Origin of the sequence: Arthrobacter sp. AFG7.2, from assembly GCF_002892835.1 — a bacterium.
Classification (GTDB): Bacteria; Actinomycetota; Actinomycetes; order Actinomycetales; family Micrococcaceae; genus Arthrobacter.
Genome location: NZ_PJMB01000006.1, coordinates 169,475 through 225,507 on the forward strand (window position 1 = coordinate 169,475; position 56,033 = coordinate 225,507).

Sequence of the window (56,033 nt, forward strand, 5' to 3'; positions counted from 1 at the left end):
ACCCGGCGGACTCATTGCGGGACCTTGCCCCGTTCGGCCTGCAGGACGTGATCCTGCCGGGCGACCTGGACGTTATCAGCGCGCCGCTGGACTTCCTGGGCGTGAACCATTACCACGATGACCTCATCAGCGGCCACGCGGACGACGCCGGCAGCGACGGCCACTCCGGCGGCGCCGAACGGGCCTCCGCCTCACCCTGGATCGGTTCGGAAGACATCGCCTTTCCCAGCCGCGGGCTGCCGCGGACTGCGATGGGCTGGGAAGTGAATCCGGACGGGTTGCGGAAACTCCTCGTCCGGCTGGGAAAGGAGTACCCCTCGCTGCCGCCGCTCTACATCACCGAAAACGGGGCCGCCTACGAGGACACCGTCAGTCCCGGCGGAGCCGTGCACGACGTGGACCGCGCCCGGTTCATCCTTGACCATGTGGGAGCCGTGGGTGAAGCGATAGATCAGGGCGCGGATGTCCGGGGCTATTTTGTCTGGTCCCTGCTGGACAACTTCGAGTGGTCCTGGGGCTACGGAAAGCGCTTTGGGATTGTCCGGGTGGATTACGGCACGCTGGAACGTACCGTCAAGGACAGCGGCAGGGCCTATGCGGAACTGATTGCCGCGGCAAAGCGGAACGCCTCCCGACTCGCTGCGTCGCTGCCCGCTTAAACTGGAGTCCCAGACCAGTGCCAGCCAGACCACGGAGCGAAAATTGTGAAGCAAGACACCAGCGGCAGCCGGCCAACGCCCACCCTGGAAATGGTGGCAGCGCTGGCCGGTGTCTCCCGCGCCACAGTGTCGCGGGTAGTCAATGACGTTCCAAGCGTGGACGAACACATCGCCGCCAAAGTGCGGCAGGCCATCCTTGCCGTGAACTACACGCCAAACCGGGCGGCGCGGTCCCTGGCAAGCAGGCGGCCCAACTCCGTGACACTCATCGTGCCGGAGTCCACGTCAAAGGTGTTCGCGGATCCGTTCTTCGCGTCAGTCGTCCAGGGTGTGGCGCTGTATCTGGGGGAGACGGACTACACCCTGAACATGGTTATTGCATCGGAAGCCAAACCCGAGAAGACCAGGGCATTCCTGCTCGGCGGCAACGTGGCGGGCGCGCTGGTGGTGTCCCACCACGTCGGCGACAGGTCCTGGACCCACCTGAGCGACTACATCCCCATGGTGTTCGCCGGCAGGCCGCTGGGAGAAGGTGCCAGGTACTACGTGGACGTCGACAATGAAGCTGCAGCGGCAGGCGCAACACGGCTTCTGCTCAAGGGCGGGCGGACGAATATTGCCACCATCGCAGGCCCGCAGGACATGCCGCCGGGCATAGACCGGCTCAATGGCTGGAGATCGGCGATGGCTGAAGCCGGACTCGAGGATTCCATGGTGGAGTACGGGGACTTCACCCTGGCATCCGGTGCGAAAGCGATGCGGCGGCTGCTGGGAAGCGGCCGGCCCGTGGATGGCCTGTTCGTGGCCAACGACCAGATGGCCGCCGGTGCCTACACAGTGCTCCAGGAACGCGGGCTCCGGATTCCCCAGGACGTAGCGGTAGTGGGTTTCGACGACGATTCATTCGCTACGTCGGTAAATCCACCGCTCACCACCGTGCACCACCCGATCATTGAGATGGGAAAGAAGATGGCCGAAATCCTGGTTGACCTCATCGAGGGCAAGGACACCGAACGGGTCACGCAGATCCCCACCTCGCTCGTGATCCGGGAGTCCGTGTGATGACCGCCGGTAAAGCGGGCAGGGCATCCAGCAGCAGCACGGGACCGGACGCGGTCCTGCGCTGGGGTGTTGTAGCTACCGGGCGGATAGCCCACCGGGTCACCCGGGACCTCGCCTGCCTTGAAGATGCGGAACTGTACGCAGTAAGTTCGCGCAGCAAGGGCTCGGCGCAGGCATTCGCGGAAGAGCACGGCTTTGCGGTGAGTTACCACGACGATCCCTCCGGCTCCGGCTCCGGCTCCGGCTTCCGGCAGCTCTTCGCCGACCCCCGGGTGGACGTGGTCTACGTTGCCACTCCCCACGCACAGCACTTTAAGGTTGTCCGGGCGGCCCTGGAAGCAGGAAAACATGTCCTGTGCGAAAAGCCGTTCACGGTCAACGCCGCCGAAGCCCGGGAACTGGTGGACTTGGCCCGGTCCCGCGGCCTGTTCCTTATGGAGGCTGTCTGGACGCGCTTTCTGCCGGCCACCCGCCGCGCGCTGGAGCTCATCCGCGGCGGTGCAATTGGCACAGTGCGCTGGGTCCAGGCGGATCTGGGCTTCCCAGCTGCCTATGACCCCAATGACAGGCTGTGGGATCCGGCAGCAGGTGGGGGAGCGCTGCTGGACCTTGCGGTGTATCCGCTGACCTGGGCCACCGCGGCTCTTGGTTTCCCCACGGCACTGGCGGCAAACGGGCACCTGAACCAGGACGGCGTTGACGTCCAGAACACCATAACGCTGGAGTATCCGGAAGGGGCTGCCGCGCAGCTGACATCGTCGCTCCAGGCGGCCGGCCCGGGCACCGCCACCATCAGCGGAACCGCCGGCTGGATCAGGACGGGATCCCCGCTGTACAACCCAAAGACCCTGGAGATCTGCACCCTGGACGGCACCACCCGGGTGGAGGAATTTGAGGAGGAGACGGAGGGGTTCATCCACGAACTCCGCGAAACTGCCCGCTGCATCCGGGCAGGCCTCCAGGAGAGCCCGCTGATGCCCTGGAAGGACACGGTGCAGGTGATGCAGTTGCTGGACCAGGCCAGGTCGCAGCTGGGGTTGCATTACCCCAATGACCAGCGCGCCGGGGCTGCTTAGAGCGCGGGCAGCACGTCCCGGGCTTCGCGGGCATCCATCCCGGTAGCCTCCAGCAGGTCCACCATCAGCGGGCGGTACAGCATCACCACTGTTTCCCCTTCCAGCCGCTGAACCTCCAGCAGCTTCGGATGCAGGCGCAGGGCGATCTCGCTCAGGTCCCGCCGGGCCGTGCGCAGGTGGGCGCGGCGGACGCCGTCGTGCGATTCCGCCAGGCCCAGCGACAGCTCGTCAATGGCGGCAGCGGTCTCCTGCAGCACTTCCGCTATGTTGTCCGTGGCCTCGTCCGACAGCGCCGCGTGGTTGATGGCGCTGGTGAGCCGGCGGGCGAAAACCCGGCTGTTGCGCAGCGCCAAGTCAATGAAGTCGAGCGACTGTTTCAGCCGGTCCAGCTCGTCCCGGTGCCTTCTGTAGGCGGGCGCCAGGGTGGCCACCTCCCCGGAAGCGCGCAGGGACTGCTTCATCCCGTCCACCAGGGGCTGGCAGTTCCTGCCCCGGATGAGGGCATGCCAGGCCTGCGTGGAATCGCTGTTGGTCAGCGCATCGGCACATTCGCGCAGCACCTCGGCCAGCTCGTGCAGCAGCTTCTGGACGTCCTTGCGCGGCTCCCGCCGCGGGTCCTTCGGGATGAGGATGGTCACCAGCAGCGCGAAGAGGCCGCCCACCACGGCATCGATGCTCCGGGTAAACGGACCGCCCGCGGGCGCCGGAAGCAGGACCACCAGCAGCGACTGCAGCCCCAGCTGGGTGGTGAAGATGGTGCCGCTGTCCAGGAAGCGGGCCAGCAGGATGGAGAACAGAAGGACGACGGCGGCCTGCCAGATTCCGCCGCCCAGCCAGTGCAGGAGCAGGTCACCCACGGCAATGCCGATGGTGCACCCCATGCCCACCTCCAGCACCCGCCGCAGCCGCGGCTCCCGGGAGAAGCCGAGGGCAATCAGGGACGACGTGGCCGCGAACAGCGGCCCCGAATGGCCCAGCACGTACTCAGCGAAGGCATAGGCACCCACCGCGCACACCGTCATCTGGATGGCCGGAACCAACGAGTTCCGGCTGCGGATCAGGCCGGTACGGATCCGGCCGCGCAGGAACCGCCTGCCTGCTGAGAGTCCTGCTGCGGGGGCCATGCCGTTCAGTCTATTGCCGCCCGGACCATTTATTCTGACGTCCGTGCACTACGGCCGGACGTGTGATCTGCGCAATGGTGACCGGCCAGTTGTCAGCAAATATCCCGCCGTCGTTAATCCTCCGTTCACTTTGGGCAGCCCGTCCCGTTACCTGCGAAGCCTAATTTCAATGAAGGTACACAACGTACGCATCGCGCAGCAGGGTTCTCCGTCCTGCCCCGCACCTGAATAACCCTGGAAGGGGTACATCTAGTGAAGGCACTCCGCTTCGGCCGCCACGCGGCTATCGCTGTTCTCGCAGCCGGCGCACTCGCGCTGACCTCCTGCGGTTCAGACAACGCCACGGGCACCGCGCCTGCAGGCAACCAGACTTCTTCCGGCCCGAAGGTCACCGGTACCCTCACCGGCATCGGCGCTTCGTCCACCGGCGCAGCCATGGACGCCTGGAAGGCAGGCTTTGCCGCCGCAAACCAGGGCGCCACCGTGCAGTATTCCCCGGACGGCTCCGGCGCGGGCCGCAAGGCAATCATCGACGGCTCAGCCCAGTTCGCCGGCTCCGACGCCTACCTCAAGGACGAAGAGTTCGAGAGCTCCAAGGCCGTCTGCGGCCCCGACGGTGCTATCAACATTCCGGTCTACATCTCCCCGATCGCCGTGGCTTTCAACGTCCCCGGCGTGACCGAACTGAAGCTGGATGCCCCCACCGTGGCAAAGATCTTCCGCGGTGAGATCACCAACTGGAACGATCCCGCCATCGCCGCCCTGAACGATGGGGTCAGCCTCCCGGACCTCAAGGTCACCCCGGTGAACCGCTCGGACGACTCAGGCACCACCACCAACTTCACGGACTACCTGGCCTCGGCAGCCCCCGAAGTCTGGACGGACAAGTCCTCCGGTGTCTGGCCGGCAAACCTCCAGGGCGAGAACGCCAAGGGCACCTCCGGTGTGGTCAAGACCGTCACCGACACCCCCGGCGCCGTAACCTACGCTGATGACTCCGCCGTCGGCGGCAAGCTCGGCACCGCGTCCATCAAGGTGGGCGAGGAGTTCGTCAAGATCTCCGCCGACGCCGCCGCAAAGGCCGTCGAGGCCGGCACCCCCGTTGAGGGCCGCGCCGAGACCGACGTCGCCATCAAGCTGGACCGCAAGACCACCGCTTCCGGCGCCTACCCCGTGGTGCTGGTCTCCTACCACGTGGTCTGCAGCGCCTACGATTCCCAGGAAACCGTTGACCTGGTCAAGGCCTTCGAGAACTACGTCGTCTCCGAGGAAGGCCAGCAGGCTGCCGCGGATTCCGCAAAGTCGGCCCCGCTGTCCTCCGCTCTTGCAGAGAAGGCAACCACGGCCATCGAATCCATCAAGGTCAAGTCCTAACCACCGCTCCGATTCCGGGTTCCCCGCCTGCCGAAAGGCAGTGCGGGGAACTTGGCTTTGGACAATGCCTCCCCTCCCAGTTACCGATCGAAGGGCCGTCGAATGACCGCCACCACCCTGACAAGTACCCAGGGCGCCGGCCGCGCCGGGGACAAAATCTTCTCGGGCGCCGCGCTGGCCGCAGGCTGCCTCATTCTCGCCGTCCTCTTCGGCGTCGCACTCTTCCTGGTAGTCCAGGCCATCCCTGCACTTACAGCGCCGGCTGACGAGATCCAGGGCGGTAAGGGCTTTTTCGCCTATATCTGGCCCATCGTCATCGGCACGCTGATCGCCGCGGTCATCGCACTGGTGATTGCCACCCCCGTTGCCATCGGGGTGGCGCTATTCATCTCGCACTTCGCTCCCCGCGGACTCGCCTCGGGCCTGGGCTACGTGGTGGACCTCCTCGCCGCCATCCCGTCCGTGGTGTACGGGGCGTGGGGCGCCGCTTTCCTGGCCAAGGAAATCTCACCCGCCTACAACTGGCTTGCCGCAAACATGGGCTGGCTGCCCATCTTCCAGGGGCCGGCGTCGGCCACAGGCAAGACCATCCTTACCGCCGGCATCGTCCTCGCCGTCATGGTGCTCCCGATCATCACCTCGCTGTCCCGCGAAATCTTCCTGCAGACCCCCAAACTGCATGAGGAAGCCGCGCTCGCACTGGGCGCCACCCGCTGGGAAATGATCAAGATGTCCGTCCTGCCGTTCGCCCGCCCCGGCATCATCAGCGCCGTCATGCTGGGCCTGGGCCGGGCCCTGGGCGAAACCATGGCCGTGGCCCTGGTCCTTTCCTCCGGCGCCCTCACCGCCAGCCTGATCCAGTCCGGAAACCAGACCATCGCCGCTGAAATCGCATTGAACTTCCCGGAAGCCAGCGGGCTCAAGGTCAGCACCCTGATCGCCGCCGGCCTGGTCCTGTTCATCATCACCCTGGCCGTGAACATGATCGCGCGCTGGATCATCACCCGGCACAAAGAATTCTCGGGAGCCAACTAAATGACCTCCACCCTTACTCCCGTGCGCAGCAAGCGCTCGGCCCTCACCAAGGGCCAGTTGCCCAAATACGCACCCTATGCCGTCCTGGCCGCCGCCCTCATCGCCGGAGCTGCCATCCTCGCGCTGGTGGGCTTCAATGCGTTCGGCTGGGGAATCGTCTCGGCGATCCTTTTCGCCGTCGGGCTGGTCTCCTGGAGCGCCGCCGTGGAAGGCTCACGCAAAGCCAAGGACAAGCTGGCCACCTGCCTGGTGGTGGGGTCCTTCCTGATCGCGCTGCTCCCGCTCATCTCCGTGATCTGGACAGTCCTGGTCAACGGAATCCCGGGCCTCCTGGCGCCAGGTTTCATGACCACCTCCATGAACGGCGTCACCGGTGTCTTCGACAACAAGGCAGTGGAGGAAGGTGCGCCGGTCATCGGCGGCATCTACCACGCGCTCCTCGGCACCATCCAGATCACCCTGCTGGCCACGGTCATCTCCGTGCCGGTGGGCCTGCTGACGGCCATCTACCTGGTGGAGTACGGCGAGGACGGCCGGCTCGCCCGCGCCATCACCTTCTTCGTGGATGTCATGACCGGTATCCCCTCCATCGTGGCCGGACTCTTCGCGGCGGCCTTCTTCTTCGCCGTCGTGGGCCCGGGCACCAAGACCGGCGCCGTCGCCGCCGTCGCGCTTTCCGTCCTGATGATCCCGGTGGTGGTGCGTTCCAGCGAGGAGATGCTCAAGATCGTTCCCAACGAACTGCGTGAGGCCGCGTACGCCCTGGGCGTCCGCAAGTGGCGGACCATCATCAAGGTGGTTATTCCGACGGCGATCTCCGGCATCGCGTCCGGCGTTACCTTGGCGATCGCCCGCGTCATCGGCGAGACTGCACCCATCCTGGTCACCGCAGGGTTTGCCACCAGCATCAACTCCAACGTCTTCAGCGGCTGGATGGCCTCGCTGCCCACGTTCATCTACACCCAGATCCTGAACCCCACGTCGCCGGCCAACCCGGACCCGTCCTCCCAGCGCGCCTGGGGAGCCGCCCTGGTGCTGATCATCCTGGTGATGGTCCTCAACCTTGGTGCCCGGCTGATTGCCAGGATTTTCGCCCCCAAGAGCGGCCGCTGACCCGCCGCTCCGGAATTTCCCCTTCCGGTCCCGCGGACCGGATGCCAGACTTCAATTCATACCCAGTCAGTGAAGGAACACCATGTCTAAGCGCATCGACGTCAAGGACCTGAATGTCTACTACGGCGATTTCCTCGCCGTGGAGGATGTCACCATCAACATCGAGGCCAAGTCCGTCACCGCATTCATCGGGCCCTCAGGATGTGGCAAATCCACGTTCCTGCGGACCCTGAACCGCATGCACGAAGTCCTCCCGGGCGCACGCGTCGAGGGCGAGGTCCTGCTGGACGGAGACAACCTGTACGGCCACGGCGTGGACCCGGTCACCGTGCGGTCCCAGATCGGCATGGTGTTCCAGCGGCCCAACCCGTTCCCCACCATGTCCATTCGCGACAACGTGCTCGCCGGCGTGAAGCTGAACAACAAGAAGATCTCCAAGGGCGAAGCCGATGTCCTGGTGGAGCGTTCGCTGAAGGGCGCCAACCTGTGGAACGAGGTCAAGGACCGCCTGGAAAAGCCCGGGTCGGGCCTGTCCGGCGGGCAGCAGCAGCGCCTTTGCATTGCCCGCGCGATTGCCGTGGAGCCGCAGGTGATCCTCATGGACGAACCGTGTTCCGCGCTGGACCCGATCTCCACCCTGGCCATCGAGGACCTCATCAACGAGCTCAAGGACCAGTACACCGTTGTGATTGTTACCCACAACATGCAGCAGGCAGCCCGTGTTTCTGACAGGACGGCTTTCTTCAACATCGCCGGTACCGGGAAGCCCGGCAAACTCATCGAGGTCGGGGACACCCACACCATCTTCAGCAACCCCGTCCAGAAGGCCACCGAGGATTACGTCTCCGGCCGCTTCGGGTAGACCGGCGGGAGCGGCTGCTACTCAGGAACTTCCAGCTGGAAACCGCACCGGCAGCGCAGGACCCGGGTAGGCAGGGAGACCATACCGAGGCTGCCTCCGCCGGCGCCGCTGCGGTAGCAGAGCCGTTCAATCTCGAACTCGGCCTCTTCCATGGGAAACCCGCAGTGGATGTAGTCGTCGCCAAAGACTATGACCTGGGCCATCCACCTCACCTGGTGCAGAGCAGCTGCCACGTCCTCCGTATACGCGAGGTGCTCCTGGAACAGCCCGCAGTCGTTGCAGGTGTAGGAGACGCTGACCAGATCACCGTTGCCCCAGCCCATTGCCCTGACGGCGTGGATGGTCAACTGGTGTTCCGCACCGCAGGTTTCACAGCGGAGCTGGCGTGGCTGGGGCAGGGAGTGCCGGGGATTGGAGGTAGACATGATGCCTGCTCTTTTCCGCGATGTGCATCCATGCCGCCGGTATGCTGCAGCGGCGCATCCACGGCCCTGCACCCGGCGGCGGATGTGACACCCCGGCACCTGCTCTGTGCTGCAAAGTTCCGGGGGCTTACTTTCGAATCTACGTCACGGCGCTTCAGCTGTACAGGGGAACACCGGCCCCGGGCAGCAGGGCGGCAGCTCAGCCTGCCAGCGGGGTCAGTGCCAGTGCCAGGACGAAAGCAAGGGCCGCCGTGGCTGCCGGCGTCAGGAGCCAGAGTCCGACGATCCGGATGACCAGCTTTCGGTTCGTCACGGAGAAGTTCTGGTTTTCGCCTGCCCCGAGGACAGCCGACGTCACGGTGTGCGTGGTGGACAGCGGCCACTGAAGTCCGATGGCGCCCACAAAGAGCATCACCGCGCTGAAGATCTGCGCCACCGAACCCCGGAGGGGATCAATCCGGGTGATTTTGTACCCAATGGTGTGCGAGATCCGCCAGCCGCCAAACAACGTTCCCGCTGTCATCATCACGGCGGACAGCAGGACCACCCACAGGGGGATAGTGCCGCCGCCGGAATATCCAGCCGCCAGCAGCGCGAGCAGCAGTACAGCGCTTACACGCTGCCCATCCTGCAGGCCGTGTCCAAAAGCCACAGCGCCTGCGGCGATGGCCTGGCTGCGGCGGAAGCGGTGGTTGACCACGTTGGGCTGCGTGTAGCGGGCCGCCCAAGTGGCCGGATACACGAGCATGAACGCACCGCTGTAGGCAACGAGCGGGGACAGCACCAGCGGCAGTACCACCTGGAACAGCAGGGACCTGTCCACCCCTCCGACGCCGGCGCCGCCCATCGCGAGGCTGGCCAGGCCCGCACCGGCGAGGCCGCCCACCAGGGCATGCGTGGAGGAGGCAGGGATGCCCCGCCACCACAACAGGATTCCCCAGGCGAAAGCGCTCCCAAGGCCGGCCAGGAGGATGCTCAAACCCCCTGTTCCCATCGGAAGGCTGATCCAGGTCTGGCTGACGGTTACGGCCAGGCCGGCGCTGAGCAGGGCGCCGACAAAGTTGAAGAAGGCCGCCAGCAGCACCGCAACGCTCGGGGTGAGTGCCCGGGTGCGGACGGCAAGTGCCACTGACGTGGAGACATCACGGAAGCCGTTGAGGAAAGTAAAGGCCGCGGTCAGCAGGACCACGAATCCGAAAATGACCGGCGTCACCTCAGGATTCCTTGACGATGATGCTGCCCACCTGGGTGGCGATCCTCCGCATGTCCTTGGTGACCTCGACCAACTGGTTGGCGATGTCCCGGTTGCGGGAATACTGGGCCCATTTCATGTCGGCGATCATGTCGGCAACCCATATCCGGTGCGTGCGCTCGGCGCGCTGGGCAAGGCGGAGGATCTCGATCCAATAGTCCTCGAGGTCGTCCAAATCGTTAAGCCGGCGCATGGCGTCCACGGTCAGTTCGGCCTGGCGGCTGATGATTTCCAGTTGGTCGGCCGCGCGTTTGGGCAGCCGCTCCAGCTTGTACAGGGCCACCAGCTCTGCCGCCGCGTCCATCTTTTCCATCGCCTCATTGAGGTAGCGGGACAGGGCGTACATGTCCTCGCGGGGGAGCGGGTTAACGAAGCTGGTCCGCATGTGGGTCAGGAGTGCGAAGTGCAGTTCAGCGGACTTCGCCTCGTGGTTGTGCATGTCTTCGACGAGTTTGCCGTGCTCGGCCGCGGGGACGCCGAGAATTTCCGCCAGCGTGGCACTCGCCAGCACAATCTGCTGGGCCAACTGCGAAAGGAGGTTCAGCCCGGCGGGCTCCTGGGGAAAAAGGCGCAGCTTCACGTATTAACCGTCTCCGGGGAAGGTACAGGGCGGGTAGTGCTGCCGTGTGACTTGACCCCGGCGCGCAACTGAGCCCAACTCTACCGGGCCGCGGGTGGGCACTTGAAAACAGCGCGGCTGAGGCGTTCGAAAAATGGGGGGGCATCCCGCAGGTGCATGGCGGCAGGAAAATGGTGCCGAACCGGATACGCCTCTCGGCGGTAGGCCGCTCTAGGCGGCTAATTGTTGAAGCCCGGGGGTTTCGCGGCTCGGCACCGGTTTCAGTTTTCTACTTTGGCTGGCCCAAGTCAATCTTGACAGATGCGGGCAGGGCAGGGCAGCCGGGAGAATCAGTCCAATTCGCCCAACCGCCACGCATTGGCGGCGTGCTCCAGGTCCTCCGCGGTCTTGACCAGCTGGTGTGAGTTCCGGGTCAGTTTGCTGGCGTGCGCTTCATTGCCCAGCTCGGCACCGTCGGCGATGGTCGCCTGGCCGAGCGCCACCACCCGGCAGAACGCTGCCGAGCGCTCCAGCGCGACGTCGAACTCGCCGTCGAACGCTCCGGAAAGGATGGCGTCCGCCATGGTCCGCATCTCATCGGCACCCGGCGGCTCAGCGGCGCCGGCCACAACGTTGGATACCTGGGCCGTGTCCTTCCCGGCCCGGAAGTACACCGAAATGCGCTCCGGGTCCTGCACTGTGGCCGCGCGCAGGGCGTACAAACGCCACAAGGCACCGGGAAGCGAGCGTGCGGGGCTCTCCGCCCACATCTCCGCAATCGCCTCCAGCCCCTGCTCGTCGGCAAGCTTTACCAGCCGCTCGGTGACCACAGGATCGTCGCTGTCACGGCCGTGGCGGACCAGCGCCTGGGCGGCGAGGTGCGCAGCCTCGGAAACACGCGCGGGATCCGCGCCCCCGGCAAAGGGCTCGAAGTCGATGGGAGCGAAGGGCTTGGGCTTGTGGTGCCGGTTCGCGCCGCCGTACGGGCTGGATCCTGCTTGCTCACTCATGCCCCCACGCTACTCCTGTGCCAAGGTGGAAATCGAGCGTCCGGTAGCCTTGCCCGTGCAGGATTCCCCGGCCGACAGCGTATGGTTGCCACCGTGCGAAGCGTGCCTGAACCATGGGTTAGAGTATTAACGTCCAGAAATGGATGGGCCGCGGTTGGCCAGTGCTTTTGGTGCTGAACCATCCCGGCTGGGGCCTTTAGCTCAGTTGGTAGAGCATCGGACTTTTAATCCGTGGGTCGTGGGTTCGAGCCCCACAGGGCCCACTCTTTGAACGAAGAGTGGTACGTCCCCGGCATCCTGGCAGCAGGGTGCCGGGGACGTTTTTCTTTTTCGCCCTGGATCTCCGGTGGTCCGGACAACCGGCAGGCCGTCCGGGCCGCAGAGCCGCAGCAGGCAGAATGATCACATGGCAAAAAGCAGCAAGGGGCGGATGCCGCGCCTTGAAGACGTCGCGGACAGGGCCGGGGTCTCCCATCAGACCGTCTCCCGGGTGGTTAACAACCACCCCAACGTGAGCGAAGCGACCCGCGTGAAGGTGGAGGCCGCCATCGCCGAGCTGGGGTACCGGCGCAACACCGCTGCCCGGAGCCTGGTGACCCGGCGCTCGCAGACCATTGGGGTCCTGGCCAGCGAGCTGTCGCAGTACGGCCCCGCCAATACCCTCCTGGGGGTGGAGCAGGCTGCCCGGAACGCCGGCTATTTCGTGAGCATCGCCGCCCTGCGCGAGGTCAGCCGGAGTGCCATCCTCGATGCCATCAGCCACTTCATGGATCAGGCCGTGGACGGGATTGCGGTGCTGGTGCCCCATGCGGACACCCTGCTTGCCCTGGACGAGATGCAGCTGTCCGTGCCTGTGGTGGCTGTGGGCTCCCTTGGCAACGGGAATGTCAGCGGGGCCATGGTGGACCAGCGCCGCGGTGCGGAACTCGCCGTCGAGCACTTGATCGGGCAGGGCCACCGCCGGATCGGCCATCTGGCAGGACCATCCGACTGGACGGATGGTTCCGAGCGCGCCGAAGGCTGGCGGGAGGCACTCAAACGCGCCGGACTTGCCGATGACCTCCTGCTGCAGGGCGACTGGAGTGCCGGCAGTGGATATGCTGCCGGCCGGAAACTCGCGGCCGATCGCAGTGCTACGGCGCTCTTCGTGGGAAACGACCAAATGGCCCTTGGCGTGCTGCGGGCGTTTGCCGAAGCGGGGGTTAATGTGCCCGACGACGTCTCCGTGGTCGGGTTTGATGACCAGCCGGAATCGGGGTACTTCACCCCGCCGCTCACAACGGTCCGGCAGGACTTCGAGGAACTGGGCCGGCGCTGCATGGACATCATGCTCAAGGAGATCGAAGCCGGTGCCGGCGTAAGCTCCACTGTGGTCACGCCGGAACTGGTCCTCCGGGCAAGCGCCGCCCGGCCTGCAGCGGCTCCCTCCTGACCTGCTGACTGACCGCCTCTGCGCCCCGGCCGCCGGCCGCCCAAAAAATATTCTTAAGAATTTTCAATGCAAGTGCATCCAACTCCGATGCTGCGCCGGTAGTAGAGGTGTAAGCAAAAAATGCCCGCACGGCGGGCCGATCAATGGAGATAGACATGCGCAACAGGATTTTCACAGCAGGCGCCGGTGCAGGGGCAATCGCAGCAGCCATCGCTCTCGCCGGCCCGGCCCAGGCTGCGGAGGGGGACGCCCAGCTGTCCGTCCTCCACGGCGTCCCGGGCCTGACCGTGGATGTCTGGGTCAACGGTGACCGGACCCTCGACGATTTCGCCCCCGGAACGTTGGCCGGGCCGCTGGCACTGCCGGCTGGAGCCTACGAACTCGCCATCACCGCCTCGGATGCCGCCGACGCCTCTGCTGCCGTCATCGGCCCCGTCAGCGTCACCCTGGCGGCCAACGGCAACTACACCGCCGTCGCCAACCTCGACGCAGCGGGCAACCCCACCGCCAACCTCTTCACCAACGATGTCTCCCAGATTGAGGCAGGCAAGGGCAAACTGACGGTCCGGCACACGGCTGCCGCTCCCGCCGTGGACGTCCTGGCCGGCGGCGCCGCAGTCGTCTCCAACCTGGCCAACCCCAACGAGCAGACCCTCACGCTTGACCCCGGCACCGTGTCGGCAGCAGTCGCTGCCACCGGTACCACTGCCCCGGTCATCGGCCCGGCTGACGTCACCATCGCGGAAGGGACGCACACCGTGGTGTACGCCTGGGGCAGCCTGGCGGACAACAACCTGCAGCTGGCCGTCCAGACCATCGAGGGCCTGCACTCCGCTCCGGGCTCTGTCCCGGGCGCCCTTGACGGCTCCACTGTCGGCGCCGCCTCGGATCCCGCCGCACTCACGCTCGGAATCGGTGCTGCAGCCCTGGCACTGCTCCTCGGCGGCGTGGGCGTAGCCCGTACCGTCGCAGCACGTCGCGCAGAGTAGAACCACTGGTGGCCGCCCGGTACCAACCGGGCGGCCACCGCATTTCCCGCCGAGGGCTTGCAGGTGAGCACCCAGGATCACGCACGAAAGGCCCGAGAGATGAAAGCCGGACACATGAAGAAAGGCCCGACGACGGCAGGGGAGTCCCGCCGTCGTTCCTCCGTTGTTTCCGGGGGTGGGGTTCTCCTCGCGGGGGCCCTGCTGCTTTCGTCCTGCGCGGCCGCTCCGCCGGTTCCGGCAGCATCTTCGGTCCCGTCTGCCGCCCAGGCGGCCGGGCAGGCTGTCCCGGCCCAGTCTGTCCCCGCCCAGCCTGTAAGTCCCGTGCCGGCCATCACCGCGGCTCCAACCAGCCCGGCGGCCGTCCCGGATATTCCGGTGCGGCCTGCCGCTCCTGAAGCGGCAGTGGCGGCTCCCGTCCCGGTTTCGCTCACCGTTGCCGGTACTCCGATTAATATGCCGGTGGTGCCGGTCGGAGTTTCGGACAGTGGGGCAATGGAAATACCGGACGCGTTCGACCGTGCCGGCTGGTACCGCTTCGGCCCGGCTCCGGGAGCCGCCGCGGGTACCGCCGTCATTGCCGGACACATCGATACGAAGTCTGACAATGCGCCGTTTTCCGCGTTGAAGTCCGTGGCGGCCGGAACCGTGGTGGAGGTGGGCCGCGAGGGTGCGCCTGCACTGAAGTACCGGGTGGTGAGTGTCGAGTTGATGGCCAAGGACAGATTCGACGGAAGCTCCGTGTTCCGGCGGTCCGGGCAGCATGAACTTAAAGTCATCACGTGCGGCGGCGAGTGGCTGGACGAACGTATGGACTACAGCGACAATGTGATTGTCACCGCGGTCCTGGAGTAAGCGGTGATCCTGCCTTGACTCTCGCCACCAATGCCGCGAAGGAGCCCCGTTTGGTACCTGCCGACCAGGCTCCGCCGGGGTGGGAAGACGGCCTGACACCGTCACTCCTTGCAGGAGATGAACGTGCGCTGGCGGCCGCCTACCGGGAGTTTGCTCCGCTGGTCCACACCCTGGCGCTGCGTTCCCTTTCGGACAGGGCAGCTGCGGACGACGTCACGCAGGAGGTCTTTATCCGCGTGTGGCGCTTCCGGAGCACGTTCAATCCGCAAGTTGCCCGGCTGCCTGCATGGATTGTAGGCATTACCCGGAACGTCATCTCGGACACCTTGTCGGCCTCGGCACGGGAAACCCGGAAAGCAGTGGCAGTGGCGGGCTCCGGAATGGCCGACGAAGCGGCTGCCGGCCATCAAGACGCCGAGATCCTGGCGGACAGGCTCCTCCTCGACGGGGAACTGGACCGTCTCGGCGAGCCCCAGGGGTCCATCATGAAGCTGGCCTTCTACGATGACCTGACGCATGACCAGATCTCGCAAAAACTTGGCCTGCCCCTTGGTACGGTCAAAAGCCACATCCGCCGCAGCTTGTCCCACCTAAGAAACAGATTGGAGGTAAACCATGCCGCATCCTGATCCGGAAGAGTTAAGCCTCCTTGCGCTGTATGAGGACTGGGAGGACGGCGACAGCAGGGAACATCTGCGGGTCTGCCCGGAATGCGCGGCAGATTTCGCCGCATTGCGCCGCACCGTTGACGCGGTCAGGACCACGCCGGATGCCCGCCTGCTGGAGGCGCCTGGCCCGCAGGTCTGGGCAGGAATCCACTGTGAGCTGGGGTTGTCCGAGGCTGTGCAGGAAGATCCTTTGAGTGGGCTCGAGGGACAGCAGGCTGCAGAACGCGAAAGTTTGGCGGAGCCTGTCCAGCTTCAGGGCCGGACCGTATCCCGCCCTGAGCAGCGCCGGGGCGCAACCGGCCCTGCAGCACGGCGTGCTGCAGCCTGGTGGCAGCGCCCGGGACCCTGGATGGCTGCGGCCGCGGCAGCGGTCCTGGTGACGGCAGGCGCGGTGTGGTCCCTCAACCAGGCACCCCGGCCGCTGGCCGAAGCCGACCTGGCACCGCTGGCCCAATACTCTGCCGCAGGTTCCGCGAAGGTGGTGGAAAGTGCCGACGGCGCGCGTGCGTTGGAGGTCCGGCTCAGCAAGGACGAGGCGCAGGGTTACCAGGAGGTGTGGCTGATTGCCTCCGACCTCTCACGCCTGGTGAGCCTGGGAGTGATGAATTCGGACTCTGGAACCTTCCAGCTGCCCGCGGGCCTGGAGCTCTCGGACTATCCGATCGTCGATGTCTCCGACGAACCCGTGGACGGCAACCCCGCGCATTCAAGCGTCAGCATCGCCAGGGGAACGCTTAACACCTGACCGCCGGCCCTGCACCATTGAAACCACCTTGGTCCATTGCGTGACGGCCAGCGAAACCACGAGGGCTGCCGCCACGTGAAGGTGCAGCATCAGGTGCAGGTCGTGGGCGCCTGATCCCGCCGGCAAAGGAGCGCCGGGTGCCGGTGCGGAAGCATCGCCATGGTGTCCCGGCAGGGAGAATCCGCTGGCCGTGGAGAATGCTGCGAACGCCAGGTGCAGCAGCTGCTGCGCCAGTCCGGCGGCGAGGAGCGCCGCCCAGCCGGGCAGCCGACGTCGGCCTGCAATGGAAGCAGCCATGCCCAGCAGGGCGGCCAAAGCCACAACGATGAGGAACCCGGGCGCCCTGCCGCCGGCAGCCAGGTGCGCGGCCAGCCCTGCGCCGGCGGACATCGGGCCGGCGATCCATGCATGGGAAGTAGGCCCGGCGGCACGCCGGGCGGGGGTAGTCTCCACAACAGCGCCTGCACCTTCCACAGCGTTCCCCTCATTTCGCCAGAATCCATTCTTACCTGTCCTTACCCCGATGGACGGCGGTTGAGTCCGATGCATGAGGCCGCGCCACCGCACTGCGCCCGCCTTTCGGCTTTCGCCGTCCTTGAGTGAAGCTCCCGGAGACTGTTGACTTCCTACTTGTTAGCGCTCACAATTGACGCAGGCCGCGAAGTGGCGGCAGCTATGGAGGAAGTTCTTATGGATGCAGTGGACGCCCCGGACACGTTTGTTATCGGCGTGGATTATGGAACGCTCTCGGGCCGCGCCGTGGTTGTGCGCGTTCGCGACGGCAAAGAGCTCGGCAGCGGCGTGTTCGAGTACCCGCACGCAGTGGTGACTGACCTCCTGCCGGAAGACGTGGCGGGCCGCAACGCCGACGGAACTGCCGTCCGGCTTCCCGGCGAATGGGCGCTGCAGGTACCCAACGATTACCGCGACGTCCTGCGCCATGCCGTTCCCGCTGCACTGGCCGACGCGAGAATCGATCCGTCCGCCGTCGTCGGAATCGCCACGGACTTCACCGCCTGCACCATGGTGCCGGTCACTTCCGACGGCACCCCGCTGAATGAACTGGACCGCTTCCGCAGCCGTCCCCACGCCTACGTGAAGCTCTGGCGCCACCATGCCGCGCAGCCGCAGGCGGACCGGATCAACCAGCTGGCCGCCGAGCGCGGCGAAGACTGGCTGCCGCGTTATGGCGGGCTGATCTCCTCGGAATGGGAGTTCGCCAAGGGACTGCAGCTGCTCGAGGAGGACCCGGAGGCCTATGCGGCGATGGACCACTGGGTGGAGGCCGCGGACTGGATCGTGTGGCAGCTCTGCGGCACGTACGTCCGCAACGCCTGCACCGCCGGCTACAAGGGGATCTACCAGGATGGGCGCTACCCGTCGGAGGACTTCCTCGCCGCGCTGAACCCGCAGTTCAAGGACTTCGTCAACAGCAAGCTCGAGCACACCATCGGCCGCCTCGGTGACGCCGCCGGCTACCTTACCGCCGAGGCGGCGGCCTGGACCGGACTGCCGGAAGGCATCGCCGTGGCCGTGGGCAACGTGGACGCACACGTCACGGCACCGGCAGCGAAAGCCGTGGACCCCGGCCAGCTCGTGGCGATCATGGGAACGTCCACCTGCCACGTGATGAACGGAACGGAGCTGCGTGAAGTCCCCGGCATGTGCGGGGTGGTGGACGGCGGGGTCGTGGACGGACTGTGGGGCTACGAGGCCGGCCAGTCCGGCGTCGGCGATATCTTCGGCTGGTTCACGAAGTACGGGGTGCCGCCTGAATACCACCGCGCCGCTGAAGAAGCGGGCCTTGGCATCCACGAATACCTCACCGGTCTGGCCTCCCGCCAGGCAATCGGGGAGCACGGGCTGATCGCCCTCGACTGGCACTCCGGCAACCGCTCGGTGCTGGTGGACCACGAGCTTTCCGGGATCGTCGTGGGGCAGACTTTGGCTACGCGTCCAGAGGACACCTATCGTGCCCTGCTTGAAGCCACCGCCTTCGGTACCCGCACCATCGTGGACGCGTTCCGCGACTCCGGCGTTCCGGTAAAAGAGTTCATTGTTGCCGGCGGTCTGCTGAAGAACCCGCTCCTCATGCAGATCTATGCTGACGCCACCGGCCTGCAGCTTTCAACGATCGGTTCCGCCCAGGGCCCGGCCCTCGGCTCGGCCATCCACGCCGCCGTGGCTGCCGGAAAGTACGCTGACATCCGCGAAGCTGCCGCCGCCATGGGCTCCGAACCCGGCGAGGTTTACACGCCCATCCCGGAGAACGTCGCAGCTTACGAGGAACTCTTCCAGGAATACAAGACGCTCCACGACTACTTCGGCCGCGGCAGCAATGACGTGATGCACCGGCTCAAGGCCATCCAGCGCAGGGCTGCCGGTTCCGTCCTGGGTGCTGAGCCCTCCGTTTCAATGGCAGCCGTGGAGGTGTCCGCATGAGCGCCGGAACAGGACTCCTGGAAACAATCGCCCGCGTCCGCGACGAGGTCTGCGCCCTGCATGCTGAACTGACGCGTTACGAACTGGTGGTGTGGACCGCAGGCAATGTCTCCGCCCGCGTGCCCGGCCAGGAACTCATGGTCATCAAGCCCTCCGGCGTCTCCTACCAGGACCTGTCCCCGGACCAGATGGTTGTCACCGACCTCTACGGCGTTCCCGTGGATGGCGACGCGCAGGGTGAGTGGGGCAACCCGCCGCTGTCGCCGTCGTCGGACACTGCCGCGCACGCCTACGTCTACCGGCACATGCCCGAGGTGGGCGGGGTGGTGCACACGCACTCCACCTACGCCACGGCGTGGGCAGCCAGGGGTGAGGCCATCCCCTGCGTCCTGACGATGATGAGCGATGAATTCGGCGGCTCTATCCCCGTCGGCCCGTTTGCGCTCATTGGCGACGATTCAATCGGGCACGGCATCGTGGAGACACTGAAGAACTCCAACTCACCGGCCGTCCTGATGCAGAACCACGGCCCGTTCACCGTCGGCAAGGATGCAAAGTCCGCGGTCAAGGCCGCCGTAATGTGCGAGGAAGTCGCCCGCACCGTCCACATCGCCCGGCAGCTGGGCGAGCCCCTTGCCATTGACCAGGGGCACATCGACTCCCTGTACGCCCGCTACCAGAACGTGTACGGCCAGTAGTTTTCACTGCCGTCGCCCCCAAAAATTTCCAGGAGAACCCATGAGCACCGCAGCACACACTTCACTTGACGGCTATGAGGTCTGGTTCCTCACCGGCAGCCAGCACCTCTATGGCGAGGACGTCCTCAAGCAGGTGGCCGCGCAGTCGCAGGAGATCGCCAACCAGCTCAACGCCTCGTCGTCAGTGCCGGTGCGGATTGTCTGGAAACCGGTCCTGACCGATTCGGACGCGATCCGCCGCACCGCCCTCGAGGCCAACTCCGATGATTCCGTCATTGGCGTCACGGCCTGGATGCACACCTTCAGCCCGGCCAAGATGTGGATCCAGGGCCTGGACCTGCTCCGCAAGCCGCTGCTGCACCTGCACACGCAGGCCAACCGGGACCTGCCCTGGGCGGACATCGACTTCGACTTCATGAACCTGAACCAGGCCGCCCATGGCGACCGCGAGTTCGGATACATCCAGTCACGGCTGGGCATCGCCCGCAAGACCGTGGTGGGCCACGTTTCCAACCCCGAGGTGGCGCGCCAAGTGGGTTCATGGCAGCGCGCCGCCGCCGGCTGGGCTGCCGTCCGCACCCTGAAGCTGACCCGCTTCGGTGACAACATGCGCAACGTCGCCGTTACCGAAGGCGACAAGACCGAAGCTGAGCTGCGCTTCGGCGTCGCAGTCAACACGTGGTCCGTCAATGAGCTCGCAGACGCCGTCCACGGCGCCGAAGAGTCCGACGTCGACGCCTTGGTTGCGGAATACGAGGACCTCTACGACGTGGTTCCGGAGCTCCGCTCCGGGGACGCCCGGCACGAATCGCTGCGCTACGGCGCCCGGATCGAGCTGGGCCTGCGCAGCTTCCTGGAAGCCAACGGCTCGGCGGCGTTCACCACCTCCTTCGAGGACCTGGGCGCCCTCCGCCAGCTCCCCGGCCTGGCCGTGCAGAGGCTGATGGCGGCCGGTTACGGCTTCGGCGCCGAGGGCGACTGGAAAACCGCCATCCTGGTCAGGGCCGCCAAGGTGATGGGCGCAGGGCTGCCCGGCGGCGCGTCCCTCATGGAGGACTACACCTACCACCTGGAGCCCGGGGCTGAGAAGATCCTCGGGGCCCACATGCTTGAGGTCTGCCCCTCCCTGACGGCAACAAAACCCCGGTTGGAAATCCACCCCCTGGGCATTGGCGGCAAGGAGGACCCGGTCCGCCTGGTGTTCGACGCCGATGCTTCCGCGGGCGTGGTGGTGGCCCTGTCAGACATGCGGGACCGTTTCCGCCTGGTGGCCAACGCCGTCGACGTTGTCCCGCTGGACCAGCCGCTGCCCAACCTGCCCGTGGCGCGCGCCCTGTGGGAGCCCAAGCCGGACTTTGCCACCTCAGCGGCAGCCTGGCTGACGGCCGGAGCCGCGCACCACACCGTCCTGTCCACGCAGGTGGGCATGGATGTGTTCGAGGACTTCGCGGAGATCGCCAAAACCGAACTGCTGACGATCGACGAAGGCACCACCATCCGGCAGTTCAAGAAGGACCTGAACTGGAACGCCGCGTACTACAAGCTGGCCGGAGGCATCTGACGGCGGGATCGGGGCAGCAGGGGATCGGGGCCGGAAGGCCTACACCCCGAAGTGCGCCCGCGGAGGACCCTCAGGCAGCCGCTTGAGGATGTCCTCCGCCACCCAGCGCACCTTGATGTTCCGGTGGCTGGAAGCCTTGGCAAGAATGGCAAAAGCCTCCTGGTACGAGCACCGGTTCTGGGCCATGATCACACCGCAGGCAACGTTGATGGACGTGCGGCTGTCCAGGGCCGAGCGCAGGTCTGTGGCCGTTGCCTTGGCTCCATGGAGGCTGACGGCCACTTCAAGGCTCTTGGCCGCGAGCCCGGCGAAGCTGCGGGCTTCCGCGATAACCTGCAGCGGGAAGGCCTTGGCGTCCTGGGCAAACAGCGCCAGGGCAGCGAGTGTTTCACCTGCACCTGCATCCCCGTCCGCAGCCTCGCTTGTGACCCGAAGCCGGATGGCCATGGCGCTGCCAAACCCTGCCAGCTGGAGTTGCGTAGAGTAGCGGGGCCAGCGAAAGTCACCGTTCCGCTGCAGTACTGCCACAGGATGGCCGCCGACGAGCACTTCGCTCAGGGGCCCTTCCTTGGCTTGCTGCTCCCACTCCAGGAGCTCCACAAGGCCGTCATCGGTGCCCGTGACAACAGGGTTCCTCTTCACCTGGTGCACCACGGCGCCGCATTCAATCCGCAGGCCCGTCGCCCGCGCAACCTTCCGGACAGCCGCCGCGGCAAGCACATCAAGGGAGTCACGCAGGGTGTGCGTGCCGCTTACCAGGTCAAGCAGGAGCCCGTCGTGGTGGACGTTCTCCGAGAGTCCTGGCCCGGCCGGGGCCAGGCTCGCCGGGACGTGCCGGCGGGTCTTTTCCTGCTGGGAATGGAGAGGGCCGGCGACGGCTGGGGGAGAGGCCTTGGTCTCAAAGGCCTCCTCGTCGCCGGCCCCGTTATGTACCCGTGTCCTGCGGACCGGGAAAGCCGAACTCTTGTGCTGTGCGTGCATTGCAGTCTCACACCCCCTAGTGAGCCAAGTACTACGAGTCAGAACATGTCTTGTCTCTGACAAGAACTTAGTTGCGCCTTTGATGCCGGTGAATGCGTAAGCGGTACCCGATTTTCAGATTAGGTACTACTTGGACTTCCGGCCCATGTGCCAGGCTGCCGGCATTGCCGGAGGTGGCGTCAACCGCGGGCCCCGGCGGTTCCGGTTGTCCCTGCCACGCCCTGTTCCGGCTGGGAGCTTGACTACCGCGGCGGCAGCACGAACAATATTTCTATAACGTTGTAGAACCTGAAACGAGGATGTTTTCGTGACCGCTGCAGAATCAGCCACCGCCAAGATCACTATGGACCCCGCTTTTGCCGTGGGGCCGGTCCGGCGGCGCACCTTCGGTGCCTTCGTGGAGCATCTTGGCCGCTGTGTGTACACCGGCATTTTCGAGCCGGAGCACCCTAAAGCGGACGAGGACGGCTTCCGCAGTGACGTGCTGGAGCTGACCCGCGAACTGGGCGTCTCCACGGTCCGCTATCCGGGCGGCAACTTTGTCTCCGGCTACCGCTGGGAGGACGGTGTTGGCCCCGCCGACAAGCGGCCGGTCCGGCTTGACTTGGCCTGGCACTCCACTGATCCCAACCTGGTGGGTGTTGACGAGTTCGCGAAGTGGTCCGCGAAGGCCGGGGTTGAAACCATGATGGCCGTGAACCTGGGTACGCGCGGCACGCAGGAAGCGCTGGACCTGCTGGAGTACTGCAACATCGACGGCGGTACCGCCTTTTCCGAGCAGCGCCGCGCCAACGGTGCCGGGAACGGCTACGGCATCAAGATGTGGTGCCTGGGCAACGAGATGGACGGCCCCTGGCAGATCGGACACAAGAACGCCCTCGAATACGGACGGCTGGCAGCGGACACCGCCCGCGGCATGCGCATGATCGAGCCCGACCTGGAACTTGTGGCGTGCGGCAGCTCCGGCCCCACCATGAGCACCTTCGGCGAATGGGAGCGCGTTGTCCTCTCTGAAACCTACGAGCTGGTGGACCTGATCTCGGCGCACCAGTACTTCGAGGACTTCGGGGACCTGCAGGAACACCTCTCCGCCGGCCACCGGATGGAAGCATTCATTCATGACATCGTGAGCCATATCGACCATGTGAAGTCGGTGAAGAAGTCCACCAGGCAGGTCAACATCTCCTTCGATGAGTGGAACGTGTGGCACATGAGCCGGGACGAGTCGCGGGCTCCCACCGGCAAGGACTGGCCGGTGGCCCCCGTCTTGCTTGAGGACACCTACACGGTGGCGGACGCCGTCGTCGTCGGTGATCTCCTGATCACCCTGCTCAAGAACACGGACCGGGTCCACTCAGCCAGCCTGGCGCAACTGGTCAACGTGATCGCCCCGATCATGACCGAGCCCGGCGGCCGCGCCTGGAAGCAGACCACGTTCCACCCCTTCGCCCTCACCTCCCGCCACGCCTCCGGAACCGTCCTCCAGCTCGCCGTCGAATCCCCGCTTGCCAGCGGCGGCAAGACGACCGGCTTTGCCGCAGTGTCCGCCGTCGCAACGTATGACGCTGAGAAGGGCGAGGCCGTGGTGTTTGCCGTAAACCGCTCGGTTACTGACTCGCTCGGCCTCGACGCCGTCGTGTCCGGCCTGGGCAACGTGCGCGTGGTGGAGGCTGTCAGCTACGCGAACAAGGATCCGTACTGGCAGGCAACCGCTGACGACTCGACCTCCGTCCTGCCTACGGAAAACGTCACCGCAAAGGCCGACGGCGGCCGCCTCACCGCCGAACTGCCGGCAGTGTCCTGGTCCATGATCCGGCTGGCCGTGGGACAGTAGCCCTCCCGGACATGGGCGAATGACGACGGCGGCCCGCGGGTGGGAGGATGGTCCGCATGGAACTGCACATCACAGGGGACCCCGCCGCGGACAAGTTGTTGAGCGAAGACGGCTTCGCACTCCTCACGGGAATGCTGCTGGACCAGCAGGTGACCATGGAATCCGCGTTTGCGGGGCCGGAGAAAATCAGGACACGGATCGGGTCCATGACGCCCCAGGCCATCGCGGAGCATGAACCGCAGGCCTTTGTGGAGATGTTCAAGGAGCGGCCCGCCGTCCACCGCTTCCCCGGCTCAATGGCTGCACGGGTGCAGGCGCTCGCTGAAACGGTGCAGAACGAATGGGACGGGGATGCAACCGCCATCTGGACCAGGGACAACCCGGACGGTGCCGAGGTGTTGCGCCGGCTGAAGGCCCTGCCCGGCTTCGGAGAGCAGAAAGCCAGGATCTTCCTGGCGCTCCTGGGCAAGCAGTGCGGCCTGCGGGCGCCGGGGTGGCGGGAGGCTGCCGGGCATTACGGTGAGGAAGGCTCGTATCTCTCCGTGGCTGACATCGTGGACCCGGAGTCGCTCACCAAGGTCCGCGCCAGCAAGCAGGCCGCCAAGGCAGCAGCAAAAGCAGCGAAGGACTGAAACCGCGGCCCACGCCTTCGCCGGGCCGGCGCGCGTCCCGCAGTTGCCGCCCCGGTCCCAACTTCTGCAACGATGTATGGCAGCAACTGGCGGAACCACACGAAGGAGCACAATGGCGGTCACCATGAATGACGTTGCGAAGGCGGCGGGGGTGTCGCTCAAGACTGTTTCCAATGTGCTGAATGACTACGAGTTCATTCGTCCGGCCACCAAACAGCGGGTCGAGGACGCCATCGCGGAGCTGGGCTACGAGGCGAACCTGACAGCACGAAGCCTTCGATCAGGGAAAACCCGCATGCTGGGCCTGGTCCTGTCAGACCTGTCATCGCCGTACTACGCAGAGCTCGCATCCAGGCTGATGAAGGCGGCATCGCGGCGGGGCTACCGGGTGCTGGTGGAACAGTCGGACGCCGTGGCCGACGTTGAGCTGAATGCACTGCAGGGCCCCTTCCGCCAGCTCACTGACGGCCTGCTGTTCACCCCGCTGATGATCGACGCTGACACTATCGCGGCCCGACTCGGCAAGAAACCCCTGGTCCTGCTGGGGGAACATATCCTCGATCCCCGGTTCGACCTGGTCACCATGAAGAACGGGGAAGCCGCCGCGGCCTTGACCGCGCACCTGCTGGCCTCCGGCCGCCATCGCATTGCGGTGATAGGCGCCCACCCGGAGGAGTCCGCGGGCAGCGCAGGCCTGCGGCTTAACGGCTACCGCGAGGCGCTGGACCGGGCAGGGGTCCCTTTCGACCCGGCACTGATCGCTCCGTGTGAGTGGCGCCGGGACAACGGAGCCGCCGCCGTAGCCGGGCTGCTGGAAAGGGGTGTGGATTTCGACGCCGTCTTCGGCCTGAACGACGTCCTGGCCCTGGGTGCCCTGCACGAACTCCTGATCCGCGGCGTCCGTGTTCCGCAGGACGTGGCGGTGGCGGGCTTTGACGATATCGATGAAGCCCGGTTCGCCTCACCGTCCCTGACCACCATCTCGCCGGGTATGGAGGAGATCGCCGAACGTTCCATTGGCCTGCTGATCGACCGGGTCGAGGGAGTTGAGGCGGGTAGCCAGGGACTGCACGTCGAAGCGGGGTTCCAGCTGAAAATCCGCGAGTCGGCGCCCTAGGTTTCACCCGGCCGGTCAGGGGGTACCTTTCCCCGAAAGCTCAACGAGGAAAGGTACCCATATGATTGCCCTTCTTGTCATCGACATGCAGAACGCGTTCTTCGAGGCACCCGAACTTGCGGCCCGGCAGGAGCAGCTGGTGGCATCCTGCAACAGGCTGCTCGAGGCCTTCAAGGCAAGCGGGCACAAGGCGCTGATCGTGGGCACCGAGCATGAGCGGGACAAGTCCACCTGGTCCCTGAACATGCTGGACGACGACCAAGGGTTCATCTTCCGCGGCAGCGAGCAGGCCCAAGCCGTGCCCGGCCTCGCCATCGACGGCCTGCCCCAGCTGAACAAGACGCGGGACAGTGCCTTCGTCGGCACAAACCTGCTGTCCCGGCTGCGCAACTGGGGTGCTGACGAGGTGGTGCTCGTCGGAGTGTCCACGCACAACTGCATCGCCCAGACCGGAGCGGACGCCTTCGCGCACAACATCCGGGTCACCTACGCGAAGGATGCGATGGCCTCCGAGGACAACCAGGACGCGGCGGACATGCTGCGCATCCTCTCAACGAGCTACCGCCAGCCGGTCCAGACCATTGACGAGATCCTGGCGCGGCTAACTCAGGAAAAGTAGGCCGCTGCGTCTCCCCACCTTTCAAGGAGGACGACGGCGTGTCCCGGCGAAACGCCGTCGTCACCGGCCTTTCCGGCGGCAGAACCTGGGGAAAATGAGCGCGTTGCGGCAGGCCGGTGCCAAGCAGCCCGGCGGAGAGCGGCCGCTAACACAACTGAAACCTGGTTGAAACTTCTGCAACCTACTGTGGGTCCCACGCCGCAGCACGCGGCCTGTTGAAGGGACCCGCATGCACCTGATGCCGCGTGAGCAGGAAAAACTCATGATTGTGGTGGCCGCCGACCTCGCACGCCGGCGCCAGGCCCGCGGCCTGAAGCTCAATTATCCCGAGGCTGTTGCCGTCATCAGTTATGAACTGATCGAGGGTGCCCGGGACGGCCGCAGCGTCGCCGACCTCATGAGCTACGGCACTACGCTCCTGCGCCGGGAGGACGTGATGGAAGGCGTTCCCGAGATGGTCCACGACGTGCAGATTGAAGCAACCTTCCCGGACGGCACCAAGCTCGTCACCGTCCACGATCCCATCCGCTGAAGGGCAGGCCATGATTCCAGGGGAGTACATTCTTCGGCCCGAGCCTGTGACGGCGAACGCCGGGCGGGAGGCGATTGACGTCGTCGTGATAAATACCGGTGACCGGCCCGTGCAGGTGGGATCCCACTTCCACTTTGCCGAAGCCAACGCCGCCCTGGTCTTCGACCGCGAAGCCGCCTGCGGCCGGCGCCTGGACATCCCCGCCGGGACCGCCGCCCGGTTCGAACCGGGGGACTCGCGGAACGTTCGGCTGATCGAACTGGCCGGCGCGCGGGAAGTCTACGGGCTGAGCAATGCCGTCAACGGGCCCCTGCCGGAGGCCACGCTGTCCGCACGGGCACGGTCCGAAAAGAAGGAGGCCGGCAAATGAGCTTCGAGATCCCCCGCCGGCAGTACGCCGACCTGTACGGCCCGACGACGGGTGACGCCATCCGCCTGGCGGACACCGGACTGTTCCTCGAAATCGAGAAGGACCTTACGGTCTACGGCGAGGAAGTGGTGTTCGGCGGTGGCAAGGTGATCCGTGACGGCATGGGTCAAAACGGCCAAGCGACGCGGGACGGCGGCACCACCGATCAGGACATCCCGGACACCGTTATCACCAACGCCGTGATCCTCGACTACACGGGAATCTACAAGGCTGATGTGGCGATCAGGGACGGGCACATTTTCAAAATCGGCAAGGCCGGAAACCCGCAGATCACCGACGGCGTGGACATCATCATCGGCGCCAGCACGGAGATCATTGCCGGCGAACGCAAGATCCTCACCGCCGGGGGAGTGGATACGCACATCCACTTCATCTCCCCGGACCAGGTCCCCGCGGCGCTGACCAGCGGCATCACCACGATGATCGGCGGCGGCACCGGACCGGCCGAAGGCACCAAGGCCACCACAGTGACGCCGGGAAAGTGGCACATCCAGCGCATGCTGCAGGCGGCCGAAGGCTTCCCCATGAACATCGGCCTGTTCGGCAAAGGCCACGCGTCCGCCGTCGAACCTTTGGCGGAGCAGATCCGCGCCGGTGCCATCGGGCTGAAGGTCCACGAGGACTGGGGATCAACCACTTCATCGATCGACACGTCGCTGACAGTCGCTGACGAATACGACGTCCAGGTTGCCATTCACACCGACACCCTGAACGAGTGCGGCTTCGTGGAGGACACCATCCGCGCCATCAACGGCCGCGTCATCCACACCTTCCACACCGAGGGCGCCGGCGGCGGGCATGCCCCGGACATTATCAGGATCGCCGGGATGCCCAATGTCCTGCCTGCGTCCACCAACCCCACGCTGCCGTACACGCGCAACACCATCGAAGAACACCTGGACATGCTGATGGTGTGCCACCACCTCAACCCGGACATCCCGGAAGATGTAGCGTTCGCGGACTCGCGCATCCGTGCGGAGACCATCGCCGCCGAGGATGTCCTGCAGGACCTTGGCATCTTCTCCATTACCTCCTCCGATTCGCAGGCGATGGGGCGGGTGGGCGAGGTGATCACGCGCACCTGGCAGGTGGCGGACAAAATGAAGAAGCAGCGCGGGGTATTGCAGGATCCCGACGGCGGCTCCCACGGCAGTGCGGGCAGCGACAACTTCCGCCTCAAGCGCTACGTGGCCAAGTACACCATCAACCCGGCCATCGCCCAGGGCATCGCGGACTCCGTGGGGTCGGTGGAGGTGGGCAAGTTCGCGGACCTGGTCCTGTGGGATCCTGCCTTCTTTGGCGTCAAGCCCGAACTCGTGATCAAGGGCGGGCAGATCGCCTACGCGCTGATGGGCGACGCCAACGCCTCCATCCCCACCCCGCAGCCGCGGACCATGCGGCCGATGTTCGCAGCCTTCGGTAAGGCTCTGCAGCAGTCCTCCATCACGTTCCTGTCCCAGGCAGCCATCGACGCCGGCGTCCCGGCCGAGCTGGGCCTGGAAAAGGTCATCCGGCCCGTCTCGGGAATCCGAAACCTGACCAAGGCCGACCTGAAATACAACGACGCCACCCCGGACATCCAGGTGGACCCGGAAACCTACCAGGTAACGGTCGACGGCGAGGACGTCACCTGCGAGCCGTCCGACGTCCTGCCTCTGGCCCAGCGCTACTTCCTCTTCTGAACCCCTCGGAGACCCACATGATCATCGAAAAAGTCCTCGGCAACCTGCACGAACTGCCGGACCCGCACGCCTACGCCAACCTGCACCAGGAGAAAGTGGTGCTGCCCAGCGCACAGCTCGTCAAACGCATCCAGCGGGCCACCACGGACCACGGCAAGGAGATCGGCATCAGGCTTCCCTCCGGCTCCGGCGACCTCCGCGATGGTGACATCCTGCACCTGGCCGACGCCAACATGATCGTGGTGTTCGTACTGCCCACCGACGTCCTGGTGATCGCGCCCCGGACCATCCACGAGATGGGGGTCGTGGCCCATTCCCTCGGCAACCGGCACCTGCAGGCACAGTTCTTCGATGCATCGTCGGAATACCAAGCTGAAGTCATGGTGTGCGCCTACGACCACACCGTCGAGGACTACCTTCGACACGTGGGTGTGCCCTATACCCGTCAGGAACGCGTCATGCCTGTACCTTTCCGCCATGCTGAGCACTCGCACTAGTCTCCCCGACGGCGGGCTGGCTGCCTCGGGGGCTTCGGCGGGAGATAGGGGCCGTGCCCGCTCCGCGGTGCCCGCCACGCCGCGGCCCCTATCTCCCGCCTCCGCCGATTCGAAAGGTCGCCTTTCATCGAGGTGCCTGGGATGAGCTACCAGCTTGCCTTGCAGCAGTTGACTGATTCGGCGCTTCCTACCGGGGCCTTTGCGCACTCCTTCGGCTTTGAGACGTATATCGAGCGGGAGCTCGTTTTTGATGAGGGGTCTTTTGGGGTTTGGCTTTCTGCTTTTGTCTCGCAGTCGCTTTCCTTCTCGGATGGATTGGCCATTCGGTTTTTGTATGAGGGGGTTGATGTCCTTGAACTCGATGCTCTGCTCTCCGCTTCGCTTTTGCCTCGGCAGGTTAGGGAGGCCATCGTGAAGATGGGGCTCCGGTTGCTTGAGATTGGTGGGGAGATCTTTCCTTCGCCTGCGCTGGGACTGTACCGGGACCTGGTGGCCAGCGGCAGGGCCGCGGGGCATCAGCCGCTGGCGTTCGCCGTCGTCGCCCGCTCACTGGGAGTGCCGCTGCAGGAGGCGCTCACCGCCTACCTTTTCGCCGCCGTCACGTCCTTGACGCAGAACGCAGTCCGCGCCATCCCGCTCGGCCAGAACGCCGGGCAGCGGCTGCTGCGGCAAGCGGCCGACGACGTCGCTGCCGCCGTCGAACGCGTCCCGCACCTGATGTTGGACGACTTCGGGGCCGTCACCCCCGCACTGGAAATTTCACAAATGCGGCACGAACGCCAACGTGCCCGGATGTTCATGAGCTAACTGTGCTTTTCAAAGGAGGAACAATGACTGAACCCATCAAAATCGGCATCGGCGGGCCGGTCGGCGCCGGCAAAACCCAACTGGTGGAGCGGCTCACCCGCCACATGAGCGGCGAGATCTCCATGGCCGCCATCACCAACGACATCTACACCATCGAGGACGCCAAAATCCTCGCCGCCAACGGCATCCTCCCTGTGGACCGGATCATCGGCGTCGAAACCGGCGGCTGCCCCCATACCGCCATCCGCGAAGACACCTCGATGAACACCGCCGCCATCGAGGAACTCAAAGCCCGGCACCCGGACCTGCAGGTGATCTTCGTCGAATCCGGCGGTGACAACCTCTCCGCAACTTTCAGCCCCGAACTCGTCGATTTCTCCATCTACATCATCGACGTGGCCCAAGGCGAGAAAATCCCTCGCAAAGCCGGCCAGGGCATGATCAAATCCGACCTCTTCATCATCAACAAAACCGACCTCGCCCCCCACGTCGGAGCGGACTTGTCAGTCATGGAAAGGGATTCCAAAGAGTTCCGGGGTGCAAAACCCTTCTGCTTCACCAACCTCAAGACTGACGAGGGACTCGACGCCGTCATCGAATGGGTGCGGCGGGACGTCCTGATGCTCGACCTGGCGTCATGACTCCAAGCAGTTCCGCCGTTATCGCGCCTTGGGCGGCGCCCGCGGATGAAGGGGGCCGTGCCCGCTCCGCGGTGCCCGCCACGCCGCGGCCCCCTTCATCCGCGACCGCTCATCGCCCAGAGAGAGGGCGGTTGGAGCTTGTCCTCAGTGAGCGCGGCGGCAGGACTATCGCTCGGAGCCAGTTCCATGAAGGCGCTCTTCGCGTGTTGCGTCCGCACTATTTGGACGACTCCGGTCAGGTTTGTTACGTCGTCGTCAATCCTGGCGGGGCCTATCTTGGGGCTGACCTCTTTGTGCTGGATGTTGAAGTCCAGGATGGTGCTGATCTGCTGCTGACTACCCAGTCTGCTACCAAGGTGTACAGGACTCCCGGGTCTTTTGCTGAGCAGCGGATGTCTGTGCGGCTGAGGGAGGGGGCGCGGCTGGAGCTGATGCCTGACCAGCTGATCGTTTACCGGGAGGCCAGCTACCGGCAACGGATGAACGTCACTCTCCGGCCGTCGTCGTCATTGGTGATGGCCGAGGTGGTGACACCCGGGTGGTCGCCGGACGGTACTGCCTTCCGGTACGAGGAACTGCGGCTGCGGAACGAAATCCAGGTCGAAACCGGCGGAGGAAGCCAGTTGCTGGCGCTGGACAACCTGCTCATCCGGCCGCCGCTGGGGGAGGTCACCGGGATGGGGTTTATGGAGGGCTTTAGCCACCTGGGTTCGCTGATCGTGGTGGACCGTCGGGTGGACCAGGCGCTTGCCGACGAGCTGCACCGCATCACATTGGAGCATGATGCCTTGGCCGGAATCTCACTGACCCGCAGCATCGCGGGAACCACGGGGCTGGTACTTCGCTCGCTGTCGAACAGCACAGGGGAAGTGAACCTCCTTCTTCGCGCCTGCACCTCCGTCCTCCGCGAGCGGTGGCACGGGCAGGAACCACTGAACCTGAGGAAGCACTGATGGCAGCCGACCCGAACGTCACCACCCTCTACCGCGGGCGGGACGCCTTGCCGCTGCGGACCCGACTGCTGTGGATGTTCGGTGCGGTGGCCGGCCTGCATGCAGCCGCCGTCGTGCTTCTGTTCGCCGGCGGTGCAGGCAATCCCGGGGGAACCGGTGCCCAGGCCCTCACCGGGGGACTGGTCCTGACGGCCTATCTCGCGGGTGTGAAACACAGTTACGACTGGGACCACCTTGCGGCGATTGACAACTCCACCCGCAAGTTCGTGGCGAGCCGCCAGGACCCGGTCAGCGTCGGCTTCGCCTTCAGCCTGGGACACAGCTCCGTCGTGACGCTGGCCGGAGTGCTGGTCATCGCCGGGGCCGCCGCCATGGGCGAATTCATGCAGGACGGATCAACCGGCAACCTGGTGCTCGGGCTGATCGGCACCGGCGTTTCCGGGTTGTTCCTGCTGGCGATGGGCCTCTTCAACGGCTCGGCCTTCACCCGCTCCGCCCAGGCCTACCGCCGGGCGCGTGCCGGAGAAGCAATTGATCCCCAGGACCTCCAGCCCGCGGGACTGGTAGCCCGGCTGCTCGCCGGGCCGCTGGCCAAGGTGCGGCGGCCGCGGAACATCTATGTGATCGGCTTCCTGTTCGGGCTGGGCTTCGACACCGCCACCACCATCGGGCTGCTGATGATGACGACGGCGGCCTCCCTCGCCGGGGTGCCGCCCATCGCCCTGCTGGCACTGCCGCTGGCATTCACTGCCGCCATGACCCTCTGCGACTCCGTGAACGGGCTGGCCATGATGCGGATGTACCGTTCAGCGCTGGATGACCCACAGCGAAGGCTGGGCTTCAATGCACTGGTCACGGGCATCTCGGCGGTGTCCGCCCTGTTCATTGCGGTGATCACGCTTGGCGGGTTCGTCAACGCCGCCTTCGCGCTTGAGGACCCCCTCACGGTGTGGCTGGGATCCATCGACCTGGGCCACGCCGGGCTGTTGCTGGCGGCGCTGCTGCTGGCAGTGTGGGCGGCGGCGGGACTGAAGGGGCAGGTGGGCAGCGCCGGGCACCGATAAGCACGCCGCCACCAGGCTGTGTGGATGGCCGCGCTGCTCAGGCGGCCATCCGGCCTTTACTCTTCCGGTGCGGGCGGTTCTTGGCAGCCGGCCGCTCAGGAGCGCGCGACGCCTGGCGGACCTGCCCGCCGTCGGGCACCGTGCTGTCGGCGTGGAGATGGACGCCATGCTCAACCAGCACGCCCGAACCAATCCTGCAATGGCTGCCGATGTGCACGCGGTTTCCAATCACGGTTCCCCGGCCGATGCGTACGCCATCCCCAATAACGGCCCGGTCCCCGATCTCCGCGTCGCGGTCAATCCAGCTGCCATGCCCAATCCTGCACCCGGAACCAATACGGACGCCAGGTTCGACGTACGTCATGGATCCGATGCGGGCGCTTTCGGCGACGACTGCTCCAGGCGCAACGAGCCCGCCGCCGTTGCCATGCCTGGCGTAGCGGGTCACCTTCCCGGCATCGTCCTCAACTGAGACAAACTTTGCGTTCATTCAATCCCTCGTTAACGGTGCGGCGATTTAGCCGCATTGAGTTAACGGTTGACAACTCAAAGGGATTCCCGATCGGCGCCCGGAAGTCGTGTGTCAGGGCGTGCCCTCCCCGGCGTCCACCACGTCGTCGTCAGGAGCGGCATCCTCCGTCAGCTGCAGCACAGTTCCCTGGTAGGCAGGCAGTTCGAGGAAGAAGCTGTGCAGGTCATCCACCTGTCCCACTGTTTCACCACTGAACAGATCGTGGACTGCGGCGCCGGGCGCCAAATGGCTGGACTGGATGCTGCCGGAAATATCCTGGTCCGAGAAATTCAGCACGGTCACCCCGAGCTGGCCGCCTTCCAGCCGGACCACCATCACCAGCAGCCCACGGTTGGAAACGTCCGGCACATCAAGCAAGGCGCCTGTGGCAATGCCGCTTTCCTCACGGACCGTCAGGATGCGCTGAAGCCGCCGGGCATAGGAATTCGGGTTGTTCAGCTGTTCAGGAAGGGGGCCGTAGAGGCTCCGGGCCCGGGGCATGCCGGACGAGGAGGCCTCCGCTTCCGGGCTGGTTCCCATGATGTCGTGGGCCCCGCGGTTAATCCAGCGGGTGTCACCCTGGGCTGTAAGTTCCGCGACGCTCTTGCGGTCCAAGGCGGTGATGCCTGCAAGGTCCCAGCCGGACAGGGCAAAGACGCCTGGCTGCAGGGCGTTGTACATGGAGAGGAGGATGTGCACATCCAGGACCCGGGCTTCCTCCTCCGCAGAGATGGCGTCCGGGTCCTTGATCCCCAGGGCCGCCATGATGAAGCTGACGGAGGTGCAGGCAATGCCATTGGTGGTGAACACGGCGTTGTAGGGTGCGTTCTCCCCGGTCAGGCGCTCCCGCATGGTCTGTTGGACCTGTTCTGCAAGCTGGGCCCCGGTGAGCTCCTGGCCGTTGAGCTCGAAGATGTCATCCCGGTGCCCGGCAGCGAAGTGCATCAGCTCGTACGTCAGCTCGTCATGGTTCTGCAGCGCATGGACCAGGGACGCCTGGTCCACACCGATCTCCATCGAGAGCCGGAGGGTAAGCCGCAGGAACTCGGTATCGGAGGTGACCAGGGCGTAGTGGTAGGCAGGTCTGGTGATGAAGTCGTAGGACAGGTCAGGCCCTGCCTCTGACGTCGCCTTGATGTCGTCAATGGTCAGGTTCAGTTCTTGGAAGGAGAACCCGCCAACCTTGCGGATCATGGAGCCGATGAGCTGGTTGGCGGCCTCGGACAAGGGGTGCCCCTCGGACCAGCCAGGCTGCTCCTCGGCACTCTTCTCCACTCCGAGGAAGCCGTTGGCATCGAGCCTGAGCGCGCCGGTGCCCAGGTCAACCAGGGAGTGCAGAGCGTCGCCGACCACAAGCCGCATCCCGGCGAACGTGGGGTCCAGCCAGTTGATGGAGGGCTGGCCGGCCTTGAAATAATGCAGGTAAACCCAGCGGCGGGTCTTGCCAGTGGTATCCACGATCGGCCGGGTGGCGCTCCAGTTCGTTTCCTTGACGCCGGGCTCGTAGAAGATGACCCGCTGCAGCCGGCCAATGATGTAGCCGGCTTCCTGCAGGCCCTTCTCGGAGTCGGGGCTCAGGTTCACCGAATCCTGCCCTTCCGGCACGTCCGGCAGCAGGTTCCAGTCCTCCTCAGGGATATCGATCATGTGGTATATCCCCGGGTAGTCCCGGAAGTTCATTTCGGCAAGGCGGAAGTCCGCTCCCTTGCCGGTATGGCCCGGGACAATGTCATCGATGATCGTTCCGCCGTGATCCGCGGCCACCTCGCACATGGACCGGAATTCTTCCTCGGTACCAAAAACGGGATCGATTGCCATGCTGATCCGGTCAAAGTGCCCGTCCACGCTGGGCGTCTGGGACCAGCCGCTGATGCCTCCGGCCAGCTTGACGGGGCCCGTGTGGATGGCCCTGATGCCAATCTGGCTGAAGGCACTCCACATGTCGGGATCACCCAGAGCGGAAAGGAAGGACTGGGTGGACCTGGTGATGAAGGACAGGGGATAGGCGGTAAACCACACAGGTGCGCGCTCGACAGCAGCCCGCGGGTTGGGGTGGGCGTAGGAGTTCTGCCACATGCTGGCCTGTCCGGACAACTGCCGGGCCAGCGTGTTCGCGTCTCCCAGCATCGCCTGGTTCCGCAGCCATTCGACGTAAGCCGCATTCCGCCCGTCGAATTCGAAGGATGGGCGGGCGGCAAAGTACTGCCGCCGCCGCGCCGTCGGCCTTAATGCCTTGGGCCGGGCAGGATAAAACTGCTCGTCGAAGGTGACATCCGGTTCTACGGACGGCTCGGCTGCCGCCGCATCCAGGTCCTGGTCTTCACCCGCAACGGTGTCCTGTTCAAAAAAACCGTCGCTGGCCATCGGTTCCCGCATGAGTCCTCTTTCTACAGGTTGTTTCCGCGGTCCCAAGGCGTAGTGCCTTGTCGCCCTGCTTATAGTCACCGTACCCGGGGGTGCCAAGACTATTCGGGCGAACTACGAAACTACCAAGAAGGAGCTAGGACACCAGGTTCGCCGCGGCCGTGTCCATATGCGCAAGGATGGTCTTTCGGGCCAAATCCGCGTCACCGGTGTCGATGGCGGTGACAATGTCACGGTGACGGTCAACACTCATGTTGCTGACGCCCTTGTCGAGCCCGGCGAACATGATGCCTCCTAAAGCGCCCGATTGACTCCGGCCGGGGCTGTGCTTCCCGTCGGCCTGTTCCTAGACTGGGGCAATGATCACAGTCACCGGAAGTGTGGAAACCAAATTGTCCGCAGAGAAGGCCTTCGCCTTCCTCAGCGCCTTCGAGAACACCAGCGAGTGGGATCCCAACACTCCGGTCATGGAGAAACTGACCCCTGGTCCGGTGGCGGTAGGGCACCGGTATCACGCCGAGTCCGAATTCCGGGGGAAACGCCAGTCCCTGGAATATGAGGTCATCGAGCTTACCTCGAACCACATCAAGCTCCGGGGCGAGAACAAGACCGTTACCGCGTTTGATTCGATCGACGTAAGTCCTGCCGGCCAGGGGTCCCTGGTGAAGTACACGGCAGAGTTCAGCATCAAGGGGCCGGCCAAGATCGTCCAGCCACTCCTGAAGCCGGCGTTTATGTCCTTGCGGGACCCTGCATTAAACGGGATACGTGACACGCTCAATTCCTTGGCAGCCGCCTGAGCTGCTGCCGCCGGGCCGTTCCTGCCCTAAGCCTCGGGAACAGCAGTCCCTCATCAGGTCAATCATTTCCTGATGTGGGACGACCCTGCCAAGGGGATGGCGGCACGAGCCACGCAACCTGTTCCTTCCAGGCAAAGCCGGTTTTCACCTATGGATCGTGCTGTTGTCCCATGATAATTTGACCGTCCAGCGTCGCTTACAGGAAGCGATCCAAGGAGGAGGGCGAGCTCATGAGTGATACCAATTCCGCCGGAACCAACGTGGACGTCGTGGACATCCTGACCAGCGACCACCAGGACATGGTCGCATTGATCGGGCAGATCAAAAGCACGCCCGATGGCATTGCGCGCAGGGACCTTGCGGACACCCTGATTGCCGAAGTAATGCGCCATGCCGTCGCGGAGGAAATGTACGTCTATCCCGCCATTGAGGACCACGTGCCCAACGGCAAAGAAGAAGTGGAGCATGACAAGAAGGAGCACGACGACATCGTCAAGCTGATGAAGCGGCTGGAAAAGGTTGATTCGTCCGACCAGGAGTTCATGGAACTGGTCGGTGAGCTTGAGGGGCAGCTGACCCATCACGCCAGCGACGAGGAATCTGAACAGTTCCCGAAGCTGCGGCTTCACATCCCCCGCGAAAAACTTGTCGACATGGGCGAAAAAGTGGAGAAAGCGAAGAAGCTGGCACCTACCCGGCCGCACCCCAGCGCCCCGCACTCCGAGCTGTTCCACAAGACCGTGGGACCGGGTGTGGGAATGGTGGACAGACTCCTGGACAAGCTCACGCATCGACACACGGACTCGAAGGACGCGTGACAGGCTTGCCCGCCGCTTAAATGGCGGGTTGCCTTGGCAGTGGCGCCACCCGCGCGTAGGTTTGCAGGAGTTCTTGCCTGCCAGCCGACACCAAGGAGGAGCCATGAGCGACGGCGCCATGGACAGTACCGCACCGAGGAACAGCCCCGCGGCCACCCCGCCGCAGCATTCTTCATCCAAGGCCGGCCACGCCGACCGGATTGATGACGACGGCGGCCGTCCGGCCAAGTGGCGGATCATTGGGCCCGGCCTGGTGGTCGCGGCCACCGGTGTGGGAGCAGCCGACATGGTGGCCACGCTCGTGGCCGGTTCCCGGTACGGCTACGGACTGTTTTGGGCCGTCATCGTGGGCGTGGTCCTGAAGATCATCCTGGTTGAAGGTGCCGGCCGCTACACGCTGGCAACCGGAAGGACCATTTTCGAGGGGTGGCGCTCCCTCGGTAAATGGACCACCTGGTATTTCGGGCCCTACATCATGATCTGGGGGTTCGTCTACGGTGCCACAGCCATGTCTTCTGCGGCACTGCCGCTCGCGGCCGTGTTCCCGATCCTGCCGCTGTGGGCATGGGCCATCCTGATGGGCCTGGCCGGCTTCGCAATGGTGTGGTGGGGGAAGTACGCCACCTTCGAGAAGATCACTGCCGTGCTGGTGGGCATGATGTTCGTGACCGTGGTGGGCCTGGCCATTATTGCCGCCCCGAACATCCCTGAAATGCTGACCGGCCTGATCCCGATGATCCCCTCAACGGACGGCGGCATCTTCTACACCCTTGCCCTGGCCGGGGGCGTGGGTGGAACCATCACGCTCGCCGCCTATGGGTACTGGCTCCGCGAAAAGGGCTGGTACACGCCCAAGTGGATGAAAGTCATGCGGATCGACAACTCCATGGCCTACGTGATGACAGGGATCTTCGTGATCGCCATGCTCATCGTCGGTGCCGAGGTTGTCCGCTCCGCAGGTGTCTCCCTTAGTGCCAGCGATGAAGGACTCCTGGACCTCTACGGCGTTCTTAAGGCGGAGTATGGCGACGTGGTGGGAACCGGCTTCCTCGTCGGTTTTTGGGCCGCTTCCTTCTCCTCCATCATCGGCGTGTGGAATGGCGTCTCCCTGATGTTCGCTGACTTTTGGGGCAACATGCGGGGCAAGGAATCCGGGCACCCTGACACCCGGGTGGGCGGGAAGTACTTCAAGTTCTACATTCTGTGGCTTACCTTCCCGCCCATGATCCTCTTCGCCTTGGGCCAGCCCATCGGCCTGATCCTCCTGTACGGAGCCCTGGGCTCGCTGTTCATGCCGTTCCTGGCGCTGACCCTGCTCGGCCTGCTCAATGGCAGGCGGATCCCGAAGGAGTGGGCCAACAAACTGCACTCCAACATCGCGCTGGGGATTTGCGCGCTGCTGTTCGTGGTCCTGGGCATCCGCCAGTTCTGGACCTCCCTCTCACCGCTCTTCGGCGGTTAGGGAGGCACAGACAGTGAGGGACCGATACCGCCGCGCCTAACTCCATGGCAGTTGGCTGCTTCGGCGAAGCCGGCATGATGCCTGCGGATCCAGGGGCCCGAAGCCGGCTTAAGTAAGTGCCCGGTCCGCCCCGCTGGCCAGCGGGGCGGACCCCGCACTGTGGGTGCTCGACCAGATCTGGCTCATCTCTTCAGTGGACTGTTCCACAATCCTGCTCATGGCCGCGTGCGCCGCCCCGGCCTCACCCCGCTGAATCGCGCTGGCCACGTCCACGTGCAGCTGCAGTGCCTCATGGTGCGGCAGGTGGGGCATCAGTCCGTGTTCGGTCCGTCCGGTAAGGACTTCCGCCACGAGGTTCTGCAACTGGGAAAACATTGCATTGCCGGAGGCCTTGAGCACCGCGGCATGGAACTCCACGTCCAGCCGGAGGAACTCCTCCTGGTCTCCGCGCTGGCCGGCGGCCCACAGCTTGGCTGCCTGGGACACGAGCTGGCTGCCGGCGTCCCAGGAAGCCCGTTCAGCCGCAAGGCGGGCAGCCTGCGGTTCAACGGCTCCGCGAAGTTCATTAAGCGCCTGCAATTGCTCCAGCCGCCGCGAGGAGGCAAGGCGCCACCGGATCACTTGCGGGTCGTAAAGGTTCCAGGACTCTTCCGGCTGCACCACGGTGCCGAACCGCCTCCGGGACTCCAGCATGCCTTTCGACGAAAGCACCCGGGACGCCTCGCGGACCACTGAGCGGGACACGTTGTGCTGCGCCTCCAGCTCGTCCAGCCGCAGGACGGAATGGGGTGCCCAACGCCCATCGGCGATGGCGAGCCCCAGGCTCTCGACCAGCGCGCCATGCAGGTCGGTCGGAGACACCGCCTTCGGGGTTTTCATGGATAAATCATACGGGTTACCAGGAAAGGGTTGTCTAAGTCTGCCTTATTTCCCTATGATCGCTTCCAAGGCAGATGTAAAGACGCATTTGCAGGGCGGCTGGACAGTGACGTCAGCCCTCAGGAAGCAAGGGAGTCGTAATGAAGCGACGTTCAATCGTGAAGTACGCGGCCGTCGCCGCAGCACTTTCGCTCGGGCTGACCGCATGCAGTGGCAGCGGCAGTGACGATGCCAAGGAATCGGGGACTGTCCGGGTGACCCTGGCCAACCATGTCTGGACTGAAGGCATCAAGGCAGCCATCCCGGAATTCGAGCAGTCCAGCGGGCTCAAAGTGGAACTGACCCAGCTCGGTGAAGACCAGCTCTCCGACCAGTACAACGTCAAGCTCAACGCCGGCAGCGACGAAATCGACGTCATGATGTACCGGCCGCTCCAGGAAGGCAAGGCGTTCGCAAAGAACGGCTACCTTGCGGACCTGACCGAAAAGGTGTCCTCAGACTCCGGCTGGGACTGGAAGGACTACCAGGAAGGCCCGGTCAAGGCCACCACCGTGGACGACAAGGTCGTGGGTGTCCCGATCATCACGGAACGCGAAGTGCTTTACTACCGCAAGGACCTGCTGCAGGCAGCCGGCCTCGAAGTTCCCAAGACAATGGAAGAGCTCGAAGCAGCAGCCAAGGCAATCAAGGCATCGTCTCCTGATACCGCTGGCTTCGTTGCCAGGACCGGCAAGTCTGCCGCAGTCACCCAGTTCTCCAGCTTCCTGTACAGCTTCGGCGGTGACTTTACCGACTCCAGCGGCAAGTCCGCCGTCAACTCCAGCGAGGCCAAGGAAGCCTACGCCTACTACGGCGGCCTGATCCGTAACTATGGTCCCGCCAACGTCAGCACGGATATGAGCTGGCCCGAGGCGATGGCGATCTTCACCCAGGGCAAGGCCGCCTTCTACACCGAAGCTGACTCGCTCTACAAGAACGCCACGGACCCGGCCAAGTCCAAGGTTGCGGACACGGTTGGCTTTGCGGCCCTGCCGGCCGGCCCTGCCGGTTCGAAGCCGTACAACATTCCCTCATGGGGCCTCGCTGTGAACGAAGCTTCCGGCAACCAGGAGAATGCCTGGAAGTTCATCCAGTGGGCCACCAGCAAGGAACGCACCCTGGCTGCGCAGAAAGCCGGCGTCCCGGGTCCCCGGGCTTCCGTTTGGGCTGATCCGGAAGGAACCTCCACCTACCCGAAGGACCTTGCCGACGCCATCGCCGTGAGCGCAGAGAACGGTGTCGGCCACGATCGTCCCGAGGTTGTCACCGTAGGCAAGGCCCGCGAGATCGTGGGCGAACCGATCGTCGCCAGCATCACTGGTGCCGACACGGCTGCCGCAGCTGATGCTGCCCACGAAGCGTTCCAGAAGTTCCTGGACGGCGAAAAGAAGTAACGCCTCCGGCCTGTGCGCCTGCGTGTACCGCAGCCTGCATCACAGCCCTGCGGGACGGCAGCCTTGCCGTCCCGCAGCGGCCCGCTACCCCCAACTTTTTAGGTGAGCCATGTCCGTAACGAACGCCGCCCGCAGCGCTCCGGCCCGCAGCGCCGGCCGCCCTCCCAGCCTGGGAGGGAATATCTCCGCTTGGTCCAACCGGCACCGCAAATGGCTTTTCGCGGCCCCCGCGATGATCTTCGTTGGCGTGCTGATTGTCTTCCCGCTGGTGTGGACCCTTTACCTCAGCCTGACCGATTCGCAGGGCTCCGTCCGCGCCGCGACAGAGTTCATCGGCTTCCAGAACTACCTCACCGTCCTCACTGACACTGACCGGTTCTGGCCGGCCGTGGGCCGCACCATGACGTTCACCGGTGTTGCGCTGGTCTGTGAGGTGGTGCTCGGCATGGGCATCGCACTGCTCCTCTGGCGTCCCTTCCGCGGCGAAAAGTGGGTCCGGGTGGCAATCCTGCTACCGCTGGTGGCCACCCCGGTCGCCGTCGGCATGATGTGGCGGCTGATCTTCGACCCGAACATCGGCTTCGCCAACCAGCTGCTGGGCATGATCGGCATTCCGCCGCAGCCGTGGCTCTCCGGCCAGGACACCGCACTCGGAACCACCATCTTCATGGACGTGTGGCAGTGGACCCCCATGGTCGTTTTGATCCTTCTTGCCGGCCTGACATCGCTGTCCGATGAACCCGACGAAGCGGCAAGGGTGGACGGCGCCAACGCCTTCCAGCGCTTTTTCTACATCACGCTGCCCCTCATGATGCCCACCGTCATTGTGGCCATCCTGCTCCGCGGCATCGATGCACTGAAGACCTTCGACATCCTGTATGCCACCAAGGGCAAGGGCGGAGGATCCTTCAACGAAGTGGAAACCCTGAACGTCTACGCCTATGGCCTGAGCTTCGACTACAACCAGTACGGCCTGTCGTCCGCGGTTTTGATCCTGTTCTTCATGATCATCATCGGCTCCATGTGGCTGCTGACCATGCGCAAGAAAGCGGTAAGCAAATGACCGTCCTGACTCCTGGCCAGACGTCCACCGGAAAGCCCCCGGTGGTCCACCGCCGTCGTAAGCCGCTGGCGACGCGCGCCTACAAGGTGTTCCGCGTTGCAGCCCTCATCACCGTGGTGCTGTTCCTCATTGCACCGTTGTTCTGGATGCTCCTTGCTTCACTCAAGACCAACGTGGACATCTACGACACCGGGAAGGCTCTCATCTTCTCGCCCACCGGCGAGAACTACGCCAACGTCCTGCAGCGGAACAACTACTTCGTCTTCATCTTCAACAGCTTCTGGGTAGCCTTCGTCTCCACCGCACTGTCGATCGTGCTCGGAGTACCGGCCGCCTATGCCATGAGCCGCTTCACCATGCACCGGTCCGCCCTGGTGGTCCTGATGGCCCGCGTCATCCCTGGTGTTTCCCTGCTGGTGCCCTGGTACTACGTGTTCTCCAACCTGCGGATGGTGGGCCGGTTCGAGGTGCTGATCCTCAGCCACATGTTCGTCGCGCTGCCGCTGATTGTCTACATCATGATGAGCTACTTCGATTCCCTGCCGCTGGAGCTGGAGGAGTCCGCCCAGGTGGACGGACTCACCCCGATCGGCGCCTTCCGCCGCATCACCCTGCCGCTTTCCGTGGCCGGAATCGCCACGGCCGGGATCCTCTCGTTCATCTTTTCCTGGAACAACTTCATGTTCGCCCTGGTGCTCTCCGGCTCCAGCACGAAGACGCTGCCCGTCGCCATATTCGATTTTGTCTCCTACGCCAGCATCGACTGGGGCGGGCTGATGGCCGCGGCCACCGTGGTCACCATCCCGATCATGATCATTGCGCTCTTCACGCAGAAGTACATCGTGTCCGGCCTCACCGCCGGCGCGACCAAGGGCTAGGCAACAAAATGACCCTCATCAGCAGGATCGAAACCTTCCTCGTCGCGCCGCGCTGGCTCTTCGTCCGCATCGAGACCGACAGCGGGATCGTCGGCTGGGGGGAGGCAACATGCGAAGGCCGCAGCGAAACCGTCCGCACCGCCGTCGAACAGCTCGCCGAACTCCTGGTCGGCAACGACGCGCTGCGGATCGAGGACCACTGGCAGGTGATGACCAAAGGGTCCTTTTACCGCGGTGGCCCCATCCTTGCCAGCGCGGTCGCGGGACTTGACCAGGCCCTCTGGGACATCGCCGGCAAGTACTTCAATGCGCCGGTGCACCAGCTCCTGGGCGGCCACGTGCGAGACCGGATCAGGATGTACGGCTGGGTGGGCGGTGACGAGCCCAGCGAGGTCGCCGACCAGATCAGTGCCCAGCTGGAGGTAGGCCTCACCGCCGTCAAGATGAACGCAAGCGGCAGGATGAGCCCCATCGCCTCCGTTGCAGAGATCGACGGCGTCATCCGCCGGGTTGCGGCAGCGCGTGAGGTCCTGGGTGAGCACCGGGACGTCGCGGTTGACTTCCACGGCCGCTTCAGCCTGGCAAACGCCCGCCGGGTGGCGCCGCTGCTGGAACCCTACCGGCCCTTCTTCCTGGAGGAACCGGTCGTCCCGGAGAACACCCACCTGCTGCGCGAATTCACCTCATCGACGACGACGCCGGTTTCGACCGGTGAGAGGCTCTACAGCCGGCAGGAATTCCTGCCCGCGCTCCAGGCCGGCATCGCCGTTGCCCAGCCGGACCTTTCCCACGCGGGCGGCATCACGGAGGTCCGCAAGATCGCCTCGCTGGCTGAAATCTACGAAGTCCAGCTGGCTCCGCACTGCCCGCTGGGACCGCTTGCCCTGGCTGCGTGCCTCCAGGTGGGGTTTGCCACGCCCAACTTCCTGATCCAGGAACAGAGCATAGGCATCCACTACAACCAGGGGGCCGAGGTCCTGGACTACGTGGTGGATAAATCGCCGCTGAAGTTCGTGGACGGGCACATCGAACGGCTTACCGGCCCGGGGCTGGGCATCGAAATCGACGAGGCCGTGGTGCGTGCCGCAGACAAACGCGGGCATGCCTGGCGCGGGCCCATCTGGCGCAATACTGACGGCGCTTTCGCAGAATGGTGACGGCCGGGAAGCGGGCACGGAGTTGGACACCCCTATGAAGGAGAAGCCCAGTATGGACAACACCCTGACCCCGGAGGCCCTGCTGGCCGGGGTACGCCGGACCAGGCTGCTTGCCATCGTGCGGGGCACGGACGGAGCGGCCGCAGCCAGGGCAGCGCTAGCGGCCATGGAAGAAGGCTTCCACTACGTTGAGATTGCCCTGACCACACCCGGAGCGCTTGAGGCGATCAGCGAGGTGCGGGCAGCAGCTCCTGCCGGATCCTTCGTGGGCGCCGGCACAGTGCTGACGAAGCAGGACGTCGACGGGGTCGCGTTGGCCGGCGGCCAGTTCATGGTGACGCCGTCACTCGCACCATCCATCGAAGAAGCAGCCGGCCGCGGCTTTGGCGTCCTTGCGGGAGCCCTGACACCCAGCGAGGCTTTAGAAGCGATGCGCCGCGGCGCCACGGCGGTCAAGCTCTTCCCTGCTTCCATCGGCGGACCAGGTTACCTCAAGGCGCTCCGTGATCCATTCCCGGAGATTCCGTTCATCGCGGTTGGCGGCGTCGGGCTTGATGAGGCAGCAGGATATTGGGATGCCGGGGCAATCGCCGCCGGCCTCGGAGGACCGCTCTTCGGGGACGCCGCGTCCGGCGGGGACCTTGCCCCGATGCGGGAGCGCGCCCGCAGGTTCGTCACCCTCGCCGGCGGGTACGACAGCCAGGCAGGTTCGGGGGACAGGCGGTGACAGCCACAGCCGGATCCTCCCCGGTAGACCTCCTGACCCTTGGTGAGTCCATGGTTTCACTGCGCTCCACCGCGCCGCTCGCCCTCGGCGGCGCCCTGACAATGCACGTTGCCGGCGCTGAATCCAACGTGGCCGTTGGCGTGGCCAGGCTCGGGCACACCGTCAGCTGGGGCGGTGTGGTGGGTGCAGATCCGCATGGCGAGTTCATCCTCCGGCAGCTCCGGGGTGAGGGAGTCGGGCTGCATCACCGCGAGGATCCTGACCGCCGGACCGGGGTGATGTTCCTCGAACAGCGCACGGCCGACGTCACCCGTGCCTTTTATTACCGCTCCGGGTCTGCTGGATCAACGCTGAGCCGGGAAGACGTGGACCGGGCCCTGCGGCCCGGGGCACGCATCCTGCATCTGACCGGTATTACTCCCGCCCTTAGCCCCGAGGCCCGTAAAGCCGTGGAGTATGCTGCGGAACGCGCTGCTGCTGAAGGGCTGGTGGTGTCCCTTGACGTCAACTACCGCAGCAAGCTCTGGGCCCGGGAAGAAGCGCGGGAGGTGCTCACGCCCCTCATGCGCTACGCCACCATCCTGATCGCGTCCGACGACGAACTCGACCTCGTGGCCGTCCCGCCGGCCGGGCTGCCGGAACCGGAAGGACAGGAAGCAACCATGGCGGCGGAGCTCCTGGAACACGGAGTCCGCGAAGTGGTGATCAAGCGGGGTGCCGCCGGCGCCGGTGTCTACAGCCCGGAAGGACAGTGGGAAACCCCGGCAGTATCCGTTACCAGCGTGGATACCGTGGGAGCCGGAGACGCCTTCACTGCCGGCTACCTGTCAGCCCTGCTTGACGGCGCCGATATCCCGGGACGCCTGCAGCGCGGTGTCCTCACCGGAGCCTTCGCGGTCAGCACTGCCGGGGACTGGGAGGGGCTGCCTGCCCGCAGTGAGCTGGCACTGCTCACAACCACCCCCGGCGGAACCACCCAGCGCTGATTCTTCCGGCCCCCGGCGTCCTATTCCTCCTTTAAGAAAGTTGAATCTGCTGTGAAAATCGTTGCCGCTGACGTCTTTGTGACCAGTCCCTCCCGTAACTTCGTGACCCTCCGGATCACCACCGAGGACGGTGTGACGGGTATTGGTGATGCCACTTTGAATGGGCGCGAGCTCGCCGTCGCCGCTTATTTGAAGGAGCACGTTGCGCAGCTGCTGATCGGCAAGGATCCGCACCGGATCGAGGACACTTGGCAGTTCCTGTACCGCTCCTCGTACTGGCGGCGGGGTCCGGTGACCATGGCCGCGATCGCCGCGGTGGACATGGCGCTGTGGGATATCAAGGGCAAGATGGCCGGCATGCCCGTGTACCAGCTGCTGGGCGGGGCGTCCCGGACCGGGCTGCGCGCCTACGGCCACGCTTCCGGTGCGGACATCCCCTCGCTGTTCGACTCGGTGCGGGAACATCTGGAACTCGGGTATAAATCCATCCGCATCCAGACCGCCATTCCCGGGATCAAGGCCGTCTACGGTGTCGCCGCGCAGGCCCAGGCCTCCGGTGAGCGCTACGATTACGAGCCGGCCGGGCGCGGTGTTTTTCCGGTGGAGGAGGACTGGGACACCCGCGCGTACCTGCGGCACCTGCCGACGGTGTTCGAGGCGGTGAGGAACGAGTTCGGCCCCGAGATCCCTTTGCTGCACGACGGGCATCACCGGATGACTCCGATCCAGGCCGCCAAGCTAGGCAAGGCGTTGGAACCCTATGACCTGTTCTGGCTGGAGGACTGTACCCCGGCCGAGAACCAGGAGGGCCTGCGCCTGGTCCGGCAGCACACCACCACGCCGCTGGCGATCGGGGAGATTTTCAACACGGTGTGGGACTTCCAGACCATTATCAGGGAACAGCTGATCGATTACGTCCGGGCCGCGTCCACGCACTTCGGCGGGATCAGCCCGTTGAAGAAGGTGATGGATTTCGCCGCGCAGTACCAGATTAAGTCCGGTTTCCACGGCCCCACGGATATTTCTCCGGTGGGCTTCGCCGCGCAGCTGCACGTGGGCCTGGCGATCCACAACTACGGGATCCAGGAATACATGCAGCACTCGGACAAGACCAACGAGGTCTTCGAACAGTCCATGACCTTCGTGGACGGCTACCTCCACCCGGGCGACAAGCCCGGCATCGGCGTCGAATTCAACGAAGAAGCCGCGGCCGCCTTCCCCTACCAGCAGGCCTACCTGCCCTACAACCGCCTCATCGACGGAACGGTCCACGACTGGTAGCGGGGCGCCCGGGACCGCGGCGCATTACGACTCGCACTCCCTGCAGTACTTCCTGCCGTCCTTTTCCCGCGCGAGCTGGCTGCGGTGGTGGACCAGGAAGCAGGACATGCAGGTGAATTCATCGGCCTGGACCGGCACCACCTGGATCAGCAGTTCCTCGTTCGAGAGGTCCGCTCCCGGCAGCTCGAAGCTTTCTGCGAGGTCGGTCTCGTCGATGTCGGCAATGGCCTCCCTTCGGGGGGACTTCTCGGTCTTCAGCTCCTCAAGGCCGGTTCTCGGCTCCTCCTCGGGCGTCACCCGTGGAGCGTCATAGTCAACAGACATTGATGTGCCTCCTGTCGGCTTGTGGCAGTTGGTCTGGACAGAGCAACAACAGGGAGCCCTGCGGGGTTATTCCCCGAGCACTGACACACCCCCGCCCATAGGTAGACTGGTCTAACTACCACCTGCCGCGAGGAGTTCTTTTTGGCCGCCCACGACACCCCGCCCCATGCCCCAGCGATGCCGAAGCGCCCTGCACGCGCGCTGTTGCTCGAGGCTGCCTCACGGCTTTTCTATGCCCACGGGATGGGGGCCACCGGCATCGACACCATCACTGCCGAAGCCGGTGTAGCCAAGAAGAGCCTGTACAACAACTTCGCTTCAAAGGCCGAGCTGGTCGGAGCCTACCTTGAAGCGCGGCACCAGGAATGGCTCGGGTTGTACCGACGACGGGTGGCAGGCGCACGGACCCCCTACGACCGGGTGCTGGCCGTCTTTGACGCCTACGCCGACCATGCGAACGTCGCCTACCAGCACGGGTTCCGCGGATGCGGGCTGCTCAACGCAGCAGCGGAACTGCCGGCAGGCGCACCCGGGCGGGTGGCAGTGCGGAAGCACAAGGAGGAGGTTGAGGAACTGCTGGCCGGGCACGTGGCCGAGTTGCTGCCGGGGGAGGATGAGCGTGCCGCCGGGCTGGCCCGGCATTTGGCTTTCCTCCTGGAGGGTGCCATGACCCGCGCCGGGCTTGAGGGGAATGACCAGTGCCTCAAAGACGGCCGGGTCATTGCCGGCCGGCTCCTGGCGGAACTGTGAGGTCCGCTGCCGGTTCCGCCACGGCGCCGGGTGTGGGCGTTCTTTGCGTGGTAGCCGCTTCAGTGTTGTGGGGAACGACGGGCACAGCTGCCACCTTCGCGCCATCCGTGAGCCCGCTGGCGATCGGTGCGGCGGCCATGGGAATCGGCGGGCTGCTGCAGGCGCTGTACGCAGCCAGGGCGATAGCGGGGCAAGGGACGGGCCTGATGGCGCGCTGGCGCCTGGTGTCCCTGGCTGCGGTGGCGGTAGCGGTCTATCCCCTGGCGTTCTACAGCTCGATGCGGCTTTCCGGCGTGGCCGTGGGAACTGTGGTTTCCATCGGTTCCGCGCCGGTTGCCGCCGCACTGATTGAGCGGTTCACCGACGGCAAGCCGCTCACCCGCCAGTGGATGGCCGGGGCCTTTATGGGCGTCTCAGGTGCGGCCCTGTTGTCCTTTGCCGGGCACGGGCCAGCCGGTTCCTCCGGCACGTCCTGGACATTCCTGGCGGGACTCGCCCTGGGCCTCGTGGCCGGAACTACCTATGCACTGTATTCCTGGACCGCACACCGGCTCATCGGCGGCGGCCTCTCATCCCGGGCAGCCATGGGCGCCGTCTTCGGACTGGGAGGGCTCCTGTTGATGCCCGTCCTCGCGGCAACCGGCCGGCCGCTCCTGGAGTCATGGACCAATTTCTCGGTGGGAGCCTACATGGCCCTGGTCCCGATGTTTGCCGGGTACGTCCTGTTTGGGTGGGGCCTGGCAAGGATCCGGGCCAGCACAGCCACCGGGATTTCCCTGCTTGAAACGGTGGTCGCCGCCGTGCTGGCGGTGCTGGTGGTGGGTGAGCGGCTGCCACTGCTTGCCTGGCTGGGCGCCGCCGTCGTCATCCTTGGCCTTTTCATCCTGACGCCGCGGCAGTCAGCCCGCGGGCCGCTCCCGCCGTCGTCCCCGGCCAGGGAAAGGCTTGCTCAACAGCAGGCCGGCGCCAAGCCCCACCAGTGAAAACCCCAGGACCACCAGGGCGGCCACCTGGCCGCTTGCGCCGGCAACTAGCAGCACAAAGCCGATCAGGCAAGCGAGCGCGCCGCAAAAAAGGTCAGCCCTGAACCGGGGCGCAGGGTAGCCGGAGAGCAGCTCCATGGCCAGATGGGGATCATCGGCGATCAGCCCCAACTCCAGCTCCTTGAGCAGCCGCCGTTCGTCGTCGGACATTGGCATTGGAAGCACCTGAATTCCGTCAAAACCGGTATCGGTATTGACGGTAGGAGCCCCATCGACCGGCGTCAAGAGCTTGAAGTGCCTGGTACCTCCCATCAGTCCTGCACGTCATAGCGCAGGCAGTCCCCAAGGATCCTGACACCCTGGGTGGGGATGTGCGGGACAGTCTTGGCCGGTGGCATCAGGTGTTCAACGGGCAGATCCGCGAGCAGGACGCAGTGGTCGGCAATGAGCCTGCGGTGGCACCGCCACCACACCGTTTCGCTGCACATGACGGCGGTCTTCGCAGTCCGGGCTGCGGCAACAAGCTCTTCCGCCGCAGCAGTGAATTGCGGACTGCGCATGTAAGCGGCGTAGGCCCTGAAAGACTCGTTGCGCAGCGCAGTATCGGGGGAATCGGGAGGAAGCTTGCGGAAGCCGCCCAACCGCTGCTCCCAGCGGTAGCTGACCCCCGCTGCCGGGAGCCACTCCTCCATGCGGTCCTTGCCGAAGTGCGGATGCTTCCGGCTCCCCGGCCCAATCCGGACATCCACCAGCGAGGTGATGCCGGCGGCTTTGAGGCGCGCAATGAATTCGTCCTGGGCAGCGGTCCCGTGACCGACGGTGAAGAGGGCGCTCATCCAAGCAATGGTAAGCATGGCGGCAGTGGGCGTGGCCGGCTGGGCGCTGAGGGCCGGATACCGCGTTGCCCTCCACCGGCATGGCAAAATTCAGGCCCGAATCCGCCGCTTCCCTGGCCCTGGGCAACAAGCTTCAGCCCCGGAGGACGGTGATGCGTGGCGCGCGTAGTGGAGTAACCGGTTTCGTCTCTACGCCGCCCTGCAATAATCTGAATCAATCGGTTGTGCGCGGGGGTGCAGACGCCCGTTGCAACAGGCAGCACTGTAAGTTCGGGCCACATCACACCAGACGAGGCGGACACGCATGACGGCTTCAGACCAGCAGCACTCACATCGCCCAGGGGCGCCAGCAGATCCCCCGGCGCCTTCACCTGCCGCGAGCCGGGATGCTGCCCGCGGCGTGGACGCCCACCTGCTCCAGCAACTGGCGGACGCGCATGGCGTGGGCACCTCCTTCCAGGGCTGGGACGGGCTGCCGCACTCCGTGGCTGAGGAGACGCTGATCAAGGTCCTGGCTGCCCTGGGCGTCAACGCCGGCACGAACCAGGACATTGAGGCTGCACTGGCGGAAGCCGAACTGGCGCCGTGGCGGCGGATGCTGCCACCCGCCGTCGTCATCCAGCAGGGCGAGCCGGCGCTGGTCCCGGCCCATGTGCCCGACGGTGCCGCTGTGCAGGTGAGCATTTCCCTCGAAGACGGTGCCGGGTCTGTGGACGCCGCCCAGCAAGAGGTCTGGGAGCAACCCATGGACGTGGACGGCACCGCTACCCGCCGTATCACCTTCGCCCTCCCACAGGACCTGCCCTTGGGCTGGCACACCCTGACCGCCCGGACAGAAGACGCGGCCGCGTCAGCAACACTGGTGGTGACGCCGCGCCAGCTGACCACCGCAAAACCGCTCGAACAGCGCCGGGGCTGGGGACTGGCCACCCAGCTGTACTCAGTCCGCTCCAGGCGGTCCTGGGGCATTGGCGACTTCGCCGACCTGGCCGACCTTGCTGCCATCAGCGGTGAACGCGGAGCCGATTATGTCCTGGTCAACCCGCTGCACGCGGCCGAACCGGTGCCGCCGGTGCAGCCATCCCCGTACTCGCCCTCCACACGCCGGTTCTTCAACCCCATGTACATCCGCGTGGAGGCGGTTCCGGAACTGGCCTACCTGAAGCCGCGCAGGCGTGCGGCCGTGGAGAAGCTGCGCGAGGAAGTGTCCGGGCTGAACCGGGACGGCGCGCGGCTGGACCGGAACGCCGTCTATGGAGCGAAGCTCCAGGCCCTCGAGATGCTTTACCACGCACGCCGCTCGCCGGCCCGGCAGGCTGCTTTTGATGAGTTCTGCCGGATCTCGGGCAAAGGGCTGGACGACTTCGCGCTGTGGTCTGCGATCCGCGAGGACCTTGCGCCGGACGACCCCCTGTGGACCGATCCGGACTGGGCACTGGGCACGCCGCAGGCCGAGACGCTGCGGGAAAAGCTTGCGGACCGAATCGGCTTCCACCGCTGGCTGCAGTGGATCTGCGACGAGCAGCTGGAGGAGGCCCAGAAGGTGGCCCTGCGCTCCGGCATGAGGCTCGGTGTGGTGCACGACCTCGCCGTAGGGGTGGACCACAGCAGCGCCGATGCCTGGACCTTGCGGGACGTCTTGACTCCCGCCACCAGCGTGGGCGCCCCGCCGGACATGTACAACCAGCAGGGCCAGGACTGGGGACAGCCGCCATGGCACCCCGCCCGCCTGGCCGAGGCCGGCTACATCCCGTTCCGGAACATGCTGGCCACGGTGCTCCGGCATGCCGGCGGTATCCGGGTGGACCATATCCTGGGCCTGTTCCGCCTCTGGTGGATCCCGGTGGGAAATGCGCCGGGTGACGGCGCCTACGTCCGCTACGACCACGAGGCACTGATCGGTATCCTCGCCCTGGAGGCGCAGCGTGCCGGCGCCGTCGTGATCGGCGAGGACCTGGGTACCTTCGAACCATGGGTCCGTGACTACCTTGCCGCCCGCGGCATCCTGGGGACGTCCATCCTTTGGTTCGAGTACGACGGCGATTCCCCCCTCGCGCCGGAAAAGTACCGGACGCAGGCACTCGCCAGCGTCAACACGCACGACCTTCCCCCGACGGCCGGCTACCTTGCCGGCGACCATGTGGCGTTGCGCAGCGGGCTGGGCCTGTTGGAGCGGTCCGAGGCTGAGGAACGTGCGGAGCACAACGCGTCCCTGGAGAAGATGCTGGCCCTGGTGCGGGAGCGGGGCTACCTGCCCGGGAAGGACACGGACGGGCCGGCGGAAACGGAAGAGCAGACCATCGAGGCGCTGCACCTCCTGCTCACCCAGACGCCGTCGGTCCTGCTGGGCGTTGCCCTCGTGGACGCGGTGGGGGAGCGGCGCGTCCAGAACCAGCCCGGCACCACCGAAGCGCTGTACCCGAACTGGCAGGTTCCGCTGGGCGGGCCGGACGGCAAGCCAGTGTTCCTCGACGACCTTCCGGCCAACGCGCGGTTCAACACGCTGCTTGCAGCGGTGGAAGGAGCCCTGCGCGGCTGAACGCAGCGGGGCTCACCCGGACACAACAACGCGGGGCCACTTGGCGCTCATCCGGGGTATCCGGAACGGGCGCGAAGTGACCCCGCGTTTGCTTTTAGCCCGCCGTGATTACGTGGGTGAAGTGGTCGTAACGGAAGGTGGCCGGACCGCCGTCGTGCTCAAAAACGATGTTGGAACCCGGAGATGCGCCATCCGCGCCATAACTGACGTTCCAGGACCGGTCAAGGGCGGCCTTGAATTCGTAAGTGCCCGCGGGCAAGTCCGGGGCGGACAGTTTCCACACAAGATCGGCCGGATCCAGCACCAGTTGGGCCTGGTCGCAGGCCGGCTCCCAGTCCGTGGCGCAGCCGAGTTCACTGTTCATGCTTCCGGCAGCCGCAACGGCGCCGGGCTGCTCGGAGGCGTACACGGCGCTGAGCACGTGCGTGCTGTTGTCGTAGCGGAAGGTCACCGGTCCGCCGGGATGGTCAAGCGTGATGTTCTGCCCATCCAGCGCACCGCCGGCTCCGTAGTTTTCCGCCCAGCTGCCGTTCAGCGCCGCTTTGTACTCGTACTGGCCTGCCGGCAGGTCAACCGTGAGCCGCCAGATCCTGTCCGAGGGGTCCAGGGTCATCATCGCCTGGGAGCATGATGGATCCCACTGGGAAGCGCAGCCCATCGCCTGGTTCAGGGAGCCGGCAACGGTGACTGAATCCGGCTGCGGTGCCTGGCCCACGGTGACTGTCCGGGTCTCGCTGGCCACGCTGAAGCCCTGCCCGGTCATTGTGGCCCGGTACGCGACGGTGGTGCCGTCATCGAGGTCGGAGACATCGTCCCTGGCAGAGTACACGGGCGAGGAATCATCGGTGGCCACCTCGGTCCAGTCGCCACCTTCCACGCGGCGCTCGAAGGTCACTGTGTGGCTTGCCTTCTCGGGATCAACGGTGGCGCTGAGTTCCACCGAACCCTCAACGCTGCTCCCCTCAACCGGCTTCTGCAGCGTGAGGATGGGAGCGGGGACGCTGGCCGTCCGGGACTGCGACGTGGCCGTGTGGCCGCCATTGTCCAGCACGGTGGCGCGGTACTCGACCGGGGTGCCTGCATCCAGCGCCGCTACATCGTGGAACACCTGGTAGGGCGCGGTGTCATCAGTGCCGATGGGCGCCCAGCCCCCGCCCGCTGTTTTGGCCTCAAAGGTGACCTCGTAGAACGAGGAACCGACGACGTCGGCCGTCACCTTGAGGCGCCCGTTGTCACCGGGTGCCGCCGCCGGGTCCTGGAGGACGACGGCGGGCGCGGCCTTGGAGTGCGGGATCCGGCCGGAAGACTGGTACACCACGGCGGAGAGCGGCGGAACGGTGACTGTGAGCTTGCCGTCCTCCGAAGTCTTGGCTTCAGCTGCGGCGTCGCCGTATATCCGCGTGTAGTTGCGCTTGGCGATGTACGTGGGCACCTCGGCCGTCCGGGCCTGTTCGCTGTTGTTCAGCGCCACGACGTACTCGCGCTGGTCCTCCGCGTCTATGCGGGAGAAGGCGTAGATGCCCGGGCCGCCCGAGGCGTAGCGGTGCTGGTGGGCGCCGTCGCGCAGGGCCGGGTGCTCCTTGGTGAGCGCGGCCAGCTCGCTGATCTTGCTGTACAGCGGGTGTCCGGTGTTGAAGTTATCCGTGGCGTGGGTGGCATCCGTTCCCAGCAGGTCGTCGTCGAGGTATTCCGGAACCTGGCTCGCAAACAGTGTCTGGCGGGCGTCCTGGTCACCGCCGGGGCCGGTGAAGCCCTGCTCGTCGCCGTAGTAGACCACCGGGTTGCCGCGGGAGAAATACATCAGCTCGTGGGCCAGTTGGTCACGGGCCACCTGCTCGGAGTCGGTTGAGCCGGGGTTGTCGGCGGCGATGAAGCTGCCGATGCGGCCCATGTCGTGGTTTCCAAGGAACGTGGGCAGCTGGTAGACGTTGGAGTCCGCGTCCGTGTACCAGTCATCGCCGGCGAAGAAGGTCTCCAGTGCGCTGGTGTCCTGGCCCTTTGAGGCGAAGCTGCGGGCCGCTTCCTGGAAGGGGAAGTCCAGGACGGCCTGCATCTGGTTCCGGGTAGTGAACTGGGAGGTGAAGCTCTTGGTAGTGTCGAAGACCTCGCCGAACATAAAGAACTCGTCCTTGCCCTGTTCCTTGGCGTAGGTGAGGACGTCCGGGCCGAAGTCCTGCCAGAACTCGTTGTTGACGTGCTTCATGGTGTCGATGCGGAAACCGTCCACGCCGAAGTCGCCGATCCAGGTCTTGTAGATGTCCTTCATGCCGTCCACCACGGTGGGGTGTTCGGTGAACAGGTCGTCCAGGCCGAAGAAGTCGCCGTAGTACGCGTCCTCACCGGCGAAGGTGGTATCCCCGCGGTTGTGGTAGAGCGTGGGATCATTCAGCCAGTTGGGGACTTTCAGGTTCTCCTCGCCCGCCTCCAGCCGCGGCTTGTAGGGGAAGGATGTTTCTGCGTCGAGGTCCGGGAAGCTGTCCAGGCCGGCATAGTCGCGGTCATCGAAGTCCTCGCCGGCCGCGGTTTTATAGGGCACTTCATCCTTGGAGACGTATCCCTTGCGCGCACCTTCCTCATAGCCGATGACGTCCGCCGTGTGGTTGGTGATGATGTCGAAGTAGACCTTCATGCCGCGGGCGTGGGCCTCGTCAATCAGGGCCTTCAGCTCAGCGTTTGTGCCGAGGTGCGGATCGATCTGGGTGAAGTCCGTGATCCAGTACCCGTGGTACCCGGCCGACTTGTCTTCGGGCTGCACGGCCTTGTTCTTGAAGCTGGGGGTCAGCCAGATGGAGGTGGTTCCCAGGCCCTGAATATAGTCGATTTTGTCCAGCAGGCCCGCCAGGTCGCCGCCGTTGTAGAAACCCTTCCTGGTGGGGTCGAAGCCGGACACCATGGGATCAGCACCCAGGCCGCCGTCATCATTTGCGGTGCTCCCGTTGCTGAAACGGTCCGCCATCACAAAATAGAAGTTCTCATCGGTAACGGGGGCGCGGAGCGAATGAAGGGCCGACGCCGATCCCGGGTCTTTGGGTCCGGGTGCGGCCTGGGCGGGGAGGACCGCCGCGGAGATTACGACGGCGGCCGCCAGCAGGCCGGCGGCGGAACGGGAGGCTGCGGCGCGGACAGTTCCAGGGGGAACGCTGGCCGGTGCGATGGGGGAGGGTGTGGACGTAGCGGATGTTCGGGTGCGCGGGGGCGCGCCGGAGTGGGTGCGGAATAACAAGGCTGAGACCTTCCTGGGAGCGTCGCTGCTGTACAGGGTTGCCGATGGAGAACGGGCGGCAATACATGCGGCTCACAGGAAAGTACGCCTACTTGTGAACCACGCCACAACTGTAAGCGCTTGCACACAATAACTCCAGTGTTTTGGCACTGTCCTCAGCGCTGCACCAGCCGTCGCGGCGAAAGGGACAAGAAACCGCGTCTCAGCCGGCCGGCACCAACGCGGTGGGTGACGGCGTCGGAAGGTTGTGGACGACTTCTCCGGGCAGGCCTGTTGCGGCATCCAGGGCAAA

56 protein-coding genes and 1 tRNA gene (2 of these 57 running past the window's edge) are annotated in these 56,033 nt (G+C 65.2%); 41 read left to right on the forward strand and 16 right to left on the reverse strand.

The window, feature by feature from the left end:
• The 3 genes in view from CXX84_RS12675 to CXX84_RS12685 are tightly spaced (at most 45 nt apart) and all read left to right on the forward strand, a layout consistent with a single transcriptional unit that may run on beyond the window.
• Positions 1–659 carry the end of a GH1 family beta-glucosidase gene (locus tag CXX84_RS12675; RefSeq protein ID WP_102977065.1) on the forward strand. It extends 784 nt beyond the left edge of the window, so only the last 659 of its 1,443 coding nucleotides appear in the window; the start codon falls outside the window, past its left edge; the stop codon is at positions 657–659.
• A 45-nt stretch (positions 660–704) separates the two neighbouring features.
• Entirely contained in the window at positions 705–1,721 is a 1,017-nt protein-coding gene (locus tag CXX84_RS12680; protein WP_102977066.1) for a LacI family DNA-binding transcriptional regulator, read from the forward strand.
• Positions 1,721–2,797, forward strand: a complete 1,077-nt coding sequence (locus CXX84_RS12685; protein WP_102977067.1) for a Gfo/Idh/MocA family protein — start codon at positions 1,721–1,723, stop codon at positions 2,795–2,797. Before CXX84_RS12680 ends, CXX84_RS12685 begins: the two co-directional genes overlap by 1 nt.
• On the opposite strand, the gene CXX84_RS12690 is transcribed toward CXX84_RS12685, so the two are convergent.
• Positions 2,794–3,921, reverse strand: coding sequence for an FUSC family protein (locus tag CXX84_RS12690; protein ID WP_102977068.1), 1,128 nt, complete (start codon positions 3,919–3,921; stop codon positions 2,794–2,796). The two genes, CXX84_RS12685 and CXX84_RS12690, sit on opposite strands and share 4 nt — an antisense overlap.
• A 252-nt stretch (positions 3,922–4,173) precedes the next feature.
• On the opposite strand from CXX84_RS12690, the gene pstS reads away from it, so the two are divergent.
• The 4 genes from pstS to pstB all read left to right on the forward strand — a co-directional run bounded on the left by pstS (position 4,174) and on the right by pstB (position 8,305).
• Positions 4,174–5,295, forward strand: a complete 1,122-nt coding sequence (pstS, locus tag CXX84_RS12695) for a phosphate ABC transporter substrate-binding protein PstS (RefSeq protein ID WP_102977069.1) — start codon at positions 4,174–4,176, stop codon at positions 5,293–5,295.
• Positions 5,296–5,397: 102 nt separating this feature from the next.
• Positions 5,398–6,330 (forward strand): phosphate ABC transporter permease subunit PstC, encoded by a 933-nt coding sequence (gene pstC / locus CXX84_RS12700; protein ID WP_102977070.1) that lies wholly within the window; start codon positions 5,398–5,400, stop codon positions 6,328–6,330.
• Positions 6,331–7,443, forward strand: a complete 1,113-nt coding sequence (gene pstA, locus CXX84_RS12705; RefSeq protein WP_102977071.1) for a phosphate ABC transporter permease PstA — start codon at positions 6,331–6,333, stop codon at positions 7,441–7,443. It begins immediately after the preceding gene.
• A gap of 82 nt (positions 7,444–7,525) precedes the next feature.
• Positions 7,526–8,305 (forward strand): phosphate ABC transporter ATP-binding protein PstB, encoded by a 780-nt coding sequence (pstB, locus tag CXX84_RS12710; protein ID WP_102977072.1) that lies wholly within the window; start codon positions 7,526–7,528, stop codon positions 8,303–8,305.
• A gap of 17 nt (positions 8,306–8,322) precedes the next feature.
• On the opposite strand, the gene CXX84_RS12715 is transcribed toward pstB, so the two are convergent.
• From CXX84_RS12715 to CXX84_RS12730, 4 genes are all read right to left on the reverse strand, one after another.
• Positions 8,323–8,730 (reverse strand): hypothetical protein, encoded by a 408-nt coding sequence (locus CXX84_RS12715; RefSeq protein ID WP_102977073.1) that lies wholly within the window; start codon positions 8,728–8,730, stop codon positions 8,323–8,325.
• A 199-nt stretch (positions 8,731–8,929) separates the two neighbouring features.
• Positions 8,930–9,943 (reverse strand): inorganic phosphate transporter, encoded by a 1,014-nt coding sequence (locus CXX84_RS12720; RefSeq protein WP_102977074.1) that lies wholly within the window; start codon positions 9,941–9,943, stop codon positions 8,930–8,932.
• A 1-nt stretch (position 9,944) separates the two neighbouring features.
• On the reverse strand, positions 9,945–10,562 hold the full coding sequence (locus CXX84_RS12725; RefSeq protein ID WP_102977075.1) for a DUF47 domain-containing protein: 618 nt from the start codon (positions 10,560–10,562) through the stop codon (positions 9,945–9,947).
• Positions 10,563–10,891: 329 nt separating this feature from the next.
• Complete coding sequence (locus CXX84_RS12730) at positions 10,892–11,551, reverse strand: hypothetical protein (protein ID WP_102977076.1); 660 nt, start codon at positions 11,549–11,551, stop codon at positions 10,892–10,894.
• Between the two features lie 190 nt (positions 11,552–11,741).
• Between CXX84_RS12730 and CXX84_RS12735 the strand changes: the two genes are divergently transcribed.
• The 6 genes from CXX84_RS12735 to CXX84_RS12760 all read left to right on the forward strand — a co-directional run bounded on the left by CXX84_RS12735 (position 11,742) and on the right by CXX84_RS12760 (position 16,237).
• Positions 11,742–11,814 (forward strand) — tRNA-Lys (locus CXX84_RS12735).
• Positions 11,815–11,957: 143 nt separating this feature from the next.
• Entirely contained in the window at positions 11,958–12,983 is a 1,026-nt protein-coding gene (locus tag CXX84_RS12740) for a LacI family DNA-binding transcriptional regulator (RefSeq protein ID WP_102977077.1), read from the forward strand.
• Between the two features lie 155 nt (positions 12,984–13,138).
• On the forward strand, positions 13,139–13,972 hold the full coding sequence (locus tag CXX84_RS12745; protein ID WP_102977078.1) for a DUF4397 domain-containing protein: 834 nt from the start codon (positions 13,139–13,141) through the stop codon (positions 13,970–13,972).
• Between the two features lie 114 nt (positions 13,973–14,086).
• The gene (locus CXX84_RS19350) at positions 14,087–14,824 is read left to right on the forward strand and encodes a class F sortase (RefSeq protein WP_223253085.1); all 738 of its coding nucleotides are present in this window, start codon (positions 14,087–14,089) and stop codon (positions 14,822–14,824) included.
• A 14-nt stretch (positions 14,825–14,838) separates the two neighbouring features.
• Entirely contained in the window at positions 14,839–15,453 is a 615-nt protein-coding gene (locus CXX84_RS12755; RefSeq protein ID WP_411266211.1) for an RNA polymerase sigma factor, read from the forward strand.
• The gene (locus CXX84_RS12760) at positions 15,440–16,237 is read left to right on the forward strand and encodes an anti-sigma factor (protein ID WP_102977080.1); all 798 of its coding nucleotides are present in this window, start codon (positions 15,440–15,442) and stop codon (positions 16,235–16,237) included. The genes CXX84_RS12755 and CXX84_RS12760 overlap by 14 nt, the downstream gene beginning before the upstream one ends.
• On the opposite strand, the gene CXX84_RS12765 is transcribed toward CXX84_RS12760, so the two are convergent.
• On the reverse strand, positions 16,199–16,690 hold the full coding sequence (locus CXX84_RS12765; RefSeq protein WP_189337587.1) for a hypothetical protein: 492 nt from the start codon (positions 16,688–16,690) through the stop codon (positions 16,199–16,201). The genes CXX84_RS12760 and CXX84_RS12765 overlap by 39 nt on opposite strands.
• A gap of 222 nt (positions 16,691–16,912) precedes the next feature.
• Between CXX84_RS12765 and araB the strand changes: the two genes are divergently transcribed.
• From araB to araA, 3 genes are read left to right on the forward strand one after another with little or no spacing between them, the layout of a single operon-like run.
• Complete coding sequence (gene araB / locus CXX84_RS12770) at positions 16,913–18,679, forward strand: ribulokinase (protein WP_411266212.1); 1,767 nt, start codon at positions 16,913–16,915, stop codon at positions 18,677–18,679.
• Entirely contained in the window at positions 18,676–19,377 is a 702-nt protein-coding gene (locus tag CXX84_RS12775; protein WP_102977082.1) for an L-ribulose-5-phosphate 4-epimerase, read from the forward strand. Before araB ends, CXX84_RS12775 begins: the two co-directional genes overlap by 4 nt.
• A gap of 40 nt (positions 19,378–19,417) precedes the next feature.
• Positions 19,418–20,938, forward strand: a complete 1,521-nt coding sequence (gene araA, locus CXX84_RS12780) for an L-arabinose isomerase (protein WP_102977083.1) — start codon at positions 19,418–19,420, stop codon at positions 20,936–20,938.
• A 39-nt stretch (positions 20,939–20,977) separates the two neighbouring features.
• Here the strand turns inward: araA and CXX84_RS12785 are convergent, their stop codons facing one another.
• Positions 20,978–21,919 carry an ANTAR domain-containing protein gene (locus CXX84_RS12785; RefSeq protein WP_102977084.1) on the reverse strand — a complete coding sequence of 314 codons (942 nt, stop codon included), beginning with the start codon at positions 21,917–21,919 and terminating at the stop codon, positions 20,978–20,980.
• A 343-nt stretch (positions 21,920–22,262) separates the two neighbouring features.
• On the opposite strand from CXX84_RS12785, the gene CXX84_RS12790 reads away from it, so the two are divergent.
• The 12 genes from CXX84_RS12790 (at position 22,263) to CXX84_RS12845 (ending at position 32,727) form a co-directional block, all read left to right on the forward strand.
• Positions 22,263–23,753 (forward strand): alpha-N-arabinofuranosidase, encoded by a 1,491-nt coding sequence (locus CXX84_RS12790; RefSeq protein WP_411266213.1) that lies wholly within the window; start codon positions 22,263–22,265, stop codon positions 23,751–23,753.
• Between the two features lie 47 nt (positions 23,754–23,800).
• Positions 23,801–24,385 carry an HhH-GPD-type base excision DNA repair protein gene (locus CXX84_RS12795; protein ID WP_102977086.1) on the forward strand — a complete coding sequence of 195 codons (585 nt, stop codon included), beginning with the start codon at positions 23,801–23,803 and terminating at the stop codon, positions 24,383–24,385.
• 112 nt (positions 24,386–24,497) lie between these two features.
• Entirely contained in the window at positions 24,498–25,502 is a 1,005-nt protein-coding gene (locus CXX84_RS12800; RefSeq protein WP_102977087.1) for a LacI family DNA-binding transcriptional regulator, read from the forward strand.
• A 61-nt stretch (positions 25,503–25,563) separates the two neighbouring features.
• A complete protein-coding gene (locus CXX84_RS12805; RefSeq protein WP_102977088.1) occupies positions 25,564–26,121 on the forward strand; it encodes a cysteine hydrolase family protein in 558 nt (185 codons plus the stop codon).
• A 229-nt stretch (positions 26,122–26,350) separates the two neighbouring features.
• The gene (locus CXX84_RS12810) at positions 26,351–26,653 is read left to right on the forward strand and encodes an urease subunit gamma (protein WP_102977089.1); all 303 of its coding nucleotides are present in this window, start codon (positions 26,351–26,353) and stop codon (positions 26,651–26,653) included.
• A 10-nt stretch (positions 26,654–26,663) separates the two neighbouring features.
• Positions 26,664–27,023, forward strand: a complete 360-nt coding sequence (locus CXX84_RS12815; protein WP_102977090.1) for an urease subunit beta — start codon at positions 26,664–26,666, stop codon at positions 27,021–27,023.
• Positions 27,020–28,765 (forward strand): urease subunit alpha, encoded by a 1,746-nt coding sequence (ureC, locus tag CXX84_RS12820; RefSeq protein ID WP_102977091.1) that lies wholly within the window; start codon positions 27,020–27,022, stop codon positions 28,763–28,765. The genes CXX84_RS12815 and ureC overlap by 4 nt, the downstream gene beginning before the upstream one ends.
• Positions 28,766–28,782: 17 nt before the next feature.
• Positions 28,783–29,262 (forward strand): urease accessory protein UreE, encoded by a 480-nt coding sequence (ureE, locus tag CXX84_RS12825; protein WP_102977092.1) that lies wholly within the window; start codon positions 28,783–28,785, stop codon positions 29,260–29,262.
• 141 nt (positions 29,263–29,403) lie between these two features.
• Complete coding sequence (locus tag CXX84_RS12830; RefSeq protein ID WP_102977093.1) at positions 29,404–30,069, forward strand: urease accessory protein UreF; 666 nt, start codon at positions 29,404–29,406, stop codon at positions 30,067–30,069.
• Between the two features lie 23 nt (positions 30,070–30,092).
• Positions 30,093–30,710: an urease accessory protein UreG gene (gene ureG / locus CXX84_RS12835; protein WP_102977094.1), complete on the forward strand. Its 618-nt coding sequence runs from the start codon at positions 30,093–30,095 to the stop codon at positions 30,708–30,710.
• A complete protein-coding gene (locus CXX84_RS12840; RefSeq protein WP_102977095.1) occupies positions 30,707–31,663 on the forward strand; it encodes an urease accessory protein UreD in 957 nt (318 codons plus the stop codon). Before ureG ends, CXX84_RS12840 begins: the two co-directional genes overlap by 4 nt.
• Positions 31,663–32,727 carry a HoxN/HupN/NixA family nickel/cobalt transporter gene (locus CXX84_RS12845; RefSeq protein WP_102977096.1) on the forward strand — a complete coding sequence of 355 codons (1,065 nt, stop codon included), beginning with the start codon at positions 31,663–31,665 and terminating at the stop codon, positions 32,725–32,727. Before CXX84_RS12840 ends, CXX84_RS12845 begins: the two co-directional genes overlap by 1 nt.
• Positions 32,728–32,764: 37 nt before the next feature.
• Here CXX84_RS12845 and CXX84_RS12850 read toward each other — a convergent pair whose 3' ends face one another.
• From CXX84_RS12850 to CXX84_RS12860, 3 genes are all read right to left on the reverse strand, one after another.
• Positions 32,765–33,217, reverse strand: a complete 453-nt coding sequence (locus CXX84_RS12850; RefSeq protein WP_102977097.1) for a DapH/DapD/GlmU-related protein — start codon at positions 33,215–33,217, stop codon at positions 32,765–32,767.
• 93 nt (positions 33,218–33,310) lie between these two features.
• The gene (gene treS, locus CXX84_RS12855; protein ID WP_102977098.1) at positions 33,311–35,614 is read right to left on the reverse strand and encodes a maltose alpha-D-glucosyltransferase; all 2,304 of its coding nucleotides are present in this window, start codon (positions 35,612–35,614) and stop codon (positions 33,311–33,313) included.
• A 124-nt stretch (positions 35,615–35,738) separates the two neighbouring features.
• Complete coding sequence (locus CXX84_RS12860) at positions 35,739–35,888, reverse strand: FCD domain-containing protein (protein WP_223253086.1); 150 nt, start codon at positions 35,886–35,888, stop codon at positions 35,739–35,741.
• A gap of 73 nt (positions 35,889–35,961) precedes the next feature.
• On the opposite strand from CXX84_RS12860, the gene CXX84_RS12865 reads away from it, so the two are divergent.
• The 3 genes from CXX84_RS12865 (at position 35,962) to CXX84_RS12875 (ending at position 38,682) form a co-directional block, all read left to right on the forward strand.
• Positions 35,962–36,402: an SRPBCC family protein gene (locus CXX84_RS12865; RefSeq protein WP_102977099.1), complete on the forward strand. Its 441-nt coding sequence runs from the start codon at positions 35,962–35,964 to the stop codon at positions 36,400–36,402.
• A gap of 230 nt (positions 36,403–36,632) precedes the next feature.
• A complete protein-coding gene (locus CXX84_RS12870; protein ID WP_102977100.1) occupies positions 36,633–37,220 on the forward strand; it encodes a hemerythrin domain-containing protein in 588 nt (195 codons plus the stop codon).
• Positions 37,221–37,323: 103 nt separating this feature from the next.
• Positions 37,324–38,682 carry an Nramp family divalent metal transporter gene (locus CXX84_RS12875; protein ID WP_223253087.1) on the forward strand — a complete coding sequence of 453 codons (1,359 nt, stop codon included), beginning with the start codon at positions 37,324–37,326 and terminating at the stop codon, positions 38,680–38,682.
• A gap of 108 nt (positions 38,683–38,790) precedes the next feature.
• Here CXX84_RS12875 and CXX84_RS12880 read toward each other — a convergent pair whose 3' ends face one another.
• Positions 38,791–39,561: a FadR/GntR family transcriptional regulator gene (locus tag CXX84_RS12880; protein ID WP_102977101.1), complete on the reverse strand. Its 771-nt coding sequence runs from the start codon at positions 39,559–39,561 to the stop codon at positions 38,791–38,793.
• A 140-nt stretch (positions 39,562–39,701) separates the two neighbouring features.
• Here CXX84_RS12880 and CXX84_RS12885 point away from each other — a divergent pair, with 140 nt between their 5' ends.
• The 7 genes from CXX84_RS12885 to manD all read left to right on the forward strand — a co-directional run bounded on the left by CXX84_RS12885 (position 39,702) and on the right by manD (position 47,086).
• Positions 39,702–40,994: an ABC transporter substrate-binding protein gene (locus CXX84_RS12885; protein WP_102977102.1), complete on the forward strand. Its 1,293-nt coding sequence runs from the start codon at positions 39,702–39,704 to the stop codon at positions 40,992–40,994.
• Between the two features lie 109 nt (positions 40,995–41,103).
• The gene (locus CXX84_RS12890) at positions 41,104–42,057 is read left to right on the forward strand and encodes a carbohydrate ABC transporter permease (protein WP_223253088.1); all 954 of its coding nucleotides are present in this window, start codon (positions 41,104–41,106) and stop codon (positions 42,055–42,057) included.
• Positions 42,054–42,935, forward strand: a complete 882-nt coding sequence (locus tag CXX84_RS12895) for a carbohydrate ABC transporter permease (RefSeq protein WP_102977103.1) — start codon at positions 42,054–42,056, stop codon at positions 42,933–42,935. The genes CXX84_RS12890 and CXX84_RS12895 overlap by 4 nt, the downstream gene beginning before the upstream one ends.
• An 8-nt stretch (positions 42,936–42,943) precedes the next feature.
• The gene (gene dgoD / locus CXX84_RS12900) at positions 42,944–44,092 is read left to right on the forward strand and encodes a galactonate dehydratase (protein ID WP_102977104.1); all 1,149 of its coding nucleotides are present in this window, start codon (positions 42,944–42,946) and stop codon (positions 44,090–44,092) included.
• A gap of 52 nt (positions 44,093–44,144) precedes the next feature.
• A complete protein-coding gene (locus CXX84_RS12905) occupies positions 44,145–44,819 on the forward strand; it encodes a bifunctional 4-hydroxy-2-oxoglutarate aldolase/2-dehydro-3-deoxy-phosphogluconate aldolase (RefSeq protein WP_102977105.1) in 675 nt (224 codons plus the stop codon).
• Positions 44,816–45,805, forward strand: coding sequence for a sugar kinase (locus CXX84_RS12910; RefSeq protein ID WP_223253089.1), 990 nt, complete (start codon positions 44,816–44,818; stop codon positions 45,803–45,805). Before CXX84_RS12905 ends, CXX84_RS12910 begins: the two co-directional genes overlap by 4 nt.
• A 51-nt stretch (positions 45,806–45,856) precedes the next feature.
• A complete protein-coding gene (manD, locus tag CXX84_RS12915; RefSeq protein WP_102977106.1) occupies positions 45,857–47,086 on the forward strand; it encodes a D-mannonate dehydratase ManD in 1,230 nt (409 codons plus the stop codon).
• Between the two features lie 24 nt (positions 47,087–47,110).
• Here manD and CXX84_RS12920 read toward each other — a convergent pair whose 3' ends face one another.
• Complete coding sequence (locus CXX84_RS12920) at positions 47,111–47,410, reverse strand: DUF4193 domain-containing protein (RefSeq protein WP_102977107.1); 300 nt, start codon at positions 47,408–47,410, stop codon at positions 47,111–47,113.
• A gap of 177 nt (positions 47,411–47,587) precedes the next feature.
• Here CXX84_RS12920 and CXX84_RS12925 point away from each other — a divergent pair, with 177 nt between their 5' ends.
• Together CXX84_RS12925 and CXX84_RS12930 are read left to right on the forward strand one after the other, a co-directional pair.
• On the forward strand, positions 47,588–48,160 hold the full coding sequence (locus CXX84_RS12925) for a TetR/AcrR family transcriptional regulator (RefSeq protein ID WP_102977144.1): 573 nt from the start codon (positions 47,588–47,590) through the stop codon (positions 48,158–48,160).
• Positions 48,157–49,143 (forward strand): DMT family transporter, encoded by a 987-nt coding sequence (locus CXX84_RS12930; protein ID WP_189337588.1) that lies wholly within the window; start codon positions 48,157–48,159, stop codon positions 49,141–49,143. The genes CXX84_RS12925 and CXX84_RS12930 overlap by 4 nt, the downstream gene beginning before the upstream one ends.
• On the opposite strand, the gene CXX84_RS12935 is transcribed toward CXX84_RS12930, so the two are convergent.
• Both CXX84_RS12935 and CXX84_RS12940 read right to left on the reverse strand, forming a co-directional pair.
• Complete coding sequence (locus CXX84_RS12935; protein WP_223253090.1) at positions 49,060–49,455, reverse strand: DUF3040 domain-containing protein; 396 nt, start codon at positions 49,453–49,455, stop codon at positions 49,060–49,062. The genes CXX84_RS12930 and CXX84_RS12935 overlap by 84 nt on opposite strands.
• Positions 49,455–49,979 (reverse strand): DUF488 family protein, encoded by a 525-nt coding sequence (locus CXX84_RS12940; RefSeq protein ID WP_102977108.1) that lies wholly within the window; start codon positions 49,977–49,979, stop codon positions 49,455–49,457. The genes CXX84_RS12935 and CXX84_RS12940 overlap by 1 nt, the downstream gene beginning before the upstream one ends.
• 304 nt (positions 49,980–50,283) lie before the next feature.
• Between CXX84_RS12940 and malQ the strand changes: the two genes are divergently transcribed.
• Positions 50,284–52,518 (forward strand): 4-alpha-glucanotransferase, encoded by a 2,235-nt coding sequence (gene malQ, locus CXX84_RS12945; protein ID WP_102977109.1) that lies wholly within the window; start codon positions 50,284–50,286, stop codon positions 52,516–52,518.
• Between the two features lie 94 nt (positions 52,519–52,612).
• On the opposite strand, the gene CXX84_RS12950 is transcribed toward malQ, so the two are convergent.
• Both CXX84_RS12950 and CXX84_RS12955 read right to left on the reverse strand, forming a co-directional pair.
• The gene (locus CXX84_RS12950) at positions 52,613–55,609 is read right to left on the reverse strand and encodes an alpha-amylase family glycosyl hydrolase (RefSeq protein ID WP_411266214.1); all 2,997 of its coding nucleotides are present in this window, start codon (positions 55,607–55,609) and stop codon (positions 52,613–52,615) included.
• A 334-nt stretch (positions 55,610–55,943) separates the two neighbouring features.
• Positions 55,944–56,033, reverse strand: the final stretch of a protein-coding gene (locus tag CXX84_RS12955) for a lactonase family protein (protein ID WP_102977111.1). The gene runs 957 nt beyond the window's last position; the window shows 90 of its 1,047 coding nt (coding positions 958–1,047); its start codon lies off the right edge, out of view — the gene reads right to left on this strand; the stop codon is at positions 55,944–55,946.

Coding starts and splice junctions, on each gene's coding strand:
- CXX84_RS12685 (WP_102977067.1), top strand. CDS start 1,721: ATGACCGCCGGTAAAGCGGGCAGGGCATCCAGCAGCAGCACGGGACCG.
- CXX84_RS12690 (WP_102977068.1), bottom strand. CDS start 3,921: ATGGCCCCCGCAGCAGGACTCTCAGCAGGCAGGCGGTTCCTGCGCGGC.
- pstC (WP_102977070.1), top strand. CDS start 5,398: ATGACCGCCACCACCCTGACAAGTACCCAGGGCGCCGGCCGCGCCGGG.
- pstA (WP_102977071.1), top strand. CDS start 6,331: ATGACCTCCACCCTTACTCCCGTGCGCAGCAAGCGCTCGGCCCTCACC.
- pstB (WP_102977072.1), top strand. CDS start 7,526: ATGTCTAAGCGCATCGACGTCAAGGACCTGAATGTCTACTACGGCGAT.
- CXX84_RS12715 (WP_102977073.1), bottom strand. CDS start 8,730: ATGTCTACCTCCAATCCCCGGCACTCCCTGCCCCAGCCACGCCAGCTC.
- CXX84_RS12730 (WP_102977076.1), bottom strand. CDS start 11,551: ATGAGTGAGCAAGCAGGATCCAGCCCGTACGGCGGCGCGAACCGGCAC.
- CXX84_RS12740 (WP_102977077.1), top strand. CDS start 11,958: ATGGCAAAAAGCAGCAAGGGGCGGATGCCGCGCCTTGAAGACGTCGCG.
- CXX84_RS12745 (WP_102977078.1), top strand. CDS start 13,139: ATGCGCAACAGGATTTTCACAGCAGGCGCCGGTGCAGGGGCAATCGCA.
- CXX84_RS19350 (WP_223253085.1), top strand. CDS start 14,087: ATGAAGAAAGGCCCGACGACGGCAGGGGAGTCCCGCCGTCGTTCCTCC.
- CXX84_RS12760 (WP_102977080.1), top strand. CDS start 15,440: ATGCCGCATCCTGATCCGGAAGAGTTAAGCCTCCTTGCGCTGTATGAG.
- araB (WP_411266212.1), top strand. CDS start 16,913: ATGGAGGAAGTTCTTATGGATGCAGTGGACGCCCCGGACACGTTTGTT.
- CXX84_RS12775 (WP_102977082.1), top strand. CDS start 18,676: ATGAGCGCCGGAACAGGACTCCTGGAAACAATCGCCCGCGTCCGCGAC.
- araA (WP_102977083.1), top strand. CDS start 19,418: ATGAGCACCGCAGCACACACTTCACTTGACGGCTATGAGGTCTGGTTC.
- CXX84_RS12785 (WP_102977084.1), bottom strand. CDS start 21,919: ATGCACGCACAGCACAAGAGTTCGGCTTTCCCGGTCCGCAGGACACGG.
- CXX84_RS12790 (WP_411266213.1), top strand. CDS start 22,263: ATGGACCCCGCTTTTGCCGTGGGGCCGGTCCGGCGGCGCACCTTCGGT.
- CXX84_RS12795 (WP_102977086.1), top strand. CDS start 23,801: ATGGTCCGCATGGAACTGCACATCACAGGGGACCCCGCCGCGGACAAG.
- CXX84_RS12800 (WP_102977087.1), top strand. CDS start 24,498: ATGGCGGTCACCATGAATGACGTTGCGAAGGCGGCGGGGGTGTCGCTC.
- CXX84_RS12805 (WP_102977088.1), top strand. CDS start 25,564: ATGATTGCCCTTCTTGTCATCGACATGCAGAACGCGTTCTTCGAGGCA.
- CXX84_RS12810 (WP_102977089.1), top strand. CDS start 26,351: ATGCACCTGATGCCGCGTGAGCAGGAAAAACTCATGATTGTGGTGGCC.
- CXX84_RS12815 (WP_102977090.1), top strand. CDS start 26,664: ATGATTCCAGGGGAGTACATTCTTCGGCCCGAGCCTGTGACGGCGAAC.
- ureC (WP_102977091.1), top strand. CDS start 27,020: ATGAGCTTCGAGATCCCCCGCCGGCAGTACGCCGACCTGTACGGCCCG.
- ureE (WP_102977092.1), top strand. CDS start 28,783: ATGATCATCGAAAAAGTCCTCGGCAACCTGCACGAACTGCCGGACCCG.
- CXX84_RS12830 (WP_102977093.1), top strand. CDS start 29,404: ATGAGCTACCAGCTTGCCTTGCAGCAGTTGACTGATTCGGCGCTTCCT.
- ureG (WP_102977094.1), top strand. CDS start 30,093: ATGACTGAACCCATCAAAATCGGCATCGGCGGGCCGGTCGGCGCCGGC.
- CXX84_RS12840 (WP_102977095.1), top strand. CDS start 30,707: ATGACTCCAAGCAGTTCCGCCGTTATCGCGCCTTGGGCGGCGCCCGCG.
- CXX84_RS12845 (WP_102977096.1), top strand. CDS start 31,663: ATGGCAGCCGACCCGAACGTCACCACCCTCTACCGCGGGCGGGACGCC.
- CXX84_RS12850 (WP_102977097.1), bottom strand. CDS start 33,217: ATGAACGCAAAGTTTGTCTCAGTTGAGGACGATGCCGGGAAGGTGACC.
- treS (WP_102977098.1), bottom strand. CDS start 35,614: ATGCGGGAACCGATGGCCAGCGACGGTTTTTTTGAACAGGACACCGTT.
- CXX84_RS12860 (WP_223253086.1), bottom strand. CDS start 35,888: ATGTTCGCCGGGCTCGACAAGGGCGTCAGCAACATGAGTGTTGACCGT.
- CXX84_RS12865 (WP_102977099.1), top strand. CDS start 35,962: ATGATCACAGTCACCGGAAGTGTGGAAACCAAATTGTCCGCAGAGAAG.
- CXX84_RS12870 (WP_102977100.1), top strand. CDS start 36,633: ATGAGTGATACCAATTCCGCCGGAACCAACGTGGACGTCGTGGACATC.
- CXX84_RS12875 (WP_223253087.1), top strand. CDS start 37,324: ATGAGCGACGGCGCCATGGACAGTACCGCACCGAGGAACAGCCCCGCG.
- CXX84_RS12880 (WP_102977101.1), bottom strand. CDS start 39,561: ATGAAAACCCCGAAGGCGGTGTCTCCGACCGACCTGCATGGCGCGCTG.
- CXX84_RS12885 (WP_102977102.1), top strand. CDS start 39,702: ATGAAGCGACGTTCAATCGTGAAGTACGCGGCCGTCGCCGCAGCACTT.
- CXX84_RS12890 (WP_223253088.1), top strand. CDS start 41,104: ATGTCCGTAACGAACGCCGCCCGCAGCGCTCCGGCCCGCAGCGCCGGC.
- CXX84_RS12895 (WP_102977103.1), top strand. CDS start 42,054: ATGACCGTCCTGACTCCTGGCCAGACGTCCACCGGAAAGCCCCCGGTG.
- dgoD (WP_102977104.1), top strand. CDS start 42,944: ATGACCCTCATCAGCAGGATCGAAACCTTCCTCGTCGCGCCGCGCTGG.
- CXX84_RS12905 (WP_102977105.1), top strand. CDS start 44,145: ATGGACAACACCCTGACCCCGGAGGCCCTGCTGGCCGGGGTACGCCGG.
- CXX84_RS12920 (WP_102977107.1), bottom strand. CDS start 47,410: ATGTCTGTTGACTATGACGCTCCACGGGTGACGCCCGAGGAGGAGCCG.
- CXX84_RS12925 (WP_102977144.1), top strand. CDS start 47,588: ATGCCGAAGCGCCCTGCACGCGCGCTGTTGCTCGAGGCTGCCTCACGG.
- CXX84_RS12935 (WP_223253090.1), bottom strand. CDS start 49,455: ATGGGAGGTACCAGGCACTTCAAGCTCTTGACGCCGGTCGATGGGGCT.
- CXX84_RS12940 (WP_102977108.1), bottom strand. CDS start 49,979: ATGAGCGCCCTCTTCACCGTCGGTCACGGGACCGCTGCCCAGGACGAA.
- malQ (WP_102977109.1), top strand. CDS start 50,284: ATGACGGCTTCAGACCAGCAGCACTCACATCGCCCAGGGGCGCCAGCA.